General features: G+C 46.2%; 55 protein-coding genes (1 of these 55 running past the window's edge). 14 read left to right on the plus strand and 41 right to left on the minus strand.

Annotation, left to right across the window (positions count from 1 at the left end; translation table 11 throughout):
- The 9 genes from DPF91_RS18535 to fkpA form a co-directional block, all read right to left on the minus strand.
- On the minus strand, window positions 1–272 hold a 272-nt coding region (locus DPF91_RS18535), incomplete at its 3' end, for a GTP-binding protein (protein WP_241033858.1).
- 148 nt (window positions 273–420) lie between these two features.
- Window positions 421–2,517: an elongation factor G gene (gene fusA / locus DPF91_RS18540; protein ID WP_117235940.1), complete on the minus strand. Its 2,097-nt coding sequence runs from the start codon at window positions 2,515–2,517 to the stop codon at window positions 421–423.
- A 166-nt stretch (window positions 2,518–2,683) separates the two neighbouring features.
- On the minus strand, window positions 2,684–3,154 hold the full coding sequence (gene rpsG, locus DPF91_RS18545) for a 30S ribosomal protein S7 (RefSeq protein WP_009843437.1): 471 nt from the start codon (window positions 3,152–3,154) through the stop codon (window positions 2,684–2,686).
- A gap of 117 nt (window positions 3,155–3,271) precedes the next feature.
- Window positions 3,272–3,646 carry a 30S ribosomal protein S12 gene (gene rpsL, locus DPF91_RS18550; protein WP_004399892.1) on the minus strand — a complete coding sequence of 125 codons (375 nt, stop codon included), beginning with the start codon at window positions 3,644–3,646 and terminating at the stop codon, window positions 3,272–3,274.
- A 197-nt stretch (window positions 3,647–3,843) separates the two neighbouring features.
- Window positions 3,844–4,125: a sulfurtransferase complex subunit TusB gene (gene tusB / locus DPF91_RS18555; protein WP_117235941.1), complete on the minus strand. Its 282-nt coding sequence runs from the start codon at window positions 4,123–4,125 to the stop codon at window positions 3,844–3,846.
- A gap of 9 nt (window positions 4,126–4,134) precedes the next feature.
- Window positions 4,135–4,491, minus strand: coding sequence for a sulfurtransferase complex subunit TusC (gene tusC, locus DPF91_RS18560; protein ID WP_117235942.1), 357 nt, complete (start codon window positions 4,489–4,491; stop codon window positions 4,135–4,137).
- Window positions 4,488–4,880, minus strand: coding sequence for a sulfurtransferase complex subunit TusD (tusD, locus tag DPF91_RS18565; RefSeq protein ID WP_117235943.1), 393 nt, complete (start codon window positions 4,878–4,880; stop codon window positions 4,488–4,490). Before tusD ends, tusC begins: the two co-directional genes overlap by 4 nt.
- Window positions 4,877–5,599 (minus strand): helix-turn-helix transcriptional regulator, encoded by a 723-nt coding sequence (locus DPF91_RS18570; RefSeq protein WP_117235944.1) that lies wholly within the window; start codon window positions 5,597–5,599, stop codon window positions 4,877–4,879. The genes tusD and DPF91_RS18570 overlap by 4 nt, the downstream gene beginning before the upstream one ends.
- A gap of 189 nt (window positions 5,600–5,788) precedes the next feature.
- Window positions 5,789–6,562 (minus strand): FKBP-type peptidyl-prolyl cis-trans isomerase, encoded by a 774-nt coding sequence (gene fkpA / locus DPF91_RS18575; protein ID WP_117235945.1) that lies wholly within the window; start codon window positions 6,560–6,562, stop codon window positions 5,789–5,791.
- A 168-nt stretch (window positions 6,563–6,730) separates the two neighbouring features.
- On the opposite strand from fkpA, the gene DPF91_RS18580 reads away from it, so the two are divergent.
- Window positions 6,731–7,705, plus strand: a complete 975-nt coding sequence (locus DPF91_RS18580; protein WP_117236034.1) for a WD40 repeat domain-containing protein — start codon at window positions 6,731–6,733, stop codon at window positions 7,703–7,705.
- A gap of 110 nt (window positions 7,706–7,815) precedes the next feature.
- Window positions 7,816–8,046: a SlyX family protein gene (locus DPF91_RS18585; protein ID WP_117235946.1), complete on the plus strand. Its 231-nt coding sequence runs from the start codon at window positions 7,816–7,818 to the stop codon at window positions 8,044–8,046.
- Between the two features lie 66 nt (window positions 8,047–8,112).
- Here the strand turns inward: DPF91_RS18585 and DPF91_RS18590 are convergent, their stop codons facing one another.
- The 5 genes from DPF91_RS18590 to kefG form a co-directional block, all read right to left on the minus strand.
- Window positions 8,113–9,090: an isoaspartyl peptidase/L-asparaginase family protein gene (locus DPF91_RS18590; RefSeq protein WP_117235947.1), complete on the minus strand. Its 978-nt coding sequence runs from the start codon at window positions 9,088–9,090 to the stop codon at window positions 8,113–8,115.
- A 131-nt stretch (window positions 9,091–9,221) separates the two neighbouring features.
- On the minus strand, window positions 9,222–9,788 hold the full coding sequence (gene slyD / locus DPF91_RS18595) for a peptidylprolyl isomerase (RefSeq protein WP_117235948.1): 567 nt from the start codon (window positions 9,786–9,788) through the stop codon (window positions 9,222–9,224).
- 110 nt (window positions 9,789–9,898) lie between these two features.
- Window positions 9,899–10,105: a YheV family putative zinc ribbon protein gene (locus DPF91_RS18600; RefSeq protein ID WP_117235949.1), complete on the minus strand. Its 207-nt coding sequence runs from the start codon at window positions 10,103–10,105 to the stop codon at window positions 9,899–9,901.
- 5 nt (window positions 10,106–10,110) lie between these two features.
- Entirely contained in the window at window positions 10,111–11,910 is a 1,800-nt protein-coding gene (kefB, locus tag DPF91_RS18605; protein ID WP_117235950.1) for a glutathione-regulated potassium-efflux system protein KefB, read from the minus strand.
- A gap of 1 nt (window position 11,911) precedes the next feature.
- Complete coding sequence (kefG, locus tag DPF91_RS18610) at window positions 11,912–12,517, minus strand: glutathione-regulated potassium-efflux system ancillary protein KefG (RefSeq protein WP_117235951.1); 606 nt, start codon at window positions 12,515–12,517, stop codon at window positions 11,912–11,914.
- A 133-nt stretch (window positions 12,518–12,650) separates the two neighbouring features.
- On the opposite strand from kefG, the gene DPF91_RS18615 reads away from it, so the two are divergent.
- The 6 genes from DPF91_RS18615 to crp all read left to right on the plus strand — a co-directional run bounded on the left by DPF91_RS18615 (window position 12,651) and on the right by crp (window position 18,329).
- Complete coding sequence (locus DPF91_RS18615) at window positions 12,651–14,573, plus strand: ABC transporter ATP-binding protein (RefSeq protein WP_117235952.1); 1,923 nt, start codon at window positions 12,651–12,653, stop codon at window positions 14,571–14,573.
- Window positions 14,570–15,049 (plus strand): TIGR02444 family protein, encoded by a 480-nt coding sequence (locus tag DPF91_RS18620; protein WP_117235953.1) that lies wholly within the window; start codon window positions 14,570–14,572, stop codon window positions 15,047–15,049. The genes DPF91_RS18615 and DPF91_RS18620 overlap by 4 nt, the downstream gene beginning before the upstream one ends.
- A 78-nt stretch (window positions 15,050–15,127) precedes the next feature.
- A complete protein-coding gene (locus DPF91_RS18625; protein WP_117235954.1) occupies window positions 15,128–16,102 on the plus strand; it encodes a hydrolase in 975 nt (324 codons plus the stop codon).
- Between the two features lie 144 nt (window positions 16,103–16,246).
- Entirely contained in the window at window positions 16,247–16,453 is a 207-nt protein-coding gene (locus DPF91_RS18630) for a YheU family protein (RefSeq protein WP_117235955.1), read from the plus strand.
- Window positions 16,454–16,583: 130 nt separating this feature from the next.
- The gene (locus DPF91_RS18635; protein WP_117235956.1) at window positions 16,584–17,453 is read left to right on the plus strand and encodes a phosphoribulokinase; all 870 of its coding nucleotides are present in this window, start codon (window positions 16,584–16,586) and stop codon (window positions 17,451–17,453) included.
- A 243-nt stretch (window positions 17,454–17,696) separates the two neighbouring features.
- Window positions 17,697–18,329, plus strand: a complete 633-nt coding sequence (gene crp, locus DPF91_RS18640) for a cAMP-activated global transcriptional regulator CRP (RefSeq protein ID WP_004410522.1) — start codon at window positions 17,697–17,699, stop codon at window positions 18,327–18,329.
- Window positions 18,330–18,453: 124 nt separating this feature from the next.
- On the opposite strand, the gene DPF91_RS18645 is transcribed toward crp, so the two are convergent.
- The 17 genes from DPF91_RS18645 to pilM form a co-directional block, all read right to left on the minus strand.
- Window positions 18,454–19,260 carry a DUF1338 domain-containing protein gene (locus DPF91_RS18645; protein WP_117235957.1) on the minus strand — a complete coding sequence of 269 codons (807 nt, stop codon included), beginning with the start codon at window positions 19,258–19,260 and terminating at the stop codon, window positions 18,454–18,456.
- A 190-nt stretch (window positions 19,261–19,450) separates the two neighbouring features.
- Window positions 19,451–20,908, minus strand: a complete 1,458-nt coding sequence (astD, locus tag DPF91_RS18650) for a succinylglutamate-semialdehyde dehydrogenase (protein ID WP_117235958.1) — start codon at window positions 20,906–20,908, stop codon at window positions 19,451–19,453.
- 18 nt (window positions 20,909–20,926) lie between these two features.
- On the minus strand, window positions 20,927–21,946 hold the full coding sequence (astA, locus tag DPF91_RS18655) for an arginine N-succinyltransferase (protein WP_117235959.1): 1,020 nt from the start codon (window positions 21,944–21,946) through the stop codon (window positions 20,927–20,929).
- 146 nt (window positions 21,947–22,092) lie between these two features.
- Window positions 22,093–23,307 (minus strand): aspartate aminotransferase family protein, encoded by a 1,215-nt coding sequence (locus DPF91_RS18660; RefSeq protein WP_117235960.1) that lies wholly within the window; start codon window positions 23,305–23,307, stop codon window positions 22,093–22,095.
- A gap of 356 nt (window positions 23,308–23,663) precedes the next feature.
- Entirely contained in the window at window positions 23,664–24,242 is a 579-nt protein-coding gene (locus DPF91_RS18665; RefSeq protein WP_117235961.1) for an aminodeoxychorismate/anthranilate synthase component II, read from the minus strand.
- An 83-nt stretch (window positions 24,243–24,325) separates the two neighbouring features.
- The gene (trpS, locus tag DPF91_RS18670; RefSeq protein WP_117235962.1) at window positions 24,326–25,342 is read right to left on the minus strand and encodes a tryptophan--tRNA ligase; all 1,017 of its coding nucleotides are present in this window, start codon (window positions 25,340–25,342) and stop codon (window positions 24,326–24,328) included.
- Window positions 25,343–25,473: 131 nt separating this feature from the next.
- The gene (locus tag DPF91_RS18675) at window positions 25,474–26,160 is read right to left on the minus strand and encodes a phosphoglycolate phosphatase (RefSeq protein ID WP_117235963.1); all 687 of its coding nucleotides are present in this window, start codon (window positions 26,158–26,160) and stop codon (window positions 25,474–25,476) included.
- A 104-nt stretch (window positions 26,161–26,264) separates the two neighbouring features.
- Window positions 26,265–26,939: a ribulose-phosphate 3-epimerase gene (gene rpe, locus DPF91_RS18680; protein WP_117235964.1), complete on the minus strand. Its 675-nt coding sequence runs from the start codon at window positions 26,937–26,939 to the stop codon at window positions 26,265–26,267.
- Window positions 26,940–27,074: 135 nt separating this feature from the next.
- Window positions 27,075–27,896: a Dam family site-specific DNA-(adenine-N6)-methyltransferase gene (locus DPF91_RS18685; protein WP_117235965.1), complete on the minus strand. Its 822-nt coding sequence runs from the start codon at window positions 27,894–27,896 to the stop codon at window positions 27,075–27,077.
- Window positions 27,897–27,989: 93 nt separating this feature from the next.
- Window positions 27,990–29,471, minus strand: a complete 1,482-nt coding sequence (locus DPF91_RS18690) for an AAA family ATPase (RefSeq protein ID WP_117235966.1) — start codon at window positions 29,469–29,471, stop codon at window positions 27,990–27,992.
- A 63-nt stretch (window positions 29,472–29,534) separates the two neighbouring features.
- Entirely contained in the window at window positions 29,535–30,620 is a 1,086-nt protein-coding gene (gene aroB, locus DPF91_RS18695) for a 3-dehydroquinate synthase (protein WP_117235967.1), read from the minus strand.
- 35 nt (window positions 30,621–30,655) lie between these two features.
- The gene (gene aroK, locus DPF91_RS18700; protein WP_117235968.1) at window positions 30,656–31,174 is read right to left on the minus strand and encodes a shikimate kinase AroK; all 519 of its coding nucleotides are present in this window, start codon (window positions 31,172–31,174) and stop codon (window positions 30,656–30,658) included.
- A gap of 156 nt (window positions 31,175–31,330) precedes the next feature.
- Window positions 31,331–32,992 (minus strand): type IV pilus secretin PilQ, encoded by a 1,662-nt coding sequence (locus DPF91_RS18705; RefSeq protein ID WP_117236035.1) that lies wholly within the window; start codon window positions 32,990–32,992, stop codon window positions 31,331–31,333.
- 80 nt (window positions 32,993–33,072) lie between these two features.
- Window positions 33,073–33,564 carry a pilus assembly protein PilP gene (locus tag DPF91_RS18710; RefSeq protein ID WP_241033859.1) on the minus strand — a complete coding sequence of 164 codons (492 nt, stop codon included), beginning with the start codon at window positions 33,562–33,564 and terminating at the stop codon, window positions 33,073–33,075.
- Window positions 33,565–33,574: 10 nt separating this feature from the next.
- Window positions 33,575–34,162, minus strand: coding sequence for a type IV pilus inner membrane component PilO (locus tag DPF91_RS18715; RefSeq protein WP_117235970.1), 588 nt, complete (start codon window positions 34,160–34,162; stop codon window positions 33,575–33,577).
- The gene (locus tag DPF91_RS18720) at window positions 34,155–34,730 is read right to left on the minus strand and encodes a PilN domain-containing protein (RefSeq protein ID WP_117235971.1); all 576 of its coding nucleotides are present in this window, start codon (window positions 34,728–34,730) and stop codon (window positions 34,155–34,157) included. The genes DPF91_RS18715 and DPF91_RS18720 overlap by 8 nt, the downstream gene beginning before the upstream one ends.
- Entirely contained in the window at window positions 34,720–35,718 is a 999-nt protein-coding gene (gene pilM / locus DPF91_RS18725; RefSeq protein ID WP_117235972.1) for a type IV pilus assembly protein PilM, read from the minus strand. The genes DPF91_RS18720 and pilM overlap by 11 nt, the downstream gene beginning before the upstream one ends.
- A gap of 195 nt (window positions 35,719–35,913) precedes the next feature.
- Here pilM and DPF91_RS18730 point away from each other — a divergent pair, with 195 nt between their 5' ends.
- Complete coding sequence (locus DPF91_RS18730; RefSeq protein ID WP_117235973.1) at window positions 35,914–38,451, plus strand: penicillin-binding protein 1A; 2,538 nt, start codon at window positions 35,914–35,916, stop codon at window positions 38,449–38,451.
- A 74-nt stretch (window positions 38,452–38,525) separates the two neighbouring features.
- Here the strand turns inward: DPF91_RS18730 and oxyR are convergent, their stop codons facing one another.
- Window positions 38,526–39,413, minus strand: a complete 888-nt coding sequence (oxyR, locus tag DPF91_RS18735) for a DNA-binding transcriptional regulator OxyR (protein ID WP_117235974.1) — start codon at window positions 39,411–39,413, stop codon at window positions 38,526–38,528.
- 164 nt (window positions 39,414–39,577) lie between these two features.
- Here oxyR and DPF91_RS18740 point away from each other — a divergent pair, with 164 nt between their 5' ends.
- Window positions 39,578–40,315, plus strand: a complete 738-nt coding sequence (locus DPF91_RS18740; protein ID WP_117236036.1) for a glutathione peroxidase — start codon at window positions 39,578–39,580, stop codon at window positions 40,313–40,315.
- Window positions 40,316–40,382: 67 nt separating this feature from the next.
- Here DPF91_RS18740 and DPF91_RS18745 read toward each other — a convergent pair whose 3' ends face one another.
- The 5 genes from DPF91_RS18745 to argC form a co-directional block, all read right to left on the minus strand.
- Window positions 40,383–40,625: a DUF3624 domain-containing protein gene (locus DPF91_RS18745; protein ID WP_117235975.1), complete on the minus strand. Its 243-nt coding sequence runs from the start codon at window positions 40,623–40,625 to the stop codon at window positions 40,383–40,385.
- 210 nt (window positions 40,626–40,835) lie between these two features.
- The gene (gene argH, locus DPF91_RS18750; RefSeq protein ID WP_117235976.1) at window positions 40,836–42,710 is read right to left on the minus strand and encodes an argininosuccinate lyase; all 1,875 of its coding nucleotides are present in this window, start codon (window positions 42,708–42,710) and stop codon (window positions 40,836–40,838) included.
- A gap of 261 nt (window positions 42,711–42,971) precedes the next feature.
- Window positions 42,972–44,183 carry an argininosuccinate synthase gene (locus tag DPF91_RS18755; RefSeq protein WP_117235977.1) on the minus strand — a complete coding sequence of 404 codons (1,212 nt, stop codon included), beginning with the start codon at window positions 44,181–44,183 and terminating at the stop codon, window positions 42,972–42,974.
- Window positions 44,184–44,305: 122 nt separating this feature from the next.
- Window positions 44,306–45,097, minus strand: coding sequence for an acetylglutamate kinase (argB, locus tag DPF91_RS18760; RefSeq protein WP_117235978.1), 792 nt, complete (start codon window positions 45,095–45,097; stop codon window positions 44,306–44,308).
- Between the two features lie 11 nt (window positions 45,098–45,108).
- A complete protein-coding gene (gene argC, locus DPF91_RS18765; protein ID WP_117235979.1) occupies window positions 45,109–46,110 on the minus strand; it encodes an N-acetyl-gamma-glutamyl-phosphate reductase in 1,002 nt (333 codons plus the stop codon).
- A gap of 143 nt (window positions 46,111–46,253) precedes the next feature.
- Here argC and argE point away from each other — a divergent pair, with 143 nt between their 5' ends.
- From argE to DPF91_RS18780, 3 genes are all read left to right on the plus strand, one after another.
- Window positions 46,254–47,393 (plus strand): acetylornithine deacetylase, encoded by a 1,140-nt coding sequence (gene argE / locus DPF91_RS18770; RefSeq protein WP_117235980.1) that lies wholly within the window; start codon window positions 46,254–46,256, stop codon window positions 47,391–47,393.
- Between the two features lie 228 nt (window positions 47,394–47,621).
- A complete protein-coding gene (ppc, locus tag DPF91_RS18775) occupies window positions 47,622–50,252 on the plus strand; it encodes a phosphoenolpyruvate carboxylase (protein ID WP_117235981.1) in 2,631 nt (876 codons plus the stop codon).
- A gap of 395 nt (window positions 50,253–50,647) precedes the next feature.
- Window positions 50,648–51,187 (plus strand): PadR family transcriptional regulator, encoded by a 540-nt coding sequence (locus DPF91_RS18780; RefSeq protein WP_117235982.1) that lies wholly within the window; start codon window positions 50,648–50,650, stop codon window positions 51,185–51,187.
- Between the two features lie 90 nt (window positions 51,188–51,277).
- On the opposite strand, the gene metF is transcribed toward DPF91_RS18780, so the two are convergent.
- The 3 genes from metF to DPF91_RS18795 all read right to left on the minus strand — a co-directional run bounded on the left by metF (window position 51,278) and on the right by DPF91_RS18795 (window position 55,990).
- A complete protein-coding gene (metF, locus tag DPF91_RS18785; protein WP_117235983.1) occupies window positions 51,278–52,168 on the minus strand; it encodes a methylenetetrahydrofolate reductase in 891 nt (296 codons plus the stop codon).
- A gap of 235 nt (window positions 52,169–52,403) precedes the next feature.
- Window positions 52,404–54,824 (minus strand): bifunctional aspartate kinase/homoserine dehydrogenase II, encoded by a 2,421-nt coding sequence (locus tag DPF91_RS18790; RefSeq protein ID WP_117235984.1) that lies wholly within the window; start codon window positions 54,822–54,824, stop codon window positions 52,404–52,406.
- Entirely contained in the window at window positions 54,824–55,990 is a 1,167-nt protein-coding gene (locus tag DPF91_RS18795) for an O-succinylhomoserine (thiol)-lyase (RefSeq protein ID WP_117235985.1), read from the minus strand. Before DPF91_RS18795 ends, DPF91_RS18790 begins: the two co-directional genes overlap by 1 nt.
- Window positions 55,991–56,218: 228 nt before the next feature.
- Here DPF91_RS18795 and metJ point away from each other — a divergent pair, with 228 nt between their 5' ends.
- Window positions 56,219–56,539 (plus strand): met regulon transcriptional regulator MetJ, encoded by a 321-nt coding sequence (metJ, locus tag DPF91_RS18800; RefSeq protein WP_117235986.1) that lies wholly within the window; start codon window positions 56,219–56,221, stop codon window positions 56,537–56,539.
- A 109-nt stretch (window positions 56,540–56,648) separates the two neighbouring features.
- On the opposite strand, the gene DPF91_RS18805 is transcribed toward metJ, so the two are convergent.
- Window positions 56,649–57,671, minus strand: the 3' portion of a protein-coding gene (locus DPF91_RS18805) for a malic enzyme-like NAD(P)-binding protein (protein ID WP_117235987.1). Its footprint extends 261 nt past the window's final position; only the last 1,023 of its 1,284 coding nucleotides appear in the window; its start codon lies beyond the right edge, outside the window; it ends in the stop codon at window positions 56,649–56,651.

Here is a 57,671-nt window from a genome sequence, read left to right on the forward strand (position 1 = left end):
TTTTTAACGTAATCGGCGTGTCCTGGGCAGTCTACGTGTGCGTAGTGACGAGTTGGAGTGTCGTACTCAACGTGAGAAGTTGCGATTGTGATACCGCGCTCACGCTCTTCTGGAGCGTTATCGATAGATGCGAAGTCTTTCGCTTCACCGCCGTACACTTTTGAAAGAGTAGTACAGATTGCAGCAGTTAGAGTTGTTTTACCGTGGTCAACGTGGCCGATAGTACCAACGTTTACGTGCGGTTTCGTACGTTCAAATTTTTCTTTAGACACGATCGTGTTCCTTCCTAGTTATGATTCGTCACGATCATTATTGATCGAGACGCGCCAGAAATTGCTATTTTATGCGCCAACTCGCGCTAGCGCAATATTTGGACGCATTGTTCTTCCAAAAAAGTTATTGAAAGATGCATCCAGTTTATTAACCACGCTCAGCAATGATAGCTTTTGCAACATTGTTCGGCACTTCGGCATACTCACTAAACTCCATAGAGTAAGAAGCACGACCTTGTGTCGCAGAGCGCAAATCAGTTGCGTAACCGAACATAACTGACAACGGAACTTGTGCACGAATTATCTTCAGGCCAGCTGTCCCCTCGTCCATACCTTCAATGATGCCGCGACGACGGTTAATATCGCCAACAACATCACCCATCCAGTCTTCTGGAGTAGTTACTTCAACTTTCATCACAGGCTCAAGCAGTACCGGTTGCGCATCAAGTGCACCGGTTCTGAAAGCCATCGAGGCAGCGATTGTAAACGCCATCTCACTTGAATCTGTTTCATGGTAAGAACCATCATATAGTGTAGCTTTGATATCCAAAACTGGATAGCCAGCAAGCACACCATTGTTCATCTGCTCTTCAACACCTTTCGATACTGATGCGATAAACTCTTTTGGTACAATACCGTTGTCAATTTCGTTAACAAAGACAAAGCCTTCGCCAACTTCTGAAGGTTCAATTTTAAGCCATACGTGACCATATTGTCCTTTACCCGCATATTCACGGATAAATTTACCTTCTGCGTTTGCTGTACCACGAATTGTTTCTCGGTACGCTACTTGCGGATTACCAACATTACAGTTGACGTTGAACTCACGTTTCATGCGGTCAACGATGATATCCAGATGCAGCTCACCCATTCCTGAGATCAGGGTTTGACCTGTTTCTTCATCTGACTCAACACGGAATGATGGATCTTCTGCCGCAAGCTTGTCTAACGCGATAGTCATCTTGTCCTGATCTGCTTGAGAAGCAGGCTCAACAACAATCTGAATTACAGGATCTGGGAATTCCATACGCTCAAGAACAATCTTATGGTCTTGGTCACACAGAGTTTCGCCTGTTGTAACGTCTTTCAAACCGATGATAGCAGCGATATCACCCGCTCGAACTTCTTTTACTTCTTCACGTTTGTTTGAGTGCATCTGTACGATACGACCTAAACGTTCACGCTTTTGCTTCACTGAGTTGTACGCTGTCTTACCGCTTTCTACGACGCCAGAGTAAACACGTACAAACGTCAATGTACCGACAAATGGGTCAGTTGCGATCTTAAACGCAAGAGCTGAGAACGGTTCGTTGTCATCGGCGTGACGCTCAACTTCATTTTCCTCAGCATCAATGCCTTTAATTGCAGGAACATCAACCGGTGAAGGAAGGTATTCAACAACTGCATCCAATACAGCTTGTACGCCTTTGTTCTTAAACGCACTACCACAAGTGGCAAGGACGATTTCGTTGTTCAGAGTACGAGTTCGTAGACCTTGTTTAATTTCAGCTTCAGACAGCTCACCTTCTTCAAGGTACTTGTCCATCAGTTCTTCAGATGCTTCTGCAGCCGCTTCTACAAGCTCAGTACGGTACTCTTCCGCCATCTCTTGCATATCAGCTGGAATCTCTTCGTAAGAGAAAGTCATGCCTTGGTCGGCTTCATTCCAGTTGATTGCCTTCATCTTGATTAGGTCAACCACACCCTTGAAGTTTTCTTCCGCACCAATGTTTAGTTGGATTGGAACAGGGGTTGCACCAAGACGATCTTTGATTTGTTCAACAACGCGTAGGAAGTCTGCGCCTGTGCGGTCCATTTTGTTTACGAATACCATGCGAGGTACGCCGTATTTGTCCGCTTGACGCCAAACTGTCTCAGACTGAGGCTCAACACCCGATGAACCACAGAACACAACAACGGCACCATCAAGTACACGCAAAGAACGTTCTACTTCAATCGTGAAGTCAACGTGTCCAGGAGTATCGATAATGTTGATACGGTGATCTTGGTATTGCGCTTCCATACCACGCCAGAACGTAGTGGTCGCTGCAGAAGTGATCGTAATACCGCGCTCTTGCTCTTGCTCCATCCAGTCCATGGTTGCTGCACCATCGTGAACTTCGCCAATTTTGTGAGAAAGGCCAGTGTAGAAAAGAATGCGTTCACTGGTAGTGGTTTTACCTGCGTCTACGTGAGCTACGATACCGATATTACGATAGCGCTCAATAGGGGTTTTACGAGCCACGGTTGAATCCTCTTAACTTAGAGACTTAGGGACTATTGCTATGTCTAATACTAGAACTATTTAGCTGGGAGCTAAAAAACACAGGTCCTAGAAATAGCAATAGTTCCTAGCTTGCGCATAGGAACTAAAGAAGTGGTGCAAGGAACCTTGCACCACTGAAAAGGTATTACCAACGGTAATGAGCAAACGCTTTGTTCGCGTCAGCCATGCGGTGAACGTCTTCACGTTTCTTAACCGCAGTACCTTTGTTCTCAGACGCGTCTAGCATTTCAGCAGCTAGGCGTTGAGCCATAGATTTTTCACCACGCTTGCGCGCAGCTTCAACCAACCAACGCATAGCAAGTGCGTTACGGCGAACCGGACGTACTTCTACAGGTACTTGGTAAGTTGAACCACCAACACGGCGAGATTTAACCTCTACCGCAGGGCGAACATTTTCAAGAGCTTCTTCAAATACAGCTAAGTGATCTTTACCAGATTTCTCAGCCATTGAATCTAGTGCAGTGTAAACGATTTTCTCTGCAGTAGATTTTTTACCGTCAACCATAAGGATGTTAACGAATTTTGCCAGCAGTTCTGATTTGAACTTTGGATCTGGAAGGATCTTACGCTGACCGATGACGCGACGACGTGGCATGGAATTTCTCCGTTGTCTTATTCTTCAGGTTATCCAAAACTTTACAGTTTCTTCAAAAATTAATATTAATTTTAGTGTTTGGCCTTACTTAACGCTTCTCTTTAAAAGAAAAGACGATTAAGACTTAGGACGCTTCACACCGTACTTAGAACGACCTTGTTTACGGTCATTTACGCCAGCACAGTCAAGTGCACCACGTACTGTGTGGTAACGTACACCCGGAAGGTCTTTAACACGACCGCCACGGATTAGAACAACTGAGTGCTCTTGAAGGTTGTGACCTTCACCACCGATGTACGAAGTTACTTCGAAACCGTTTGTTAGACGTACACGACATACTTTACGTAGTGCCGAGTTAGGTTTTTTAGGTGTAGTAGTGTAAACACGAGTACATACACCACGTTTTTGTGGACACGCTTCTAGTGCAGGCACGTTGCTTTTAACAACTTGCTTTGCACGAGGCTTACGTACCAACTGGTTAATAGTTGCCATTAACTAGCTCCTGATTTACTTAAAAGTAAGCTTTGTGAAAAATCTATCCCTGCAATGAGGGACGCAAAATTCTATTCAGGGATGGGAGGTGTGTCAAGGAAATAAACGGATCTTTTTTAATCAGTTTATGGCTATTTGGTAGGAAAAAGGATGAATAGCATTCTAGCCATCTAATTGCAGTTCAGATGGCCAGTAGATTAATCCCAAGTCATCGATTGAGTGTGTTGCTCTGTCAATTTCACAAAGCCGCTAAAATCGACTTGAGAAACGTTGTTGTCTATTAGTCGAGAGAGCCCTCTAGCGGCAATATCGGACTCTAGCAGGTGGACTTGAGCTAAATGCGATGCAATCAAACTAAAGTTATGGTGCGCAGAATTTGCAGCCGTTACGGCTTGCTCACACAATAGAACAGCATCGTTTTCACCTAGACAAAGCAACACTGAGCTTAACGCCGTGGTCGATTTAACGATATGAAGCATAACGGTCCTCTAAAACGTCAGTATTTTCTTGGTACTAGACAACTTGAGCTTGAGCTCCTCGGTTGTCACTGTTTCCGCATCAATAATCAGTTCAGCGTATTGGATACCCTGAGCTTGCAGAGAAGCATCATGTACATAGACCTGTTCAACATCATAAAGATCAAATAGCTTAAACATTGGCGCATAGTCTTTCATCAAACTCGATGTGGTATCTTGACCTACCAAAAGCTGATTTACGCCTTCATCCATGAAGATCACGCAGATGTCTTCACAATAAGCTGAGGCAGCTAGCAAGGCATCCACACCCTCTCGCCCAGCTGTCGAGCTATGTGGCGCACTGCGGAATACAAAAGTCATCGCACTCAAAACTGCACCACCCTATCTTGTGTCAGCATCGCCTCAGCTAGGCTACCTAGTCCCGCTTGCTCAAAGCCTTTCGCTATATTCTCGCCTTCCAGCTTATGCTGAGTTGCCTCATCATGCCCAACGATACCTCTACGCAGCGCGGCGGCAACACAGGTTTCTAGGCTAATATCATGCTTAAGAGCAAGCTCTTGCCAGGCTTTGACTAAGTTAAACTCATCGTTAGCAGGTACAGTCAGCGCACTTCCATTGCTCACGCCGTCGCGATAGAAAAACACACTCACTAATTTGTGTCCTTCCTCTATAACAGCATTAGCGAACTGATAGGCGTTATAAGCTGATTGACTGCCGTATACTGAACCATTCACCACTAGGGTGTAGTTTAAACTCAACTCTCGTCATCCTCTGTTTTACGCTGACGAATATAAAGGTAGACGGTGTGCTTGGAGATATTCAAGCGATCAGCCACACGATTTATCGCATCTTTGATATCAAAGATACCCTTGTCATAGAGTTCCATTACGATCTGACGGTTCTTAGTATTGTTAGACACAGACTTATCGGCATTGATTTCTTCAATCGTGCGCTCAACCGTTTGGTCAACCAGCTCTTCAACGTCACTTGCAAAGTTGACTGAAGACGCTGCTTCATTTGCTTCCTCAGTTGGCATGAACGATTGCAGAACTTGAGAAAAAGGTGCATCGAGGTTGACGTTGATACACAGTAAACCGATCACTCGATCGTCACCGTTACGAATCGCTACGGTAATAGACTTCATTAATACTCCGCCTTTTGCGCGAGTAAAATATGAACGAGAGAAATTACGCTTTGAGCCTTCGATATCTTTCAGCATTTTCAATGCAAGGTCAGTAATCGGAGAACCAACCTGACGGCCAGTGTTTTCACCGTTAGCAATTTTGATTGCTGACGTGTTCAGGTCTTCAAGAGAGTGCAGAACGATTTCACAAAAAGGGCCAATCAAGCTCGCGATGCCATCCACCACAGCTTCATATGAACGTAAGATGATTTTATCGTGCTCACTGAAAGGCTTTACATGTACCGACTCCATCTCAAGCAGCGAGTCAGTATTCACGGATTCCGTTGTTGTCATTATTTGCTTGCCTTAGCGCTTATTATCAACAAATTGATGTAAGTTTATCAGAAAAGTTTAAATTAACGACAGATTAAGATGCGAGAACTGTAGCCCTAGATCAAAAAAAGCGATGATCAAAAAAGCCAATGAGTCTCCCCATTGGCTTTGTACGTTAAGACATTACCCCAGGTTTTAAAAACCTTGAGATTATTGCGCCGCTTCTTCTTTAGCGATGCTTACTAGCTCAACTTCAAATACAAGTGTTGAGTTAGCTGGGATAGTTGGAGTGTCTTGCTCGCCGTATGCTAGCTCAGGCGGGATAACGAACTTGTACTTAGAGCCAACTTGCATTAACTGTACGCCTTCAGTCCAACCTGGAATTACACGGTTAAGTGGGAAAGATGCTGTCTCACCACGATCGTAAGAGCTATCAAACTGAGTACCGTCTGTTAGTGTACCCTTGTAGTGTACTTCTACAGTATCTGTTGCCAGTGGAGAATCACCCTCAGCTGACGTCATTACTTGATATAGAAGACCAGAATCAGTCTTAGACACGCCTTCTTGCTTCTCAAATTCAGCACGGAATTCTTCACCCGCTTGTACTGTTGCCGCTGCTTTTTCTTCTGCTTGTTGTTGCATCGTTTCTGCAACGCGCGCATCTAGCGCTTCAAGTGCAGCACGAGTTTCTTCTTCGTTTAGCTCGCCTTTTTCTGCAAATGCGTCTTCAATTCCTTTAAGAACTAGGTCTTTATTTAGAGTGATACCAATCTCGCTTGGCTTATCTAGGCTAGCGCTTAGGTAGTTAGCAAAAGATAGACCGATTGCGTATGCCGCTTTGTCATCTTCGCTCTGGAATACTACCGCTTTCGCTTCTTGTGCTTGCTCTGTTGCAGCTTCAGCTTTAGGTGCTTCTTCTTGCTGACAGCCTACTGCTAATGCAACAGTTGCTGCTAGCAAAGATACTTTAAAGAATGATTTCATTAATTTGCTCCAATAAATGGCCTAGCCAATTTTGTATTGCACACCAATCAGTTAACGGGTGTACTTGAATGTGTTATACCAATATAGCGACATCGTAGGGCGATCACCAAGAATAACTCCGTGTCGCTAAAAGTATTTAGATCATAACCACAGTGGATGATTCACCCAATGCGTGTAATTTCTCATTTAATCTTATGCTGTATTGTCATCGTTACGTTAAATGGTTGCTTCTTTTCTGATAAAGAAGACCAACGATGGGAGATTGAACCCAAAGGGTCCACCAGCTTTGCACTTAGTCGTGATGGTCGATTTGCTCTGTTGTACTCACAACAGGAGCAGTTATTACTATGGGACTTAAAAGAAGAAAAACAACTTGCTACCCTAGGTGAACAGGACGCTCAAGCGAGCTCTGTGTCACATATTCGCATATCCGATAACGGTCGCTTCGCGATTACCGCTACTCAAACCAACTTTGCCGTGTGGGATCTAACGATCAGTCAAGCCGATGGCTTATGGTCTATTTCGGATGGCCTGATTCGCGATGTCGATATTGCGAGTACGGGCGAGCAAGTGTTACTTGGTTTATCCAACGGTAAGGCAATCTTCATCGATTTAGTCACCGGGCGCCGCATAGAGTTCCTTGCACACCAAGAAAAAGTTAACACTGTGGCCCTCTCTCCCAATGGACGGTATGCCATTACAGGCGGAAATGACTACAAGGCCTACTTTTGGGATACCCGTAGCGGTCAAGCTTTACATGTATTTGAACACCCACAGAGAGTCAACCGAGTCGCCTTCCAAAGAGACGGTAAACTGGCTTTCTCATCTGATGGCGGCAACGATGCTTACGTATGGGATATCAAAACTGGTAATAAACAAGCGGAGCTGAGTTCTTTTTCACGCCAGCTTATTTTCTCTACGGCTCGATTTTCCGATGATGGTGCCATGCTGATCACGGGAACCCCTTCAGGGAGGGTCCAAGTCTGGGATACCTCTACTGGTGATGAACTTAATCGATGGGATGTTGAGCCGTTAAAAGATACTCGCCCTCCGCGTGCAGTCGTGTATGATGCTGCGTTCGATTCAGAGCAAAGAATTATCTCAGCCAGCTCGGCGGGAATTGCTCAGGCTTGGAAGCTTTAAGCCATAGAAGCTATGAGTCTTGGAAGCTATGAGTCTTGGAAGCTATGAGTCTTGGAAGATAGATATAAGTCTTGGAAACTATAAGGCCCTATTGGTAAGCAGAACCTAATATGAGTGATGATAAAGTAGAAGCGTTGCAACAACGTATTGACGATATGGAGTGTAAGATTGCATTCCAAGAGCAGACTATTGAAGAACTCAATGATGCCCTAACCCAGCAACAACTATTGATTGCTAAGATGCAAGATCAAATGAAGTATGTGGTTGGTAAAGTGAAGAATATGGATGAGGGCTCAAACATGTCTGATCCATCAAAAGAGCCGCCACCGCCGCATTACTAACCCAAAGCAAAACTGAATATTTGAGCTTGCGCTGTTAACCACACCACAAGCTCAACGATGAAGATCCTATTCGTCGGCGTAGATTTTAACGTCTAGTTTGCCCTCTACGTCGATACTTGCACGGTACATACCCGAGCTGTTCATTGCAAAATGGAGTTCACCATGGGTGTCTACTGCGATCAATCCACCCTCTCCTCCCATCTCTTTGAGTTCTCCTTGGATAATGGTTTCACACGCTGTATGGACATCTTCTTTTAGATAACGCATCCGCGCAGCAACATCACCAGCAACCATCTTTCTCATGAAATACTCGCCCATACCTGTGGTCGATACTGCAACATTTCCATTCTCAGCAATGGTACCTGCACCGATAATGGGAGAATCCCCCACGCGACCATATTTCTTGTTGGTAACCCCACCGGTACTTGTTGCTGCAGCTAGATTGCCATGTGAGTCAAGCGCCACCGCACCGACTGTGCCGTACTTTTTGTCATCTGGGTATTTGGCTTCGGAATCGTGCTTTTCATTGGAGTCGTATTTGGCCTCAGAAAGCGCAAACAAGCCTTTTTCTTTCATGGACTGCAATTGGTCATAGCGACGCTCGGTAAAGAAATAATCTTGCTCGGTATACGCATAGCCCTGCTCGAACGCAAATCGCTCTGCTCCCTCACCAATCATCAATACATGGTCACTGCAACGCATAACATCGCGAGCAAGCTCGATAGGATTTTGAATATGACGAACCCCAGCCACAGCACCAGCATCCATCTCACGCCCATGCATTACAGAGGCATCCATCTCAACAAACTCATCATGAGTTAATACCGAGCCTTTGCCAGCATTAAAGTGTGGACAGTCTTCCATCACCTTAACAGCAGCGACAACCGCATCTAAGGCATCACCATCCGCTTGCAATACTTGATATCCAGCTCTAACCGATAGCTCTAGCGCTGTAAGAATCTCGGTTTTAAGTTGCTCGCTCATTTGTTCACGCAAGATAGTACCTGCACCGCCATGGATTGCTATTGAAAATGGTTTGCTCATTCTTCATCCCTAAATATTTACTGCAGTACAGAGTCTGATACTCAGTAAGAAATGTCCACAAAAAAGCGCGACTCAATGAGCCGCGCTTTTAGATATTCTATTGATGCTTGGTTAGCAATCCGCTGTGCGGATTAGTGTGAACCGCAACCGCCGCCGCCACAACATTCGTGGTCGTCAGCTTTTTCTTCACCACCACAGCAGCCTTCTTCTTTATCGCCGCCACAGCAACCGCCGTCTTGGTGGATATGGCCGTGTTCGATCTCTTCTGCTGTTGCTTCACGTACTGCAACCACTTCAACATCAAATGTTAGCGTTTGGCCAGCAAGCATGTGGTTACCATCAACAACGACTTCGTCACCGTCAACTTCAGTAACTTCTACAGGGATAGGACCTTGGTCAGTATCCGCTAGGAAGCGCATACCTACTTCGATTTGGTCAACGCCTTGGAATACGTTAGCAGGAACACGTTGCACTAGTGCATCGTTGTGTTCGCCGTATGCATCCTCTGGAGAAACTGTTGCTGTGAATTTGTCACCCGCAACTTTACCTTCTAGCTCTTTTTCAAGGCCAGTGATTAGGTTGTTGTGGCCGTGTAGGTAATCTAGAGGTGCTTCAACTGTTGATTGATCGACAACGATACCGTCTTCAGTTTTCACTTGGTAAGCTAGGCTAGCTACAAAGTTGTTTTCAATTTTCATAGTTACTCCAAGGAGGGATAGTTCTAGAGCTTTAGGTTTCCCATAGGAAAAAAGCCCTAGCGAATAATCTTGTCTACCCGAGTATATGGGGGCGAATTAACGAATCCCAATCATTCGGGCTTAAAAATACCGATCATATTTGTAGCAGCTTGTTTTGGTACGTTATTTTTTTCTTCAATCGCTTTAGGCTCACGCTGTTCCAAAAACTCACACTCGACACACTCTACCCACTCGATGTTGTTTTCAATCCACCAGCGAAGTGTGTCTTGCTCGCTACAGCTTGGGCAATTTGCTCCGGCAATAAAACGCTTCTTCATTTAGTCTATCGCTCCCAGTAATTCTTGGACTGACTGTCGTTTTCCATTTCTCTATCGAAGATCTCTTCCAATTCTTTACGTGCTTCTTTTGCTCGTAAGGAGAGATCCTTATCTTCGTTGTGCTGAGGTATTAGCTCCTGCAGCATACTATTGTCTAGCTTTCTAAAGTGTGCCTGAGCTCTCGTGGCTTGATAAGGGTGCATACCCAACTCAATTAACGCCTGCTTACCCAAGTCTAGAGCGCTATCAAATGTCTCTCGGGAATAAAGGTCTACACCTAAGCTTAAGAGTTGATACGCTTCTACGCGGCTGCGCGCACGTGCCATTATCTTAAGATTTGGGAAGTGCTGTTGGCAGAGTTCTACCGTCTCTATGACTTGGTCCGGAGAGTTATTACAGATAATAATGGCTTCTGCTTTATCGGCCCCTGATGCTCTGAGTAAATCAAGGTGCGTTGCATCACCGTAGAAAACCTTGTAACCAAACTTTTTAAGCAGCTGCACCTGACTAGGATCACTCTCTAAGATCGTTACTCGAATCTTGTTGGCATACATTAATCGACCAATGATCTGACCAAATCGACCAAAGCCTGCGATGATCACCCTAGGTCTACGGTCAACCATGTCGCTATTGCTTGGAGTCTCTACCGTTGGATTAAGGCTACGAGAGAACCACCACTTCTGCCCGTTTAACAGCAGCGGTGTCGTCACCATGGATAAACTCACCACCACCAGTAAGAACGCCGTTTGCTCCGCCTGCAAGAGACCTTGTGAACTCGCCGCGGTAAAGATAACGAATGCAAACTCACCACCCTGACTCAAAATCGCGGCCATTTTACTTCGCGCCTTAGCACGCGTGCCCATGAGTCGCGCCAGCACGTAAAGGATTAACCCTTTGACCACCACTAAGCCAACAACGGCTGCTAATACATCGAGTGGCTGTAACCAAATCAATCCAAGGTTAACAGCCATACCAACCGCAATGAAGAACAGACCTAGCAATAACCCCTTAAAAGGCTCAATTGCAATCTCTAATTCATGACGGTACTCACTCTCAGCTAATAGTACCCCAGCAAGGAAAGTACCCAGCGCCATAGAAAGACCAAGCTTCTGCATCAATAGCGCGATACCAACGACAAGCAGTAGCGCAGCGACAGTAAAGAGCTCACGAACACCACTCATCACTACATATCGGAACAATGGACGAAGCAAGAAATGACCACCGACCAAAAGCCCAATGACCCCTGTTAGCATATAGACTGCACTGAGCCAGTCCCCACTGGTGTTGCCTGCCAACAGTGGCAACATGGCTAGCATTGGGATAACAGCAATATCCTGAAACAACAAGACGGCAAAACCAGACTGCCCAGCTTCAGAACCCGATAGTCCCTGCTCATCAATGACTTTTAGGGCAATTGCGGTGGAAGAGAGCGCTAACCCCATTCCCACGACCACACTCATCTGCCAGCTAAAGCCAAGCATATTAATGAAGGCCGCAATTAATGCCGTCGATATCACAACCTGCGCACCACCGAGCCCGAGAATGGGGCCCCGCATTTGCCAGAGCTTCTTAGGGTTGAGCTCTAAACCGATCAAGAATAGCAGCAGCACTACACCAAACTCAGCAAAATGCAGAATGGCATCAACGTCGCTGATAAGGCCAAGCCCCCATGGTCCTATAGCTACACCTGCCAGCAAATAGCCTAAAACAGAGCCTAAACCAGCACGCTGAGCAATAGGGACTGCCACCACCGCTGCAGTCAAAAAGATAACGCTGCTTTGTAGAAAGTCACTCTCTAGAGCCATATCAGTCACCTTGCTCCGAGTGTTCAATATTTGATAGCGGGTCGAGTAACCAAGAGCGATACAACTCCGCATGCTGATAGCGATCTAACTCACTGACATTACGAGCCCAGTAGAGAACCAGAGGCTCAATCCAAGTCATACGACACAAGGCTGCGGTCAGTTCGAAAGGGTGTAGGATTTGCTCAAGAGGGTATTTGTTGTAGCCATCCTCCGCGAAGGCTTCTTCATTACCACCGGTCGTAATAACGCTGCGCCAATACTTCCCTGCAAGAGCAGACTCTTCACCAAAAGCAAAACCTTTTCCTAGTACTCGGTCAAACCACTCCTTCAACAGCGCGGGACAAGAGTACATGTAAAGGGGGTGCTGAAAAACAATGACATCGTGCTGCAACAACAGCTCATGTTCATAATTCACATCAATGAAGAAATCGGGGTAGTTTGCATAAAGGTCATGGATGGTCACATGCTCAAGAGCGCCGATCTTTTTGAGCATCACCTTGTTTGCCACCGAGGTGGTTGGCTCAGGGTGAGCCACAATGACGAGAATGCGCGGCTTAACTGACGGGTTTTCCAATGAGGGCGTTGGGCGAAATATCTCTTTACTCATCCATGAGTTCCAATTTTTTATTGTCGTTTTTCTGCATCATAACCTAATTTCCAGTATGATCGACACTAGCACGGTATTTCACTCATAGAATCACCGGTATCCAAACAGCACTTTTCACGAGCATCTGCGTTTTATGATTACGTTTTCTGATATTCAACTCCTTCGTGGTGGCAAGCCTCTCCTCGACCAAGCAACGGCGACTATTCACCCAGGCGACAAGATTGGCCTAGTAGGTAAGAACGGTTGTGGTAAGTCGACGCTTTTTGCGTTGATTAAGGATGAGCTTTCTATCGATGCGGGTAACTTCCATAAGCCATCGCATTGGGAAATGGCATGGGTAGCTCAGGAAACCCCAGCATTAGAACGCCAGGCGCTAGACTACGTAATTGATGGTGACCGAGAGTATCGTCAGCTAGAAGAAGACCTACTTGCAGCAGAGCAAGCGGATAACGGTACCTTAGTAGCAGAGATCCACGGCAAGATTGAAACCATTGGTGGCTACAGCATAAAAGCACGTGCCGCAGAGTTACTTGATGGCCTCGGCTTTCGCCAAGAACAAATGAGCTGGAACCTGACCCAATTCTCGGGTGGTTGGCGTATGCGCCTTAACTTAGCACAAGCTCTATTGTGTCGCAGTGACTTACTACTACTCGATGAGCCAACCAACCACTTAGACCTTGATGCCGTTATGTGGCTTGAGCGCTGGCTACAGAACTACCCAGGTACGCTTATCCTGATTTCACACGACCGTGATTTCTTGGATCCTATCGTTAACCGTATCATCCATGTCGAGAATCAGGCACTGAACGAGTACACCGGTAACTACTCGTCGTTTGAAACTCAACGAGCACAAAAGCTGATCCTGCAACAGGCTCAATTCCAGAAGCAGCAAAAGCAGATGTCTCATATGCAGAGCTACATCGATCGCTTCCGCTACAAAGCATCGAAGGCTCGTCAAGCACAAAGCCGTATCAAAGCACTGGAGAAAATGGAGAAGGTACTACCGGCTCAATTTGATAACCCATTCAGCTTTGAGTTCCGTGAACCTGCAGCTCTGCCGAACCCAATCATGATGATGGATGATGTATCGGCAGGCTACGACGACAATCTTATCCTTGAGAAAATTCGACTCAACCTAGTGCCAGGCAGCCGTATTGGTCTACTTGGCCGAAATGGTGCAGGTAAATCCACCCTCATCAAGCTGCTTTCTGGCGAGCTCAAAGCACAGGGTGGTGACTTAACCTATTCGCAAGGTGTTAAAATTGGCTACTTTGCTCAGCATCAACTAGAAACACTGCACCCCGAAGAAACGCCGCTGCAGCATATGATGCAAATCGCACCAGATAAAAACGAGCTAGAGCTGCGTAACTATTTAGGTAGCTTTGGCTTCAATGGGGATAAAGCATTAGAGAAAGTTGCACCGTTTTCCGGTGGCGAGAAGGCTCGCTTGGTCTTAGCATTGATTGTTTGGCAAAAACCAAACCTATTGCTACTCGATGAACCAACCAACCACCTAGACTTGGATATGCGTCAAGCGCTTACGCTTGCTCTGCAAACCTTTGAGGGTGCTATGGTGATTGTATCGCACGACCGTTACCTACTGCGTGCAACTACCGATGACCTGTACTTAGTTCACGACAAGCAAGTCGCTCCGTTTGCCGGTGACCTCAACGATTACTACAAGTGGCTTACCGACCAGCAAAAGCTTGAGCGTCAAGATCAACAAGCTCAGCAGCCAGCCAAAGACACCACCAATAGTGCAGCAGCAAAGAAAGAGCAGAAACGTCGTGAAGCCGAGTTCCGCAAGCAAACAGCACCACTACGTAAAAAGCTCTCTCAGCTAGAAGCGAAGATGGAGACACTAACCGAAGCGCTTGAAGCAGCGGAACAAAAATTGTCAGATACTTCACTTTATGATGCAGAAAACAAGGCTAAACTAACAGAAGTACTTGCTCAGCAAGCCTCTGCTAAATCAGAGCTAGAAGACGTCGAGATGGAATGGATGGACGGACAGGAGCAATTAGAACAAATGGAGTTGGAGCTAAATAACGGATGACCATTAAGCATGCCCGAATATCACTGACCATAGAGCGACTGTGGCAATTCAGTTTGCAGTACTACTCTGTCTCAGAGGTCAAAGAGGCATGCTTACTAATTCAAAACCAACACCACGGTAATGTAAATCTACTCTTGCTGCTCATCTGGCTAGATGAGCAGCATGTTCGCTTCTCCAGTCAAGACTGGCCCACGCTCAACCTTTGCTTGCAGCGTTCCGAGTCCTTGCTTCATGATTACCGTGAGTTGCGAAAACAGTTCAAAACTCATCTGCCCGATTCGGTCTACCGTAAATCCCTCCAGTTTGAACTCCAACTAGAGAAGCAACAGCAGTCAGACCTCGTCGAATGTATCAATCAAATGACACTAACGAATAACAACACAGACCCGCTGACACTGGAATATTGCCGCCAGCATGGCGCTGAGCATCTCTACCAAGCACTGACGCACCCCCATCCACCACTTAAACTCGATTGATCAAACTGTCATTACTGATCAAACAACATCACTATTCAGTACAAACCCAAGTACCGATCAAATAATAGAATTAAGTCTATGCAAACTTTCACTCCTGCCACTGGCGCTTCTAATCCTCACGTACAAACCTTGCTACCGCGCATGATCCGTAAGCAAGCGTTATTTGCCCCCCTATGGGAGAGCTTCACCACAGACGATGGTGATTTCGTTGATCTTGCATGGAGTGAAGATTGGCAAAATGAAGCCGCTAAGCTCAAACCTATCTTTGTGCTGTTTCATGGCTTGGAAGGTAGCTTCAACAGTCCTTATGCCAATGGGCTGATGCACGCTTTTGCTGAGCAAGGTTGGTTGAGTGTCATGATGCATTTCAGAGGGTGCAGCGGTAAACCAAATAAATTAGCTCGAGCTTATCACTCAGGAGAGACAGAAGATGCTCGCCAGGTTCTTGAGTCGATTCACCAACGCTTTCCTAATTCGTCCAAGGTCGCTTTGGGGGTTTCTTTGGGTGGTAACATGCTGACCAATTACCTTGCTAAGTACGACAGCAACCCTATCGTCAATGCAGCAACAATCGTCTCTGCCCCTCTCGACCTTGGTGCCTGTTCAGTGCGCATAGAACAAGGTTTTTCTAAGGTTTATCGGACCTACCTACTCTCTTCAATGAAAAAGAATGCCCTGAAAAAATCCCAACTACTTGAACAGGCACTGGGGATTAAAGAGCTACATATCCAAAAGCTGACTCGATTGTATGAGTTTGATGACTTGATCACCGCTCCATTGCATGGCTACCAAGATGCCGCGGACTATTATCGCCGCTGCTCAGGCATTCAAAGGATTTGTGACATCTCGACCCCATTACAGATCATTCACGCCAAGGACGACCCCTTTATGACTGATGCGGTGATCCCAACCTTTAAGCTACCAAGCAACATTGATTATCGACTTTTTGAGCAAGGCGGTCATGTTGGCTTTATCACCGGCTCAATCTTCAAACCACGCTTTTGGTTGGAGGAAGCCATGCCAGCCTACTATTCGCACTTTCTAGAGAGCTAGAGAGCTAGAGAGCTAGAGAGCTAGAGAGCTAGAGAGCTAGAGAGCTAGAGAGCTAGTTTGAATACTTAGGAGTACAAGGCAAGTACCCAGCATCGCTTAGTTAGGTATAATTAAAAGTGACGATCATAACGTGAAGAGGTCTTTATGATTATTCCTTGGCAACAAGTCGCTCCAGATACACTGGAAAATTTAATAAAGGAATTTGTTCTGCGTGAAGGGACAGATTACGGCAGCAGTGAAATATCACTGCAAGATAAAATCGACCAAGTAAAGCATCAACTAGAAACAGGGAAAGCGGTGCTGGTCTACTCTGAATTGCACGAAAGTGTGGATATTCAGGTTAAACGCTAAACCTAACAATGCTGCGATGAGAGTTCATCGTAGCTTCACAACCTTCTGTTAAAGTATGCAATCCTATTAGCGGAACCACAACATTTTAGTTACACTAGCTAGTTCACTAAGCACTTAGACAGGGACTGTCATGTCAGCTAAACATCCAATTATCGCCGTTACGGGTTCGTCAGGCGCCGGTACTACGACCACCTCAGAAACCTTCCGCAAAATGTTCAACATGATGGATGTCAAAGCGGCATGGGTCGAGGGTGATAGTTTCCACCGCTTTACTCGCCCTGAAATGGATGTGGAGATCCGCCGAGCCAAGGAACAAGGCAAGCACATCAGCTATTTTGGCCCACAAGCGAATGACTTCCCAGCCCTTGAAGCCTTCTTTAAAAAGTATGGCGATGAAGGTGTGGGTCAGGTTCGCCGCTACCTACATACCTTTGACGAAGCGGTGCCATACAACCAAATGCCGGGGACTTTTACCCCATGGCAAGACCTTCCAACAGACAGTGATGTTCTGTTTTACGAGGGGTTGCATGGTGGCGTGATGGATGGCGACATCAACGTTTCTCAGCACGTTGACCTGCTGATTGGTATGGTACCAATCGTAAACCTAGAGTGGATTCAGAAGTTTGTTCGAGATACCCGTGATAGAGGCCACTCTCGCGAAGCTGTGATGGACTCGATTGTCCGCTCTATGGATGACTACCTAAACTACATCACCCCGCAGTTTTCCCGCACGCACATTAACTTTCAACGAGTGCCTACAGTAGATACCTCAAACCCACTTAATGCTAAGGGGATTCCTACAGCAGATGAGAGTTTTGTGGTCATTCGTCTGCGTGGCTTTAAAAACGTCGATTTCCCATATCTACTGGCTATGATTGATGGCTCATTTATGTCGCGTCATAACACACTGGTTATACCGGGTGGGAAAATGAGTTTTGCTATGGAGCTCATCATCAGGCCAATCCTACAACAGCTGATTGAAACAGGTAAAATCGGTTAACCGTATAGTGCCTAGCATAGGTTAATATTCATACCGTGATCATGTGCACAATTTTGCATGGTTAAACGCGTGATTGATACGATTAAAATCAAGAAATAGCTCGTGAAAAGGGTTAATATTCTTTATCGAAACACGAGATAGCTTGCGGCTAACAAGTAAGTGCTCTTATCCTAACTCGTCAGTATTATGGCTCAATAAAACGGATTATTGCGGCAAGCATGCCCTGCAGAGGAAGATAGTTATATGGTTCTAGGTAAACCTCAAACCGACCCAACATTAGAGTGGTTCCTTTCACACTGTCACATTCATAAGTACCCATCAAAAAGCACGCTAATTCATGCGGGCGAAAAAGCAGAAACTTTGTACTACATCGTTAAAGGTTCTGTTGCGGTTCTTATCAAGGATGAAGAAGGTAAGGAGATGATCCTTTCTTACCTAAACCAAGGTGACTTTATCGGTGAACTAGGTCTTTTCGAAGAAGACCAAGAGCGTACAGCTTGGGTTCGTGCAAAATCACCTTGTGAAGTAGCTGAGATTTCTTTTAAGAAGTTCCGCCAGTTAATCCAAGTTAACCCAGACATCCTAATGCGTCTTTCTGCGCAAATGGCAAGCCGTCTACAAGTTACAAGCCAAAAGGTTGGTGACTTAGCATTCCTAGACGTAACTGGCCGAATTGCACAGACGCTACTAAATCTAGCGAAACAACCAGATGCGATGACTCACCCAGACGGCATGCAAATTAAGATCACTCGTCAAGAGATCGGTCAGATTGTTGGTTGTTCTCGTGAGACGGTAGGTCGTATCCTGAAAATGCTAGAAGAGCAGAACCTAATCTCTGCTCACGGTAAGACTATCGTGGTTTACGGTACTCGATAAAAGCTAGAAAGCTAGAAAGCTAGAAATTATGAAGCCACCAATGGAGACATTGGTGGCTTTTTTTCTTGGAACTGAAATGAATTGAGCTCTTAGAGCTAAGATTTGAAAAATCTCACATCTGCTCCTAACCGTTAGTACTTTCAAAAATCTTATCAGCAGAGGCAGCAACAAAACCGCTGTAGAGTTCGCCATTGGGCATTGGATAGCGCTTAGCAAACTCATAGAAACCACCTGGGATTTCTTCAGCCTTGTCTGCAAACTGCACCGCTACTTTGTCGGCCATGGTTGATGATTGTTCTAAAAGTACTTCTGGTGTGCCTTTCACTTCACCACCAGATTCATTGATAGTAAAACCGGCAACTCTCAGATGGTCATTCACCTGCTTCACCTCATCAAAAGCATTAAGCTGGTTAACGCTAACGGTGAAATGGTTGGCCCCAAAACCATGTGCTGCTAACCAAGAAGCGTATTCACTCTCTTGAGCAAGCGCTTGATAATCCTCAGAATCAATCTGCCATAAACGACCGGAATAAAGGAATTCGTGAGCTTTTAGATCATCATGATCTATTTGCTCTACAAGCTGCTCAGCGATGCCTTGAAGCTGAGGCGAACACTCGTTTACTTTGAGCTCACTAATGAAGACTTTTGGTAAGGAAGGGTCATCGTGTTCAAAGTGCTTGGCAACCAGCTTTTTGCTTTCAAACAGGTAGTCACCACACGCCTTATACCCGAGTTCAATAAAAGGTTTGGCAAGCGTATCTAGGCCAATAGGCGCAAGGTTAAAAGTACGCAGAGCAATATGGTCATTGATAAGTGCTTCGTTTTCTTCAAGCAGGTCGTGGACTTTGTCTGCAGATGGGCACAAACGGGTAATGTAGTCTTGCCATAAAGCAGAAAACAAGGATTCAGGGGTAGTATGGACGGTCTTCATAGGAAACGCTCCATGTCGTTGTTATCGGTGTATGTCACGCTAATGCGCTTTGTTTATGTACTTTATTGTTATTACGTTTTTTAAGCTTATTATTTAGCTGTCTCGTCCTAAAATACGTTAAGTGTAGAAAGGCCACTGAGATGCTCAGCGGCCTTCAGACTGTGACGGACAGTTTAAGGCTTATAGCACCTTATAAGCTCAATCCTGGGCTAAAGGTGGCAGGCAGCACGGGAGCCTCCCCCTCCATCGATGCCATAGGGTAAGCACAGTAATCAGCCGCATAGTAAGCACTTGGACGTAAGTTGCCCGAAGCTCCTGGGCCACCAAACGGCGCATCGCCACTTGCACCCGTCAGTTGACGGTTACGATTAACGATACCGGCGCGAATATGATCAACAAAGTAATCCCACTCACTATCATCGGTGGAGATTAGGCCAGCGGATAGACCAAAGCGTGTATCGTTTGCCAGTTCTACCGCTTGCTCAAGAGTTTGATAACGCACTACCTGCAGCAATGGGCCGAAATACTCTTCATCGGGTAGCTGCTCAATTGCAGTCACATCGATGATACCCGGAGAGACAAACGCGGCCTCGCCTGCAGTTGCCTCAACAAGGCTCACTCCACCTAACAAGCGCAAGTTGTCTTGCGCAGAGAGAATAAACTGCGCCGCGGCTTCAGAGATCTGTGGTCCCATGAAGGGCGCCGGTTCTGCAAAAGGCTGATCCACTTTGATATTCTTAGTTGCAGAAACCAACTTCTCAAGAAGCAGGTCACCCTTCTCACCCACGGGGATATAAAGGCGACGAGCACAGGTGCAACGCTGACCAGCACTGATGAACGCCGATTGAATAATGGTATACACGGTCGCATCCACACCACCGAACTGCTCAGAGATAACCATGGGGTTGTTGCCCCCCATCTCTAGCGCAAGCATCTTGCCTGGTTGCCCTGCAAATTGCTTATGCAGCAGGTGACCCGTGTTCGCGCTACCGGTAAACAGTAAGCCATCGATACCACGAGATTCAGCAAGGGCTATACCCGTCTCTTTTGCACCCTGAACAAGGTTGATAACGCCAGCAGGTAAGCCAACTTCTTGCCATATTTTCATCGCAAGCTCACCTGTCCAAGGAGTTTGCTCTGAAGGCTTGAATACCACGGTATTACCAGCGAGTAATGCAGGAACGATATGACCGTTTGGTAGGTGGCCTGGGAAATTATAAGGGCCGAATACCGCCATCACTCCTAGAGGCTTGTGACGCAATACGATTTGGTTGCCTGCCGCTTCACGCTGCGCTTCACCGGTACGCTCATGGTAAGCACGAATAGAGATAGCGATTTTGCCTGCCATCGCAGCAGCCTCAGTACGAGTCTCCCAGATAGGTTTACCCGTCTCTTTAGCGATCACAGTTGCAATCTCTTCTGCACGCTCTTTTACTTTTTCAGCAAAAGCCAGCACATACTTTTCACGCTCCGTATAAGGCAATTTCTTCCAGCCAACCAGAGCCTCTCTAGCAGCTCGTACAGCGGAATCTACTTGAGCAGGTGTTGCTGCATCTCCTTGCCATACAACAGCATTGTCGTATGGACTTTGTGAGGCCATTGCTTCACCTTGCCCTGCAATCCACTCACCAGCGATCCATTGAGTCATATCTATTCCTTTTTATCTCTACTGCGTCAGCATTCGTACAAAGTCACCATCTTGTACTTTTAGGGCAATGGCCACTTCAGAAGTCAGGATGACGCTTTCGCTCTCAGCATCGTATGCCCCTTTTGCAGCGGCAGCACGGAAGTTCTCAAATGAGGTGTTCGCAATCAGGTAATCTTGCGAGCTTGAATGCTCGGCAACTCTTACCTTTGCCCGGAACGAGTGACGAACCGATTCAATATTACGTAGGTCACACTCTACAGTTGGTCCACCATCGAAAATGTCGACATAATCTCGGCAAGTAAAGCCTTCATTCTCTAATAGCTTCAACGCAGGGCGAGTATTCTCGTGTACCTCACCAATCACCGCCTGAGCTTCTTTACTGAGTAGATTCACGTAGATAGGAAGCTTTGGCATTAGGTCAGCAATGAAGCCTTTTTTACCAATACCGGTGAGATAATCAGCCAGAGTGAAATCGATAGAGAAGAAGTGCTCTTGGAGCCATTGCCAGAAAGGTGAATTCCCTTCTGCGTCAGAAACACCACGCATCTCAGCAAAAACCGTCTTTGAGAAGCGATGAGGGTGTTCTGCCATCATCAAGAAGCGACACTTCGACATCAAACGACCATTCAAGCCACCACGGAAGCTTGGACGCAGGAACAAGGTACAAATCTCACTACAACCTGTGTAGTTATTGCCAAACGTCAATAGCTTAACGACATTGTTAACCTGAAGCTTAGGTGAAGAGTGAACCACCTTGCTGATGTGGTATGAATAAAAAGGCACATCCCAGCCAATCGATGCTTCAATACCTGTGGTACCAGCGACTTCTCCCGTTTCGCTGTCAAAGCCGACCATTAGATAGCCTTCATCGCCAGGTTCTGTCACATCAGGTTTAGAGAAGCTGTACTCTGAATGAGTAATACGATTCGTTAACAGTTCTTCGTTAACGGGAAGTGAAGTGAATCCGTGTCCTGATTCAACTGCACATGTGTGTAAAGCCTCATAATCTGAGGTCTTAATTGGGCGAACAACAAGCATCAATACATCCCTCCGATGCTATAAGGTTTCTAGAAATTTGTTTTCTTAGTTCTTAAAGGAAATGCACAGTCCCCAGTTCAATCAGAGCATGCATGCTCTGACCACTAGGGACTCGGTACTAGGAACCTGAATCTATTTCTAAAAACTTAACCTACTAGCTTTGCTAGTGCTTTATCTAGTCTTGATAGACCTTCTTCTATTTCTTCTTTGCTAATAACCAGTGATGGCGTGAAACGAACCACGCTTGCCCCTGCAACCAAGACCATCAAGCCTTGCTCACCAGCAACAACCAGTACATCACGAGCGCGGCCTTGCCATTCTTCATTCAATGCAGCACCAAGTAGCAAGCCTTTACCACGAACCTCTGAGAAGACTTGGTATTTGTCGTTCAGCTTTTGTAAACCATCTCGGAATAGCGCTTCGCGCTCTACAACGCCCGCAAGCGTTTCTGGTTGACTGACCACATCTACAACCGCTTCTGCAACCGCACACGCCAGTGGGTTACCACCATAGGTAGAACCATGTGTTCCTATTTTTAAGTGTTTAGCCAGTTCAGTAGTGGTTAGCATCGCACCGATAGGGAAACCGCCACCGAGAGATTTTGCGGTACTAAGGATATCTGGAGTCACACCAAGGCCTTGGTATGCGTAGAAGTGACCGGTACGACCGTTACCAGTTTGTACTTCATCGAAGATAAGCAGTGCGTTGTACTTGTCACATAACTCACGAACGGTTTGAACGAACTCATCCGATGGTGGAATGATACCCCCCTCACCTTGTAAAGGTTCCATCATGATGGCACAGGTGCGGTCCGACATATGCTCACGAAGTGCATCAACGTCATTGTATGGCAGGTGAGTCACATCGCCCGGTTTTGGTCCGAAACCATCCGAGTAAGCCTCTTGGCCACCGACAGTTACCGTAAAGAAAGTACGTCCATGGAAGCCTTGTTTGAAGGCGATGATTTCTGATTTTTCAGGGCCATGTTCATCAGCAGCATAACGACGCGCCAGTTTAAGCGCTGCTTCGTTCGCTTCAGCACCCGAGTTAGCAAAGAAAACCTTCTCAGCAAAAGAGACTTCCGTTAATTTTTTTGCCAAACGTAATGCTGGTTCGTTGGTCATCACATTACTTAGATGCCAAATCTTATTCGCTTGCTCAGTAACAGCATTAACCATCGCTGGATGACAGTGGCCTAAACAACTAACCGCGATACCACCAGCAAAGTCGATATACTCTGTCCCCTGCTGGTCCCACACACGAGCACCTTCACCCTTCACTGGAATCATCTCCATTGGGTTATAACAAGGCACCATTACTTCATCAAATTGACTACGTTCTACGTTTTTTTCCACTGTCATTGCACATTCCCTCATAGACGACGAACTACAGCAATCTCGTTCTTTTGGCTTCTGCAAAATCAAACGGAATTTTCTACTGCTGCAGCATTGTATTTACAATTAATTAACCAATTCAAGAGTGAAAACATCTTTTCCTTCGCTAGTGAGCTGGATAATTAATGTCACATATGACTATTTATGCACGAATAGATCCGTTTTATGAAGTGTTTTTTGTTCTATAGGAAAGAATACGGCTATATACCGCCTGAGATCAGGCGATAACAGTTGAGGGGAGATTGTGCCGCGCATAATCTTGCTTAGTAATTTTATAGATTATTTAACGCAACAAATGTTAAAAAAGGTGATCGCTGTCAGGGTTATCGCTTGAGGAAATTAGCCAAGATTTGATGCCCTTGCTCAGTTTTAATCGATTCAGGGTGAAATTGTACCGCATCAATCGGCAAGGTTTTGTGCTGGTAGCCCATGATCTCATCAAAGCTGCCATCAATATTCTGGGTCCAAGCGGTAACTTCAAAGCAGTCCGGTAAGCTATCTTTCTCTACAACGAGCGAATGGTAACGAGTGACTGTCAACGGGTTGTTCAGCCCTGAGAACACGCTTTGGTTGGTGTGAATTATCGGTGAGGTTTTACCATGCATCACTTGCTGGGCTCGAATCACTTTTCCACCAAAGGCTTGAGCAATAGCTTGATGACCTAAACAGACACCAAAGATCGGTAGCTTACCCGCGAAGTGTTCTATTGCTTGGATGGAGATGCCCGCTTCATTCGGCGTACAAGGACCTGGGGAGATCACCAGATGACTTGGGTTCATCGCTTCAATCTCTTGCAAGGTGACTTCATCATTGCGCACAACTTTCACCTCTGTACCCAATTCACAGAAGTATTGATACAGGTTGTAAGTAAACGAGTCGTAATTATCGATGATGAGGAGCATAGCGTTTCAGAAAGCCTAAATAAGAAAACCGCCAGAGTTTAACGTCTGGCGGTTGATATTTCCATTACAACAAGGGGCCTTGCTTATGGGCGAGCAACAAAGCCTACCGCTGCGTATGCTTTCTTCAATGTTTCTGCAGCGCGAGCTGATGCCTTCTCTGCGCCTTCTTTCATCACTGCATCAAGATAAGCACGGTCTTCGCGAACACGGCGGTATTCTGCTTGGATAGGCTCTAGCATCTCAACCACTGCTTGACCCACATCCTTCTTGAATGGTCCGTACATCTCTACGCCTTGGTATTTCGCTTCAATCTCTTCAAAGCTCATACCCGTCGCCGCAGAGTAAAGACCCATTAGGTTAGAGATACCGGCTTTGTTTTCCCAATCATTGGCAATGCGCGGTGGTGTCTCAGTGTCTGTTTGCGCCTTATTGATCTTCTTAATGATAGATTTAGGCTCTTCAAGCAGAGTGATGACGTTCTTACGGTTGTCATCTGACTTTGACATCTTCTTCGTCGCATCTTGTAGGCTCATTACACGAGCATTCACAGTTGGAATGTACGGCTCTGGTACCTCAAAGATTGGTTGCTCTGGGCTGTAGATGTTGTTGAAGCGAGTCGCGATATCACGCGCGAGCTCAAGGTGTTGCTTCTGGTCGCTACCTACTGGCACTTGGTGCGCACCGTATAGCAGGATGTCTGCTGCCATTAGCACTGGGTAATCGAATAGACCCACGTTTACGTCGTTTGCGTAACGTTGAGACTTATCCTTGAACTGAGTCATACGGTTCAGTTCACCCATTTGAGTGTAACAGTTAAGAAGCCAACCAAGTTGAGCGTGCTCTGGTACATGTGACTGAACAAATAGCGTGCTCTTCTTAGGATCAACACCAACCGCAAGACAGATTGCTAGTGCGTCTAGAGTCGCTTCATGTAGGGCTTTAGGATCTTGACGAACCGTCACCGCATGAAGGTCTACAACACAGTATTGACAATCGTAGTCATCTTGCATTTGTTGCCATTGACGTAGAGCACCCAAGTAGTTACCGATACTTAGTTCACCTGATGGTTGAACACCACTCAATACAATGGGTTTGCTCATGGGAATAATTCCTTTGACTTCTTAATCTAAATAAAATGAAAAGCCGCATGATACCTAGGCTCAAGTACCTAGTTCACACGGCTTACTCAGTGTACTCATTAACGAGTATTTTGGAAGTAATTTCGTCGAACTTAAGCCGAAACAGCGATGACTTCTACCAATTGTGCAATGTTATCCGCGACATAATCTGGTTTAGATGCAGCAATAGGCTCACCGTGGTTATAACCATAGGTCAAACCAAACGATGCACAGCCTGCATTTTTCGCTGCTTTGATGTCATTGCTCGAGTCACCCACCATCAACATCTCATGTGGCTGACAATTATGTTTTTCAAGTAACCAATTCAGTGCCATTGGGTTTGGTTTCTTCTCCGGGAAGGTATCACCACCAATGACATCAGCAAAGTAATGGTCGATACCATGTTGAGCCAAAACATGAGGCACAAACTTAGATGGCTTATTGGTCACTAGCGCTATCACGTAACCCGCTCCGTGAAGTGCGGCTAGGGTTTCTTTAACATTCGGGTATAGATGACTCAGCTTGTGACCACTCTTCTCATAGAAATCATCAAATAGAACTCGTGCTTGAGCTAAAACTTCAGGGCTTAGCTCGCTGGAAATCGTCAAGCTCTGACTCAGTGAACGACCAATCAATACATCTGCTCCGTTACCGATATATTCAGATACTTGAGCCTCTGTCACTGCAGGATACCCCATTGCTTGCGCTGCTTGATCAGCGGCAATGGCTAGGTCTGGGACGCTATTTAATAGGGTTCCATCTAAATCGAACGCGATTAGTTTTATTGAGCTTAATGACATCTTACTTTCCTATTTATTATATTCGTCCGCTATTCTGCTATAGCAAGACGCAAAAAAGGGGCTAAGCGCCCCTTTCTCTGTATGCTTTAACGCTATTTGTACGTTTATGCGTCTACTTTTGCAAGCTCTGCACGCATCTCATCAATCACTTCTTTGTAGTCTGGACGGCTAAAGATAGCTGAACCTGCAACAAACATGTCTGCGCCTGCTTCAGCAATCTCTCTGATGTTATCAACTTTAACGCCGCCATCGATCTCTAGGCGAATATCACGACCCGACTCATCAATCATCTTGCGCACTGCGCGCAACTTATCAAGCGTGTTTGGAATGAATGATTGACCACCAAAACCAGGGTTTACTGACATCAGAAGGATCATGTCTACTTTGTCCATGATGTACTCAAGGTGCGCAAGTGGCGTTGCTGGGTTTAGAACGACACCCGCCTTACAGCCATGTTCTTTGATTAGTTGTAGCGTGCGATCCACATGTTCAGAGGCTTCAATATGGAAAGTGATCATCGACGCGCCTGCTTTTGCAAAGTCAGGGATAATGCGGTCAACCGGCTTAACCATTAGGTGAACATCGATAGGTGCAGTGATGCCGTAATCACGCAGTGCTTTACATACTGGTGCACCAAAGGTCAGATTAGGTACGTAGTGGTTATCCATTACGTCGAAGTGAACCACATCAGCGCCCGCTGCTAGTACTTTTTCTACGTCCTCACCAAGACGTGCGAAATCTGCAGATAAAATAGATGGGGCAATCAGGAAATCTTTCATTGTGGACCTCTACGGAATAGTTGCGAACGGAAGCGGATTCAATACCAAGCATTGTTTGCGCGCAATTCTACCTTAAGCGAAGAAAGAGATCCTAGTTTCTAGTCGCCAGTTTCGAGAAAAAGAAACTTAGGCACTTTAACTTTGTGGCTTAAACAGAGCCAGTAGCTCATCAACCTTGTTACGACCAGAGCCATTACGGCTGATTGTGCGTTTAACTTTCACCACGTTTAAGTCGGCTCCATGATACAAACGACGAGTCAGCTTCGTATCGTGGTTGGAAATGAGTACAGGAATACCGCGATCTGTCGCGGCTTTTTCTGCCACATCAGCGAGCGCAGCTTGGTCATCTAGGCTAAAACCGTTCCCAGCATACGAGGTAAAATTCGCGGTGTTTGAAAGTGGCGCGTATGGTGGGTCACAGTAAATTACAGAGCCTTTACGAGCACGGCTAAAGGTTTCAATATAGCCTTCACACACAAAGGTCGCTTTCTTTGCTTTCTCAGCGAAAAATTCTAGCTCTGCTTGTGGAAAATACGGTTTTTTATAGGAACCAAACGGAACATTGAAACCACCCTTCTTGTTATAACGGCACAAGCCATTAAAACCGAAACGGTTCATATATAGAAAAGCGACAGAGCGGAATAAGACATCATCCGTTTGGTTAAACTGAGCACGAACGTCAAGGTAAACCTCTTTGCGGTTATGCTCTGGGGTAAAAAGACGCTTTGCCTCTTCGATGTACTGTTCTGGATTCTCTTTAAGCAGGTTATACAGGTTAATCAGATCAGGATTAATGTCTGCAAGCAGGTATCGGTCGTAGTCGGTATTCAAAAACACCGAGCCAGCGCCCACAAAAGGTTCTACCAATTTACGCGCCTCAGGAAGGTGGCGTTGAATATCTTCAACTAAACCGTATTTTCCACCAGCCCATTTAAGAAAGGCACGTTGCTTCTTCATTTACTGCTCTGTATCTACATCGATGAAATAAGGGTGCGGAATGTAACATATTTCTCAGCTACTTCGCACGTTTTCGGCACAATAACCGCAAGGTTAATTCGCTAACCGCTCAATCTCCCTATGAACCTGGCTCATAGACTTGGCCCAAGGGCTGACAAATTGCAGCTCAGCAGAGAGTGCTTCGACGGCATCACGAGCTTGTTGGATTGTCGCAAAATCACGATAGGTAATAATGAACCACTCTCGCTCTGAGCGCATAGTTGGATAGACTCGCACCTTACCTTGAAGCTTGTGCCTACTAATAAAGGCTTGCGTTTCAGCTTCTGAAGTCAATGCAGCAAGCTGCAAGGTGTAGCGGTCGGCTGAGACCGCTAGCAGCTCATCTTGCGCAAAGGCTAAGGGCTCACTTTGGGAAGCTTGAGCGTCAGTTGATTGTTCTGAGGTTGCTTCACTTTTTGTCGTCGCTTCCTCACTGGCACTACTCTCGGCTTCAGTAGAACTACTCGCAGGCTCTTCTGGTTGCGCTTCTTTATCAATCAGAGCATCCACCACATCCGAAGTTACCACGATACGCTTACCGCTGTCTTCTTGGCTCTCCAATGTTGTTGTTCCTTCGACTACCGTTGGCGGCAGTGCAAGAGTATCATCTTGAACACCATCCTCAGAGAACTCACTTCCCTCACCTGTTACGTCTCGCTTAGGCACTTCGTCATGCAAACTCGCTCCAGGCTTTGGTGGAATAACGGTTTCTTCAACAGTAGAAACCGTCACCTCTGGTGTTTCTGGAGCAGGTTTAGATAACAACCACCAGTATCCAGCACCGATAAGCAACAATAGAATGAGCACAAGTGCTGCAATCTTGGCTGGTGAGCCGACGATAGAGCGAATAATAATCCTTTTTTCCACTTTCTGATCTCCCAATGCCATCAGAACTCCGGGGTACTTTTCCGTTTTCGGGAATGCTTTTAAAGCTCTTTTCTTCGCACCCTCATCAGCAATATAGCGCAGAACCTGAGACTCAAAGAAGGTTTGTGCCTCACTCTCACTTAGATACTCTAACTCAAGCTCAATAGGTTTGAGTTCAAAGGGTTGGCAAAGATTGCTAAGCGTCGATTCGATAGAGCCACTATTGCAAAACAGCACCACATTTACCGACCAGTGACTTTGTTGTTGTGAGTATTGTGCTAGATGAACCAGCTCAGACAACAATCGTTCACTGAGAAGATGTGCATCGTCCACCACCAAAACAATATCGCACGGCTCGCCATCTAGCATCCGCTCTAGGCTTTCGGTGATAGGGTCCTGTTCATTGAAAAGAGGATCATGTACAACCTGCTTTAACAAGATAGAGCGTCGCTGCTCATCGTCTTGATTGGCATGGCACATGAGCAGCAACTGATTCTTTTCGGTTGCCCAAGCCTCAAGAAAGCGTTGAGCAACCCAAGTGCGACCAGAGCCAGGTGCGCCATGAACAGTGATGATATTAGAGCCAAAATTCGTGAGTAGCTGCAATCGATTCAACAACTCGGTTTGGCTATCCAGTTCCAATACTCGCAATTCATGCGCAAAGCTCATGGTCTATCCTTAGTCACAAATCAGGCTTCTGATACAGAATCTTTTTGCTCTATCAATCACAGCTTATTGACGATAATAATCAATAGCTTGCTCTAGTATTTCTAATGGTACTCCCTTAACCACTTCAGAGGTGCCGATACTGGTTGGGAGGATAAGTCGAAGTTGGCCCGCTAGGGTCTTCTTATCACGCATCATATGCTTGATGAAGTCATCAAAGCTCATACTATCAGGGGTATGGATTGGCAAATTTGAGCGACGAAGCAGCGCTTCAATGCGCTCCACATCATGCTCTTCTACCAAACCTTGGAGCTGCGCAGTTTTAGCTGCCATCACAGTACCCGCTGAAACAGCCTCACCGTGTAACCATTTACCATACCCAAGTTCCGCTTCAATCGCATGGCCGAAAGTATGACCTAGGTTCAACAACGCACGAATACCTGACTCTTTCTCATCCTTAGCCACCACATCCGCCTTAATCTGGCAGCAGCGAGCAATTGCGTAAGTCAGAGCTTCGGTATCAAGTGCATACAGTTTTTCTAGGTTCTCTTCCAACCAGACATAGAACTCAGCATCGTAGATAATGCCGTACTTAATGACCTCTGCTATACCCGCCGCAAACTCTCGTTCAGGCAGAGTTTTTAAGCAATCCGTATCGATTACCACAGATTTAGGTTGGTAGAAGGCACCAATCATATTCTTGCCCAGAGGGTGATTGACGGCTGTCTTACCACCGACCGATGAATCAACCTGAGATAACAAGGTCGTTGGTACTTGGATGAAATCGACACCGCGTTGGTAACAAGAAGCAGCAAAGCCTACAAGATCACCAATAACACCACCACCTAGCGCAACCAAGGTGACATCACGGCCATAGCTGCCTTCGAGTAGAAAGCTCATTACCGTATTAAAGGTTTCGAGGGTTTTGTATTGTTCGCCATCTGGCAACTCAAGCAACGAGGTTACACAGCCTTGAGCTTGTAATTGTGAAAGGATTTTTTCTGCGTATAAAGGTGCAACCGTAACGTTAGAAATAACGACAACGCGTTGACCAGCAGTAAGAGAAGAAAACTGCGCCGAGTCATTGAATAACCCGGCGCCGATAGAGATTGGGTAGCTACGTTCGCCTAAGCTGACCGTAATCCGTTCCATGGTGTGCACTCCGCAAAATGAATCTGAACGTTATATTAACGTTCTTCTAGCATTTTTACGATCTGATTGGCTACCACTTTTGCACTTTGATCATCAGTACGAACTGTGTAATCTGCAACTTCTTCATAAAGTGCATTACGCTCTTTTGCCAACGCTTCTAGAACTTCGCGTGGGTTATCAGTTCGCAGAAGAGGTCGCTTCTTGTCGCGGTTAGTACGAGCAAGTTGCTTTTCAATAGTTGTTTCAAGGTACACCACAACACCGCGTGCAGACAGACGGTTGCGGTTCTCTTTACTATTTACAGAGCCACCACCCGTTGCCAGTACGATACCTTGTTCTTCGGTTAGGTCGTTAATGACCGTTTCTTCACGTTTACGGAAACCTTCTTCACCTTCAACATCGAAAACCCAAGCGATATCAGCGCCAGTGCGTTCTTCGATTACAGTGTCGGAATCTACAAATTCCATATGAAGTTGTTGTGCTAGGTGTCTACCTATCGTGCTTTTGCCGGCACCCATCGGGCCAACAAGGAAAATATTGCGTTTCTCAGCCATGTTCAGCAGTAATTTACAACGTTAATTCAATGACATCGCTACAAGATAAGAGGACAAAAAGTCGTCTTATAAATGCTTGTAGCACCTATTCCTCACAGATAATTCGTGATAAGACCCGAAATTATCTAGGTTAGGTGCTACTAATGCAAATGGTTTTTACTGTAGAACGACTTTTGGGGTGACAAAAATCAGCAACTCACTCTTGCCAACGCTTTCATAAGTGCGTTTAAAAAGGTGCCCTAGGTACGGGAGATCCCCCAATAACGGGACTTTATCGGTGGTATTGGTAATGTTATGTTGGAAAATGCCACCTAGTACCACTGTTTCACCATTGTTAACTAAAACCTGTGTGCCTATCCTCTGAGTATCTATTGAGACCGCTTCACCAATACCGGTTTTAACAGCTTGGCCTACTTTATCTTGTGTCACGCTCAGGTCGAGTACCAGTCGGTTATCAGGCGTGATTTGTGGCGTCACTTTTAAACTAAGCACTGCTTTCTTGAATGACACCGAGGTTGCTCCACTTGATGATGACTCCAAATAAGGGATTTCTGTCCCCTGCTCAATATATGCAGGTTTTTTGTTAGTGGTAATAAGACGAGGGCTCGATATGATTTCAGCCCGATTCTCGCTCTGAAGTGCCGAGAGTTCCAAATCAAGTAAGGTATCAGAGCCTAGCTTCGCTACCTGAAAGGCGATACTTGACGCATTAGGATTTGTCGCCCCAAGGTTTACATTCAAGAACTCATCAATCCCTAAGCCAGCACCTCCACCGTTATACAAACCAATCTGTGCAAGATTGCTTTCAATCGAACCACCAGCAGTATGACTGCCATTGGTACTTGTAAACCCCCAACGTACTCCAAGCTCTTCAATATCCCCCTCGTTCACTGTGACGATACGAGCTTCTATCTGTACCTGTTTAACAGGGATGTCTAACGATGTAACAATGCTCTTAATTACCTCGATGTTCTCTTCTAACTCCCTAACAAGCAGAGCGTTAGTTCGTTCATCGACCGTCAATGAACCTCGCTCTGATAACATCGAAGCCTCTCCATCACCAGTAATCATATCGGCAATATCCGATGCCTTAGCAAAATGAATCTTGATAAGTTCTGATTTCAAGTTACCCAGCTCTTCAGCCAGTCGTGCCCTCTCTAATGCCTTTTGCTCTTGCTTGTTAAACTCATCTCGGGGAGCGATCAGTACCACGCTGCCATCAACTCGCTTATCAAGGCCTTTGACTTGTAAAATGATATCCAGAACTTGTGGCCATGGCACGCCATCCAATCTGAGCGTCAAGTTACCAGTGACCGAATCTGAAACCACTAAATTGAAATCGTTGTAATCGGCAATCAACTGTAGAACATTACGTACAGGAATGTCCTGAAAGTTGATAGAGATTCGCTTACCCTCTTTTCGCTCAATACTCTGCAAATGCGCTGGTGTACCTTTTTCCTGAATGATGGTGAGCTCTAAAAACTTCCCTTTAAGGACATAGTCATACTGGTAGCCTCCCTTTATCGAAATCTGTAAACGAGTGCCGAGAGTGTCTCGGAAGACCTCTATATGACTAACTTGAGTAGAAAAGTCGGTCACATCAATAAGGTAGAGCGACTCATCCGCGACTTCGGTCTGCATCAGCTCTACCACTAATCCACCCTGCACCTTTTGCACATCAACTACAGCAGCCAGCTTGGCAAGCTCTACAATCACGACCGCTTCTTTGTGCTCATTAACCCTAAAATCGATACTCTCCAGTCTATTTGAGCCATTCTCTTCACTCAGCACATACGATGGCAACATAATTAACCACATCCCCAGTGATAGTCGTGCGATCCATTTCATCCTTGATATTATTCCTGTTGTTGTGTGTCTTGATTATCTGGACTTGCGAACTATCGCAGCGCCAGCCTGACGTCTCTTTGCTGCCAGCACCCCAATCCATCGGGTATTGTTTCTTTTAGTGTTAGGTAGTCTTTATCAACCTTGATGATCCTGCCGTGGTTGAGGCCAATGTATTGTCCGACCTCAACCTGTATAACCGTGCCGCTTGGGGTTTCAACCAACCCTGACATCACGCCTCCACTCGCTATTGAACCTTTGAGTTTTAAAGTCTTCAAAGAATACTTTTCTAACTCATTAGCCTGCCCCCGCTGACTAGGTTGCCAACAATCATTCTTGGCCTCTGGCTGATTCTGTACTAAGGCTTCAACAGGCAGCTGAAAAGGGTTTCGTGATGAATACTGGATGTATTCTTGTGGTAGAAACTCCCGTTGATTCGGCAGTGGCTCGGCCTTACTTCGCGCCTGGTGTTCAGTCTGCTGAACAAACGTTTCCAATGATTCTTGATTGGCTTGGCAACCGATTAGCAGGAGCGAAAGGGGCATTACATACTTTCTAGTCACTCTCTGCCTCCGGCTTAAACTGGTAGGTATAGGCTTTAACATGAAAATGCAGGCTACTACTCTCTTGGCTTACTCGGTGCCACGAAGCATCATCAAGATTTATAATGCGTGGCGATCGAGCAATCGCCTCAGAAAAATCTCCGATATTGTAATAATCACCCGTGAGTTCGATGTTTAACGGCAATCGGTATAGGAAGTCTTGTTCCTGCTTATCTCCCCAATCAATCCGAGTGAAGGTCAGGTTGTTTTCAATTCCATGTTCATTGACTGAAGCAAGCATACTTGCCAACTCTTTCTCCATCGGAAGCTGTTTAAGCAACAAATCATAGCGACTATTCAACTCATCCAGTTGAGCCTGTAATTTAGGTAATGCTGCAACTTGATTGGTTTTGGTAATAATGGTGGATTTGAGCGTCCCTTCCTTTTGTTTGAGAGCTTCCAAGCCAGCAACTTGTGGCTTGAGATAAAACCAAGCACCAACCCCTTGAATAACCAGCACGAGTAACACCACCAAAATAGACTGGGCTACTAATGGCCATTCAGTAATTTCATCGAGATCGAGTTCTTGAAGATCAACCATCACTTTCCTCCGCGAGATTTAAGGAAGGAGTAAACAAGAACGAAACACGGAAGGTTTGAAATGTTTTACCAAAGCGCTCTTTGTTATGAACGATAGAATGCATCTCGACACTAGATAACCAAGGAGAGCGTTCAAGGTTATCCAACATAGTGGCAAGCCTTGCAGTGCTATCACTAATGCCAGCAATTTCTAACTGACTTCCAGCCATAGTCATCTTGTCGACATACACACCTTGCGGAATTAACTGTGGTATGAGGTTCATCAACTCAGTGGTTTTACTACGCCCCATTTGCAGTCTTTCCACTACCGCCAAGCGAGCAATAACTGAAGCTCGATCCTCTTTTGCTTGCGCTAGAGAATCGAGCCGATTGTCGAGTTCAGCAATATGTTTGTCCAAATAGCTGATTCGAGCTTGCTGTACTTGTTGCTGGCTCTGAATGTATAAGCTTCCCACCCATTGCAGACCAATACCGACTATTAATCCCAAGATTAAAAGCTGAACAAAGCGCTTTCTGTGCTCGCATCGTTGTTGATCTCGCCATGCCATTAAATTGATTCTATGCAACATGGGAAGACTCCAGCCACTCTAGACCTGATATTGCTAAGCCCATCGCCGTGCTAAAGCGATGTCCATCATGCCCATTGCCAACAGCAGACGAAGGGTTGTTAACCAAGTCTTCAAATGGGTTCAAGATTTCACATTGCACTAACAGTTTTCGGCGCAATGCCTTCGCCAAATTGGGAAGTTTTGCACCACCTCCCGATAACCAAATCCCTTGAATGCTCTGCTCGTTCACCGAGCCATGCATTTGGATAGCGCGTCTCAACCTGTCGATGAGATCGTCAATAAAGGTATTGCTGGTGCCGACATCGAAATCGTGTTCGTTACCTTGCTGCAAACATTGTTTGGTACCCATAGGGAAGTCTTTTGAAAATGGAGTTTGAGCTTGAATGCCACATAAGAAGGTTTGGCTATAGCCAATATCTAATATCAACCAGTTAACTTGCTCAGGGTGTCGCTGTACCATTCTCTGGCAAACCTGCAGTAAGCCGTGGGCTTGTATGTCGATTAGCACCGGAGTCAATCCAGCCTCACTAGCAGCATCGACGCGTGACTCCACGACGTTCTTTTTGGTGGCATAAACTTGATAGGTCGCAGTGCGACTATGTGTATTTACCGCTTCATCGACCTTTACAAAATCAAGATTAAGGTCTTCTATTGGAAAGGGAGATTGATGAGCAAACGCTTGATAAATAGCAAACTCTTGCTCCCTTTCTTCTAGCTCGGCATCGATTTGTATGAACTTGCTCATAACGACACTATCGGGAACGGCAAGTGCGATATTGCGACGGAATAACGGCAGTGACTTTTTTAGCTCTTTCAGTTTTTTTACAGTTTCTTGATGATCGACCGTATGGTTTTCTGCGAAGATTCGCTGCGATATGGGAAGCTCCTTGTAGCTGACCAACACATACGACTCGCCTGCTTGTTTTAATACCACAGCTTTTATGCTGCTATGGCCGATGTCGATACCAGTAACTAAAGATCTACCCATTCAAGTAACTCCAAACAATTATCTTGCCGAGAAAGGTTGTTATTGCGGGCTAAATAAGCGTAAATAATGAAATATGCTTAATTGACAGCGTGTTCTGATGGATTACGCATGACCCAAATAACAACAAGCCAAAACTTTTAGCCAAGAGTACTAGGGTTTGTATCAAGACAGCCTCAACCAATCAGGGAATATCCGGTGAAGTTCATAAAGCGACTGTTTATATTTTCATTGATTTGCATCATTCTTGGAGTGAGCACAATATTTGGCTTTTACTTTTACGTAAAACCAGAGCTACCAGATGTAGCCACACTGAGAGACGTACAGCTGCAAACACCAATGGAGGTGTACAGCCAAGACGGTAAGCTTATCGCTCACTTCGGTGAAAAGCGTCGCGTACCAAAATCCATCGATGAGATCCCTCAAGAGCTGATTGATGCACTCATTGCAACCGAAGATAGTCGTTACTACGATCATTTCGGCTTTGACCCAATCGGTATTACTCGCGCTGCAATCACAGTTGTTGCATCAGGTAGTGCTAAACAGGGTGCAAGTACGATTACTCAACAGCTAGCACGAAACTTCTTCCTATCGAATGAGAAGAAGATCATGCGTAAAATCAAAGAGATCTTCATCGCGGTTCACATTGAACAACTGCTAACGAAAGAAGAGATCCTTGAGCTATACATCAACAAGATCTTCCTAGGCTATCGTTCTTATGGCTTTGGTGCTGCAGCGCAAGTTTACTTTGGTAAAGAGCTGGATCAGCTTTCTTTGAGTGAGATCGCGACGCTCGCAGGCCTACCAAAAGCCCCTTCAACGATGAACCCAATCTACTCAAAAGATCGTGCGACAAGCCGTCGTAACATCGTCCTTTTGCGTATGCTCGATGAAAAGTACATTACCCAAGAAGAATACCAAGCAGCTCGTGACGAAGAGATCATTTCAAAATACCACGGTGCAGAGATTGAGCTAAGTGCACCTTATGTAGCTGAGCTTGCACGTGCATGGATGGTTGAGCGTTACGGAGATGCTGCTTACGAGTCGGGTATGAAAATCTACACAACCGTCGACTCAAAACTGCAAGAAGCAGCGACAGAATCAGCGATCAATAATTTACTTTCGTACGACGAGCGTCATGGCTATCGTGGTGCAGAATCTGAAGTATGGGCTGAGGGTGCAGCTCCGCTATCAACCGATGAGATCGACAGTTTCCTACGTAAGCAACCTACTTATGGTAAGTTGATTCCTGCTGTAGTTCTTAGCGTTGAGGGGAAAACCGCTCAAGTTCAGATCAAGCGTAAAGGTGAACATACCCTAAACTGGGATGGTATTAAGTGGGCTCGTAAATTCATTACCGATGACCGTCAAGGAGCAGCGCCTAAGAGCGCTAAAGATGTGCTGACAGCGGGTGAACAAGTCTGGGTTCGTGAAATGAAGGTGCCGCTAGAAGAAGGTCAAGTAGCCATTACTATGGTTCAGTACCAACTTAGCCAAGTCCCGAATGCGAACACGGCTTTTGTTGCCATGAACCCTGATAACGGTGCAGTTCTATCTCTAGTGGGTGGCTTTAACTTCGTTCACAACAAGTTCAACCGAGCGACACAGTCTGTCCGTCAGGTTGGTTCAAGTATCAAACCATTCGTCTACTCTGCAGCGATTGATAAAGGCTTAACTCTAGCCTCTCTTATCAACGATGCGCCAATTAACCAGTGGGATCAGAGTCAAGGCACAGCATGGCGCCCTAAGAACTCACCACCGACGTATATCGGTCCAACCCGTCTGCGTATTGGTCTTGCTCAGTCGAAGAACGTAATGGCAGTACGTGTACTGCGTGAGGTTGGTCTTGATGAGACTCGAGACTACCTGACTCGCTTCGGTTTTGAGATGAAAGACCTGCCTCGTTCAGAAACCATCGCCCTTGGTGCGGGTAGCTTAACACCAGTGAAAATGGCACAGGGTTTCTCGGTATTTGCCAATGGCGGCTACTACGTAGAACCTTTCTACATTGAGCACGTTGAAACACCATTTGGTGAACTTGAGTTTGAGGCAAGCCCAACAACTATCTGTCGTGAAGACTGCACTATAGTTAACGATGAGCTTGCCAATGAGTTCAACGAGCAAGACGTGACGAGTGAAGAGCCAAACTATGCGCCTCAAGTGATTTCAGAGCAGACCGCCTTCCTTGTACGTGAAATGCTATACAGCAACGTTTGGGGTGGTGGTAACTGGTCAAAAGGCACGGGATGGAATGGTACGGGTTGGCGTGCACAGACATTAAAACGTCGTGATGTGGGCGGTAAAACCGGTACAACCAATGATTCTCAAGACGCATGGTATAGCGGCTACGGACCTGGCATTGTTGCAACGACTTGGGTTGGCTTTGATAACCCATCACGCAAGCTCGGTAAAACCAAAGTTAACTCTAACCTAGGTAAAAACCAAATCAGTGGTGGTGAAGCCGGTGCAAAAACAGCACAACCAGCATGGGTTGACTTTATGGCAGTCGCACTGGAGAACGTACCAGCAGAACGTAAAGTGGCACCAAAAGATATCGTGCGTGTTCGTATCGACCGTGAAACGGGTCTTCTAACTCAGAAGTCTAACAGCGATACCATGTTCGAATACTTCTTACGTGGCACTGAGCCAAAAGATTACGTGTCAGACTCTGTCTCACACAACATCTTTGAGGTCAGTGGTGGCGAATCAGGGGAAGGTTCGGAAGAATTATTCTAACTTCCCATAACTCGACTCAACCGAAAAAGCCTTCATTACGAAGGCTTTTTAGCGGGTGTTATTTAAACGTTGAATTAACCCTCTAGCTGCTCTTTGACTAACTGAGCCAGTTGTTCAAACCGCCCACGTAATGGTGAACCAGGACGGTATGCCAACACGATCTTACGCGATGGGGTTGGGTTTACTGCAGGTACATAACAAACACCATCTTTGGTGCGCTCTTTTGGCAGCGATAGCTCTGGGAGCAAAGTAATGCCACTACCAGCAGCCACCATGTTACGTAGTGTTTCAAGGCTCGTTGCTTTGAAGCGCTCATCATCTTTTGCACCAGCGGCAAAACAAAAACCTAATGCCTGATCACGCAAGCAGTGTCCGTCACCTAAAGAGAGCACGGTATGACCGTTAAGGTCGAGCATATCGAACTCTTTAAGCTGAGCCCATTCATGGTCACAGGGTACAGCGACACTGAGTGGTTCATCATAAATATCGATCTCCTTAAACTGCTCAGTTTCTGTTACGGCTGCCAAGATCAAGCAATCGAGCTTTCCATCTTCGAGTTGCTTCACGAGTTGGTGCGTCTGCGCCTCGTGTAGGTAAAGCTCGAGGTCAGGAAACTGCTGTTTCAATTCCGGTACAATGCGCGGCAGTAGGTACGGACCTACCGTAGGAATAAAACCAATATGCATTGGCCCCACCATGTCACCGGCATGACCACTCGCCATATCTTTAAATGCTTTCACTTCGGTGAGAATACGCTTCGCCTGCTCAACCAGCTGCAAACCAGATTCGGTAAAAATCACCTTTCGAGGACTGCGCTCAGTGAGCTGAGTGCCAATCTCATCTTCCAGTTTTCGGATCTGACCGCTCAGGGTTGGTTGGCTAACAAAGCAAGCCTCAGCCGCTTTACGAAAATGCTTATGCTCTGCCAGTGCGACCAAGTATTCAAAGTCTCGAATATTCATCACTTCACTCATTATTACGATAGAAATTAACTATCAAAACAATAGCATCATACGATTGTAACTATCAAAGGAATTTTATAATAATGGGCTCAACAGAACGAAACGGGACGGAAAAAACTGATACGCTCCCTATGAAGAATTTTAAAATTGATAAGGAAAACATCATGTTTGCATCTAAAGAAGGTCAAAATGTCCCTCAAGTTACTTTCCCTACTCGTCAGGGTGACGCATGGGTTAACGTAACAACTGATGAGTTATTCAAGGATAAAACGGTTATCCTATTCAGCTTACCGGGTGCATTCACACCAACATGTTCATCCACTCACCTACCTCGTTACAACGAGCTGTTCTCAGTATTCAAAGAACATGGCGTTGATGACATTCTGTGTGTTTCAGTTAATGACACCTTCGTTATGAACGCATGGAAAGCAGACCAAGAAGCAGAAAACATCACCTTCATTCCAGATGGCAACGGTGACTTCACTGACGGCATGGGCATGCTTGTTGAGAAAAATGACCTAGGCTTTGGTAAACGCTCATGGCGCTACAGCATGCTAGTGAAAAACGGTGTTGTAGAGAAAATGTTCATTGAGCCAAACGAGCCAGGCGACCCGTTCAAGGTTTCTGACGCAGATACGATGCTTGAGTACATCGCACCTGAGCACAAAGAACAAGAGTCAATCACCGTATTCTCTAAACCGGGTTGCCCATTCTGTATGAAAGCAAAACAAGCGTTAATCGACCACGGTCTAAACTATGAAGAAGTAGTTCTTGGTAAGGATGCGACAACAGTAAGTCTGCGCGCGATTTCTGGTCGTTCAACCGTGCCTCAAGTCTTTATCGGTGGTAAGCACATCGGTGGCAGCGAAGAGCTAGATGTTTACCTAGCAGAGAAGGCATAAGAGCTAGAGAGCTAGAGAGCTAGAGAGCTAGAATTATCTCTCATAGAGCAAAGATTTCAAAGGGACGCTACTGCGTCCCTTTTATCATTCTTAACCATACCATTTTAATAAGATGCAAAGCGAGCAAGCTGTTACAAGCGACCGACAACAGCAGCAATGCAACCGCCTCCACACTCTTTGGGTTATCAGCAAACAATAACCACCAACTCCCCCACCCCAAAACGCTCAGTACAAACAACTGAATCATGCAGCGCTTACAGCGGCCTATTTTTTTCCAGAACCAATTTGACTGACAGTATGGGCAAGACATGGGAGCAACCAATAATTAACAATGAACCATGATAACAGAGAGGCGGATAGCAGACAGAAAAAAGCCCCAACATCAAATCCGATATTGGGGCCTTCTTAGATTCTTCTAAGAAAAAGCAGTGGTATTTATGTAGACCTTGCTCTTTCTAAAAGGTTCAAAACAAATCGACGATTTTTAAAATATTTTGTCGATGCTTTTACTTTCAATCAGTTATGCAACATTGACCTTTGCAATTACTTTCTCTACAAGATTGATCTCTAGCGCAACCTCATCACATGCATGCTGACGTGGACACTGATCGCAATCCTTAAGCACCTTCTCAGGCAGCAAGCTCTTAGATGTTGGATTGAAGTCGTGATTCATAAAGAACTCTGGTGTGCGAGTCAGTACAAACACTTTCTTGATTGCCATCTGACGAGCCTTCTCTACTAGGTGCTGAACAATCGCGGTACCATGACCTTGTCCTTGCCAACCAGCTTCAATACCTAGTGAACGAATCTCTGCCAAGCCTGAGTCGTAAACATACAGCGATGCGCACCCCGTGACTTCACCATGGTGTTCAGAGACAGCGAACGAGCCGATATCGCGAACCAGTTCATTACGAGATCGTGGTAGGTTCTCACCAAGGTTAGCCCAGTACGCGACCATACCCTCGAGCTCTTCCACATCGGTCAGACGTGCAGGACGAACATTCACTTTAGAGGCATCACGCTGAGACAAACGCTGCTCTGCTTGGTCGACAGCAAAAGCAACCTGCTTAGGAGATACGCCACCCAGAGCGCTACGTTTCTCGAGACAAGATTCAATCGTCAGAATGTCGTAGACATCTTCTTCAATCACGTCAGAGAACTCTTTTAGCTCTGTAATTGATAGCTCTTCTAGGGCACAGCCTTTGGCAATCGCACCGACAACAGCAACACCTACGATATGGTGTGCTTCACGGAATGGAATATCTTTCGCTACTAGGTAATCCGCTAACTCAGTTGCGTTGGCGTAGCCTTGCTTAGCCGCCTCTAGAGTACGCTCACCGTTCACCTTGATGCCATCAAAGCACAGTGCCGCCATTTCCATACAATCGTTCCAAGTATCAAGAGCATCAAACAGCCCTTCTTTGTCTTCTTGCATGTCTTTGTTGTATGCCAATGGCAGAGCTTTTACTGTCATCATCATGCCAGCAAGAGAACCATACACGCGCCCGGTTTTACCACGGATAAGTTCTAGCGCATCTGGGTTCTTTTTCTGTGGCATCAGCGACGAACCAGACGTCACTGTGTCAGCAAGCTCGATGAAGTTTGATTCACCAGAGTTGTAGAAAATCATATCTTCAGCAAGACGAGAAAGGTGCAGCATTGAGATAGAAGCGATCGACATCAGTTCCATCACATGGTCACGATCCGATACGGAATCCAAAGAGTTACGTGTTGCACGGCGGAAGCCTAGGTTGTGAGCCAGCTGCTCACGGTCCATCGGATACGCGGTACCTGCAAGTGCACCCGACCCTAATGGGCAAGTATCCAAGCGTTTAATTGCATCACTCAGACGAGAGTAATCACGCTCAAACATTTCAACATAAGCCAAACACCAATGAGCAAACGTCACCGGTTGAGCACGCTGCAAGTGCGTGTAACCCGGCAGTACCGTACCTTGGTGTGCTTTTGCGACTTCAACCATCTGACTTTGCAGACGATCAAGTGCTAGAAGTAGCTGATGACCTTGCTGACGACACCATAGCTTAAGGTCAGTTGCTACTTGGTCGTTACGAGAACGGCCAGTATGAAGTTTTTTACCTAGATCACCGACTTTACCAATCAGTCTTTGTTCCACCCAAGAGTGAATATCTTCAGCATCTGAGCTTAGAATCTGGTGTGGGTCTTCCATCACCTCAAGCTTCAGCTCGTTAAGTGCAAGCTCTAGTTTTTGCTGTTCTTGCTCAGAAAGAACACCGACAGAAAGCAGTGCTTTAGACCACGCAATTGAACCAACAATATCTTGTTCTGCTAGTCGGTAATCGAAGCGCAGTGAATCGTTAAAGTCTTTAAACCTTGTATCTGCCGCTTGGGTAAATCTACCGCCCCATAATGCCATGGTGTCTCTCCTAACTGCACAGTGCTCACTGTGATCTCAAACTTGGTAATTCTGATTATATGTCAGTATTCTTTTGATGCTTCCAATCTACGGTATTTCCGCCGATAAATAAAGTATAAATTCATTATTTTTACATATTTATTCAAAATACTGCTATTGGATTATTATAGTCCTCCCGATACAAAAAATCGAAGCCCAATTCATCTAATCAATGAACTGGGCTCCGAAGGATTTTGTCTCTAAGTTACAACAACCTAAATGTTATTTTTGGCTGTTCAGCGCTCTGATACGGCTCGAGAGAGAGTAAAGACGAATGAAGCCTTCAGCATGGCTTTGATCGTACACCTCGTCCTCACCAAAGGTTGCAAACTCTTCTGAGTACAAGCTATTGTCCGAACGTTTCTGAGTAACTGTTGCGTGGCCTTTGTACAGCTTAACCACTACCTCACCATTCACATCTTGAGCTAGCTCTTCTGATGCAGCCAAGATTGATTTACATAGTGGCGTGAACCAACGACCATCATAAACAAGGTGAGAAGCCTTCACACCCAACTCTTCACGGAACTCGAAAGAGGCTTTATCCAGCACAAGTTGCTCAACCGCACGCAGCGCTTCCATCATGATTGTGCCACCCGGAGTTTCGTAACAACCGCGAGATTTCATACCCACAAGACGGTTCTCTACGATGTCGATACGACCAACACCGTGCTTCGCACCTTTTTCGTTTAGGTAAACCAACGCGTTGTATGGCGTCATTGTTTCACCGTCAACGGCAACCACTTCACCTTTTTCAATTTTGAGCGTGACAGTTTCAGATTCATTTGGTGCTTGCTCAGGGTCAACAGTCCATGCCCAGCAATCATCATTGGGTGCATTCCACGTATCTTCAAGAACACCACCTTCTGTAGAGATGTGCCACGCGTTTGCGTCACGAGAGTAGATCTTAGTCAGTGATGCCGTACATGGGATGTTGCGCTCAGCAAGGTAGTCTAAGCACTCCTCACGGCTAACTAGATCCCACTCACGCCAAGGTGCAATCACGTGTAGGTCTGGTGCTAGCGCTGCAAATGCACCCTCAAAACGAACTTGGTCGTTCCCCTTACCCGTACAACCATGACACAATGCATCCGCTCCCACTTTACGCGCCACTTCTACCTGCGCTTTAGCAATGATAGGACGAGCCATCGACGTACCTAGAAGGTATTTGCCCTCATAGTAAGCGCCCGTTTTTAGTGTAGGGAAGATGTAATCAGCAACCATTTCTTCTTTTAGATCTGCAATGTAGCACTCAGATGCACCTGAAGCCTTTGCTTTTGCCTCGATACCTTCTAGTTCTTCTGCGCCTTGACCAACATCGGCTACAAACGCGACCACTTCACAATCGTAGTTTTCTTTTAGCCACGGGATGATTACTGAAGTATCTAGACCGCCAGAGTAGGCTACGACTACTTTATTTACGTTTACTTTGCTCATTGTGTTCTCCTAGTTTCCTTACTGCACATGGCGGTCAGAGGAAATTGATAATAAATAGATTAAAATTCAAAACTGACTGAGTGATTCAATTTGCGCTCAAATAGTTGAAGAGCGTCTTGCTATCACTGAGGTAAGAACTGTGTTCCGATGCTCTTACCTGCAAATAATTGGTTTAATTTTTCTGGGTAACGCCACGTTGCTACCTCTATCGCTCGGCCTAAATCATTAGCCGCTTGTAGCGCCGCTTCAACCTTAACGATCATACCGTCGGTAATCACTTGGCCTTGGATTAGATCTTGAGCTTGCTGCTTATCTAGTGATGGGATCAGGTGTCCTTTACCGTCTAGCACACCGCTAACATCAGACAACAAAACAAGATCCGCATCAAGCGCTCCAGCAACAGCGACTGCCGCTTGATCTGCATTGACGTTCATCAATTGCCCCTGAGTCGTTAAACCGATAGAGCTGATGATCGGCATCGCACCAGCTGCCAGAATTGCTTGCAATACTTCGCCATTACCTGGCGTGGCTTTACCAACAGCACCTAATTCTGGGTTCAGCTCTTCAACCGAACATAAGCCGCCATCGGCCAGACTCAGGCCTACAGCATTTAAGCCATCTTTAATCGCTTGGCCTTGAAGCAGTTTGTTTGCTGTGCCCGCAAGTGCACCGGCAATGACAGGAATCTGCTCATACGGCGTGACACGTAGACCATCCTTTTTAACTGTTTCAAGATTCAACTTCTTCATAAGGTCATCAACGAGGTAACCACCGCCATGGACGATGACAATCGATCGTTGCGCACTTTTTTGATACTCCGCTACCGCTTTAAAAAGTTGACTTAAGGTATCGCTGCACTCTAAAGCTGCGCCACCAAGTTTCACTACTAATGGGGTTGAATTTACGTTATTCATCATCGTTATCCTTAAATCAGAGCGGTTAAAGCTGGGTAGCCGTAATGAATATTCAGACACTGCATTGCTTGACTCGATGCGCCTTTCAATAGGTTATCGATCGCCGAAACAACAATCAGGTGCTGACCTTGAATCTTCCACCCTAAATCGCAGAAGGGTGTATTCTCAACGTCTTGAATGCGTGGCAAGGTGTCGAGTAGGCGTACTGCAGGTTTATCTAGATAAGCAGTTTCAAATGCTTGAGCAACGTCTTGCTCAATCACACCCGGTGCCAGCTTGACGGTAATCGTCGCCAAAATGCCACGCTTAAAGTTACCTAGGTGTGGTGTGAAGATCACATCCGTTCCTAAGTGAGTCGCGATCTCTGGTTGGTGACGGTGATTAAATACACCATAAGGCTGCAAGCTCACCTCACAAAAGCTATTGGTCATGGTTGCTTTACGGCCTGCCCCCGTTACACCACTGGTCGCATTAATAACTGGCCATTGGTTTGGGTCTAGAAGCTTACCTTCAACAAGTGGTTTTAGTGCCAATTGTGATGCGGTCGGGTAACAACCGGCGACGGCCACAAGTTGCGCTTCTTTGATCGCGTCTTCATTCCACTCAGCCAGGCCATACGCAGCAGAATCAAGATACTGCGGGAACTGATGCGTAAAACCGTAATAGGTATCGTAGAAGTCTTCACCTTTAACACGAAACGCACCCGATAGGTCAAATACCTGGCAGTCCTGTTCAATGAAGGTTGCTGCTAAGTCGTGGCTAACCTCATGAGCGGTAGCAAGGAAGACAACATCCGACTCTTGAGCTACCTTTGCAGGATTTACCAAAGGTTGAACCGGTGCATCAATAATTCCAGCCAGTTTTCCGTGTAGCGCAGCAATAGGCTTATTCGCATCAACGCTGTTGGCGGAAACGTACAAACCTGCTAGCTTGAGGTGTGGGTGTTTCTCTACCATGAGAGCGAGCTCTGCTCCTGTATAGCCGCTTGCTCCGATAATCGCTGTCTTCAACATCACACCCACCTAAACCAACTTATAACCAATGACTAAAAATATACTTAACTTCGCTTTAAAGTGATTTTTTATTCACTAAAAATGATTTAGTATGTGTTTTACCGTGTTATGTGAACTCTGTCAACTGGAAAAGTGAAGATCCTATGCAGCAAGTACCAAAATTTCTCGATATCTATGGTGGACTGATTTCTACCTCTTCAATTAGCTCAACGGATTCCTCATGGGATGAAGGCAACGCAAAGGTGATTGAAAAGCTCGCCACTTGGCTGCGAGATATGCAGTTTAAAGTTGAAGTCATTGAAGTCGAACCGGGTAAACACAACCTTATTGCCAAACGGGGTAGTGGCGAAGGGGGTCTACTACTTGCGGGACACTCTGACACCGTACCTTACGATGAAGGCCGCTGGAACTTCGACCCACACGCTTTGACAGAACACAACAACCGCTTCTATGGCCTTGGCACCGCTGATATGAAAGGTTTCTTTGCGTTTATTATTGAAGCGGTAAAAAAGGTAGACTGGAGTAAACAAACTAAACCCCTCTATATCTTGGCTACCTGTGATGAAGAGACGACTATGCTTGGGGCACGTCACTTCACCGACAATGCGCCGTTTAAACCGGACTACTGTATTATCGGGGAACCAACAAGCCTAGTACCTATTCGTGGACACAAGGGTCATGTGGCCAATGCCATTCGCGTAACCGGTAAGTCTGGCCACTCTTCTGACCCTGCACTCGGCGTGAATGCGATTGAGATCATGCATGAAGTGTTGTTCGCTATGATGCAACTGCGTGATCGCTTGATCAAAGAATACCATCACCCTGGCTTTGCCATTCCGAGCCCAACCCTAAACCTAGGCCATATTCACGGCGGAGATAGCGCAAACCGAATCTGTGGCTGCTGTGAACTGCATTACGATGTTCGTCCACTACCAGGTATTAGCCTCGATGGACTAGACAATCTGTTAAAGGACGCACTGAAAGAGGTTGAAGCCAAATGGCCAGGCCGACTCTCGATCACACCACTGCATGAGCCGATTCCAGGCTACGAATGTGAGCATGACCATCCCTTTATTCATGGTGTTGAAACCATCTGTGAGACTAAATCAGAAACCGTAAACTACTGTACCGAAGCGCCCTTCTTACAACAGCTTTGCCCAACATTGGTTCTTGGCCCTGGCTCAATTGATCAAGCACACCAACCCGATGAGTTCCTGAGCTTCGATTTCATCGACCCAACCATCAAGGTACTCTCTCAAGCAATGTATCAGTACTGTTTCTAATGAAACTTCATAAAGGGTGTCGATACATGAGCTTTGTCTGTTCGCCACCCTTTTTTGTAATTTAATTTCAGATTGAGTACCCCTGCGCCAATGCAACGATTGCGCACCACCTATTGACCGAATCATTGAAAACTATTGAGGCTTTATTTGACTAACAGCCAAAGTTTTCGCTAGATTGTCTAGCTAACAAAGAACATTGGATGTAATTTTTTTACGAGGCAGGACGAAATGAATGAGAAATACTCCGCTTTAAAAAGCAATGTAAGCATGCTTGGACGCTTACTGGGTAACACCATCAAGGATGCACATGGTGACGCTATTTTAGATAAAGTGGAAACCATTCGTAAGCTTTCAAAGTCAGGAGCAGGGAGTGCTGAAGATAGACAAGCACTGATCGAAGAGATCAAAAACCTGCCAAACGAACAACTCACCCCAGTTGCTCGCGCATTCAACCAATTTCTAAACCTCACGAACATGGCTGAGCAGTACCACACTATCTCTCGCCATTGTGAAGAACAAGTCTGCGAACCAGACGCCCTAAACCACCTTTTCTCTAAGCTTTCTCAAAACAACATCAGCAAGTTAGACGCTGCTCAAGCCGTTCGTGAACTGAACATCGAGCTCGTACTAACCGCTCACCCAACAGAAATCACTCGTCGCACCATGATTAACAAACTGGTGAAAATCAACGAGTGTCTATCTAAGCTGGAGCTAAGCGACCTTTCCTATAAAGAACGCCACAAGACAGAACGCCGCCTTGAGCAATTGATCGCCCAAAGCTGGCACTCGGATGTTATCCGTAAGCAGCGCCCTACTCCTCTAGATGAAGCTAAATGGGGCTTTGCGGTTGTTGAGAACTCTCTATGGGAAGCAGTACCAGAATTCTTGCGTGAAATGGATGAGCGTATTGAAGGCTACCTAGGTGAAGGCCTGCCAATTGATGCACGCCCAGTTCACTTCTCATCTTGGATGGGTGGCGACCGAGATGGTAACCCATTTGTAACGCACAAAATCACTCGTGAAGTGATGCTACTATCTCGCTCAAAAGCAGCTGAGTTGTACCTGAACGACATCAACGAGCTCATTAGTGAGCTTTCAATGACTCAGTGTAACGACCAGGTGCGAGAGCTAGCAGGCGAAGACTCACATGAACCATACCGTGCAATCCTGAAAGACCTGCGTCAGTTGCTAAGCGCAACAGTAGAGATCCTGGAGACTAAGCTTGAAGGCCAAGCGCTTTCAGTTAAAGCACCGCTACAAAAAGTAGAGCAACTTTGGGAACCGCTGTATGCATGTTACCAATCGCTGCACGAGGGTGGCATGGGCGTCATTGCAGATGGCTCACTACTCGATACACTGCGCCGCGTAAAAGCTTTTGGAATCCACCTAGTTCGCCTAGATATCCGTCAAGAAAGTACTCGTCACTCAGATGCACTATCTGAACTGACTCGTTACCTAGGCATTGGTGACTACGATCAATGGTCTGAGCAAGACAAGGTCGCATTCCTGACTAACGAGCTTAGCTCAAAACGCCCACTGCTTCCTCGCGACTGGCAACCATCTCCAGAAGTACAAGAAGTCATTGATACTTGTCGTATTATTGCTTCTCAACCTCGTGAAGCCTTTGGTGCATATGTTATCTCTATGGCACGAACTGCATCAGACGTACTTGCTGTACACCTACTGCTTCAAGAAGCAGGTTGTCCTTACCGCCTAGACGTTTGTCCACTATTCGAAACTCTGGACGATTTGAACAACTCTGAAGCAGTTATCAAGCAACTAATGGGCATCGACCTTTACCGTGGCTTTATTCAAAACCACCAAATGGTGATGATCGGTTATTCTGACTCAGCAAAAGATGCTGGCGTAATGGCTGCGGGCTGGGCTCAATATGATGCAATGGACAAACTCGTTAAAGTATCGGAAGAAGAAGGCATTGAGCTAACTCTATTCCACGGTCGTGGCGGTACTGTTGGTCGTGGTGGTGCTCCTGCACATGCGGCGCTATTGTCTCAACCACCTCGCAGCTTGAAAGGCGGTCTTCGCGTAACTGAACAAGGTGAGATGATTCGCTTTAAGCTTGGCCTGCCAGAGGTTGCCGTAAACAGCTTCAACATGTATGCAAGTGCAATCCTAGAAGCGAACCTTCTTCCACCTCCAGAGCCAAAACAAGCATGGCGTGACCTAATGGAAGTGCTATCACAGGTTTCTTGCGATGCATACCGTGGTGTTGTGCGTGGTGAAGCAGATTTCGTTCCTTACTTCCGTCAAGCAACACCAGAACTAGAGCTAGGTAAACTACCTCTAGGTTCACGTCCTGCAAAACGTAACCCAAACGGCGGCGTAGAAAGCTTGCGTGCGATTCCATGGATCTTCTCATGGAGTCAAAACCGCCTAGTACTTCCAGCTTGGTTAGGGGCTGGCGAAGCGATTCAGTACTCTGTCGACCAAGGCCACCAAGCGTTACTTGAAGAGATGTGTCGTGAATGGCCGTTCTTCTCAACTCGCTTAGGTATGCTTGAGATGGTTTACTCGAAGTGTAACCTAGAGATCTCTCGTTACTACGATGAACGTTTAGCAGAGCCTGAGCTTGTATCACTGGGTGATCGCCTGCGTGAGCAGCTGCAAAAAGACATTAAAACGGTTCTTAACGTGGATAACCACGAGAACTTGATGCAAGCAGACCCATGGGGCCTTGAATCAATTCGCCTACGTAACATCTACGTAGAGCCATTGAACATGCTTCAAGCGGAGCTACTATACCGAACTCGTCAGTCTGAAGAGTCACAACCAGAGCTAGAAGAAGCATTGATGGTGACTATCGCTGGTATTGCTGCAGGTATGCGCAACACGGGCTAACCAGGAACTAGTGAAAAACTCCATGCAAGGAACAAAGGGTCGCAACTAGCGACCCTTTTATTTTGCCAGCAAGTAATTACTGAGTAATTTGTCACTTTTTATTGCAAAATGCGGATTGTATTCTACTTTATGCTTATTATTTAGATATACTACGCAGCCGCTCAAGCAAACTCGTAAAAAAATAATGACGCTGATGACACAAGTTGCCATCAAGAAAGGCGCTAAAGACGAAGAGCGAAACCTCAGTTGAACTTGTGACAACGGCTTACCAAGGTGACATTACTCTTGTAGCAAATCGCTATAGAGTACTGCTTACGCGCAGCACTATATCCCTTACCAACAGAAGTAAGGTTGACGCTTAAGTAGCTAGATTTCATTTATTTTGGATTGAAGACATGTCATTACCACACGTAATTCTCACAGTACTAAGTACACGCGACGCAACCGGATACGACATTACTAAAGAGTTTTCTGCAAGTATTGGGTACTTCTGGAAAGCAAGCCACCAGCAGGTTTACCGCGAGCTAAATAAAATGGCTCAGAATGAAATGGTAACATGCGAACTCCAGCCACAAGATGGTAAACCAGACCGTAAGGTTTATTCTATTACCGACGCAGGCCGTGCAGCGTTAGGTGATTGGTTTGAACAACCGATGGTTCACCCAACAGTTCGTGATGAGTTCTCTGCTAAATTGATGGCATGTAACATTCAAGCTTCTAACCCTTTCCAATTCCAACTATCTGAATTGGTTGAAGAGTCTAAGCTGCTAATCACTCACTACAAAGAGATCGAAGCAACACACTACGCTGATGCGGCATCACTCAGCAAGCAGATGCGACTTGAGCGCCTAACACTCCGCCGTAACCTTTTAACACGCCAAGCGTGGATTGATTGGGCAGAAGAAGTCTTAGACGAGCTACAAGCGGGTCATTAATGACCAACTCTCATGAATAAACGAAAGGCTGAAATCTTACGATTTCAGCCTTTTTTGCACTCGCTCAATCTGTCGATATTTGGCTACTCATTAAACCTGAGGACGCACACCCAATGTATGACATAACGCGTAGGTCATTTCCGCACGGTTTAATGTATAGAAGTGGAAGTCTTTCACCCCTTCTCGGCTCAGGATTCGCACCATATCAATCGCCTGGCTCGCACCAACTAACTGACGGGTTGTAGGGTCATCATCCAGGCCTTCAAACTGCTTCGCCATCCAACCTGGCACCTTAACGTTGTTCATTGCCGCAAAGCGTGAAGCCTGCTTAAAATTTGAAACCGGCAGGATACCCGGAACAATCTCAACATCAATACCAGCCGCAACACTGCGGTCACGAAAACGAAGGTAGCTTTCTACATCAAAAAAGAACTGAGTGATTGCACGGTTTGCGCCCGCATCGACTTTGCGCTTCAGGTTAAGCAGATCAGACTGCGCACTCTTCGCTTCTGGGTGAACCTCAGGAAAAGCCGCAACCGAGATATCAAAGTCATGGCGAGCTTTCAAAAGCTCGACTAGATCCGATGCGTACATCTCAGGTGCACCGCCACCCGGTGGAATGTCACCACGCAGTGCTACGATACTCTTGATGCCATTTTCCCAATAGTCATCGGCAATTTGAATCAGTTCTTCACGAGAAGCATCGATACAAGTTAGGTGTGGCGCGGCTACTAAACCGGTTTGATCTTTGATCTCTTTGATAATTGAGTGTGTTCTATCACGCTCACCTGAGTTTGCACCATAAGTTACCGAAACAAACTTAGGTTGAAGCGTTTTTAGGCGGTGTACAGAATTCCACAGCGTCTCTTCCATCTTCTCACTGCTTGGTGGAAAAAACTCAAATGATACGTTAATGTTGTCTGACAACTCAGCAATGTTCTGGTTTAGCGCATCAATATGGCTTGCGTGTGTGTATCCCATAACTCTCTCCCTAAATAACGATCCCTTCTCTACGAATCGCCAAAAATCTAAATTCCTTAGAACGACGTTTGGACGTCTATATGTCTACAGAATGTATTGGATAGGATTTAATGTCAACAGGATCGATTATGAATTTTATTCATGATGAAGGTGAGCAGATTTGAAGTAAAAAAAGGAAGCACTATTGATGCTTCCTCCTTATAAAATCGACTTAGATTTAGACCTTTAACTCTAGTTAGAACAAACCAGCTAAACGGTTCAGATCCGATTGGATGGCCCCTGCCGTGACTTCTCGTCCTGCACCAGGGCCACGAATAACCAGTGGGTTATCCTTGTACCACTTACTCTCGATAGCAAAGATATTGTCACATGGTAGTAAGTTCGCCAGTGCATGCTCTGCTGCAAGGTCTTCAATGCCTACTGTCGCCTTACCGTTTTTCTCTAGACGAGCAACATAACGAAGCACCTTGCCATCACGCTGCGCTCTCTTCAAACGCTCAGCCAAGATCTCACTTAGCAGCTCCGCCTTATCGAGAAAGTCGTCCAATGACAGCTCAGCAAGCTCCTCTGGCACCAGTGATTCAACCTTCACGCTCTCAGGTTCGATATCGAGACCAGACTCTCGAGCAAGGATAACTAACTTACGCATAACATCTGAGCCATCGAGGTCAGAGCGAGGGTCCGGTTCCGTTAAGCCTTGCTGCCAAGCAAGGTCTACCAACTGGTGAAAAGGTACGGCACCATCAAACTGCTGGAACAACCAAGAAAGTGTACCTGAGAAGATGCCGGATAAAGCAATGATTTCATCGCCGCTTTCTTTCAGATCGCGAACGGTGTGGTTAATCGGTAGGCCAGCGCCCACAGTAGCGTTGTATAACCAATGACGACCAATCTTAGAGAACGCATCCTGAACCTGATGGTAGTACTCACTTGAAGCTGAACCCGCCACTTTATTCGCAGAGATCAGGTGGATACCTTGCTCAGCAATCGCGACATAGTAACCCGCAAGCTCTTTACTCGCTGTGACATCGAGGATCACTACCTCATCATAACCTTGAATTGCACCAAGCTTCTCTAGCCAAGCGCTATCTTGATGAGCGACAGACTCTTCATCAAAGTGACTCTCAACATGAGCAGGATTAATTCCCGATTCATCAAACCAGTAAGTCTGACTATCCACGACAGAAACGAGCTCAAACACCATACCGTGACGTTTTTCTAGCTCCGTCTTTTGCTCTGCAAACAACTCAAGCCAGCTCGAGCCAATATTACCTTTGCCACACAGCGCGACCGCAACGCGCTTCTGCGCCTGGAACAGCTGAGAGTGGATACTTGAGACCAGGCTATTGGTATCTGCTTTACGCACTACTGCCGCTAAGCTAAGGCCAGATTCAGATTCACAGATGAACTCAACCTTGGCACTTTTGAGCTGCTGATAAAAGCCGTAGCAGTGATTTGGATTCTTAGTGACGCCCGCCCCAACAGCTGCTACAAAGGAATAGCCTTCTTGCAGCTTAATCTCTGCTTCAATCGCCGCATCCTGTAAATAGGACAAAGCGCCACCAGCGATCTCTGTAGTGTAAGCAAGGCGGATACAGTTTTGATCGGCTTGCGCCTCAAATGCCAACGGCTCGAGTTGAGCACGTTTCAGCTGAGCCATCACGTCTTTCTCAATGCGAGCAAACTCATGACCTTGAGAGAAAGTAAGCTGTACAATCAACACCTCATCCAATGAGGTGATAATCTTGGCACCACGCCCAGATGCAAGCACACGCTCAATACGTGTCGAGCCAGCTTCGGGTTGATAGCTGCAACGAAGACTCAAATCCATCGAGCTTTGCGCTACAGGCTGAAGAGTACGGCTATGCAGAACTGGAGCAGCCAAGCGAGCCAGCTCACTTGCCTCATCTAAGCGTAGTAAAGGGAGTAAGCACGCATCATTGACTACGCGCGGGTCTGCACTATATACCCCAGCAACATCACTCCAGATAGTGACACAATCAACCTCTGCTAAGGCACCAATCACCGTTGCAGAGTAATCTGAGCCATTACGGCCGAGAAGAACCGTTTCGCCCTCTTCGCTTTGCGCCATGAAACCGGTAATCACTACTCGATGATGCGAATGCTGAGCTAGTACTTCTTTTAGTAAACCGTAAGAGCGGCCACGATCGACCTCTGGTTGAGTGCCCACTTCTGCACGTAAGAATGCACGAGCATCTTGCGCCACGGCTGGCATACCTTGCTGTTCGAGTAGGGCTGCAAGCAGGCGAGATGACCACACCTCTCCATGTCCCATTACGGCAGATTTCTGCGCATTGGTTAACGGATAAGAAAGCTCACCCAATGCAGAAAACTCTTTCTTGAGCGTTTCTGCTAGCGGTTGCTGACGCTCACTTTCAAGCAGTTCTTCAATTAACGAAAACTGGAACTGACGCAACTCTTGTAGCTTCTCGTGCGCGACACGACCATCGTGATCAATCGCATCAAGAAACTCAATAAGACGGTTGGTTGTCTTACCGGCAGCGGATACCACGACCAAGTCGTCAGCCGCTGAATACTGTTTAAGAATGCTTGCCACACGCCGATAGCATTCTGGATTCGCCAGGCTACTACCACCAAATTTATGCAGTTGACGAGTATGGTTGAGAGAAGACATTAAAATGCCTCCTTGGTCTTGGCAAATGCCTGACGCAGGTCTTCAATCAGGTCATCGGCATCTTCAAGCCCCACCGATAAACGCAATAATTGTTGAGAAACACCGGCTTCAGCTAGCGCTTCCTCACCCATTGCGCGATGAGTCATAGAGGCTGGGTGACAGATAAGGCTCTCAACACCACCCAGTGACTCTGCGAGTGAGAACAGTTGAAGTTCACCAACAAAGAACTTCAATGCCTCAAAAGAACCACCAAACTCAAAGCTCAGCATTGAGCCGAAACCGGATTGCTGCTTCTTGGCTATCTCATGACCAGGATGCTCTGGTAGGCTTGGGTGGTAGATCTTGGCGATGAGTTCTTGCTGCTTGAGAAAATCAAGAATCGCTTGTGAGCTTTCTTCATGTACACGCATACGGGCACCAAGTGTACGAATACCACGCAGCGTCATATAGCTATCAAACGGTGTTCCGGTTGCACCGATGCAGTTGCCCCACCAAGCGAGCTCTTCTGCATGCTCTTCCGTTTTTGTAATTACTACACCGCCAATCACATCAGAGTGACCATTGATGTATTTAGTGGTTGAGTGAATAACAAAGTCAGCACCAAGCTCTAAAGGCTTTTGGTATATCGGGGTCAAAAAGGTATTGTCGACAGCAACTAGCGCTCCCACTTGCTTTGCTTTTTCACACACAGCGGCAATATCAACCACACGCACCAACGGGTTAGATGGCGTTTCTAGCAGGATAAGTTTTGGCTTCTTCTCAATCGCTGCATCGAACGCTTGCTCATCAGACTGATCAACAAACTCAACCTTAAAGTCACCCTTTTGTGAGCGAGTGTTAAATAGACGATACGTACCGCCATAGCAATCATGCGGTGCAACAATCAGGTCATCAGGACCAAGGAAAGCCGATACCCATAAGTTGAGCGCTGATGTACCACAGTTAGTCACCACCGCACCTTTACCAGATTCAAGCTCAAACAATGCAGTTTCTAACAGTCCACGGTTTGGGTTACCCGAGCGGGTATAGTCATAGTTTGGTACTTCACCAAATGCAGGAAAACCGTAGTTGGTCGATAGGTAAATCGGTGGGACAACCGCGTGATGTTGAGTGTCTGATTCAATCCCAGTACGGACAGCAATCGTTGCTGGTTTGCGAGCGCTCATAGGGTATTCCTTTCCTAATCAAATCTGTCGAATATTCTTGATTCGAGGATAATATATATCGACTATCAAGCTGGTCGGATATATCTTATTCTTTATTACTCCCTACTCTACCATCGCAAGATAAGACGTCAACACTTCCAGACGTCTATATGTCTTTGCTTATGGCAGTAAATCCCGCTAGAATCCCACTATCTATCCTATTTACTCTAACAATAACGAAGGTGTGCAATGGCAGACTGGAATGGCGAATACATTAGCCCTTACGCAGAACACGGTAAGAAAAGCGAACAAGTGAAAAAAATCACTGTTTCTATCCCACTTAAAGTATTAAAGGTTCTAACCGACGAGCGTACTCGCCGCCAGATTAATAACCTACGTCACGCAACCAACAGTGAGCTATTGTGTGAAGCATTCCTACATGCCTACACAGGCCAACCACTGCCAACCGATGAAGACCTACGTAAAGACCGACCAGACGACATCCCTGCTGAAGCAAAAGCACTGATGACAGAGATGGGCATCGAGTTCGAAGCCTTCGACGAAGAATAAAGGTAAGAGTGATTGAAGCGATTGTGATTCGGGGGAATACAAAAGTTTCAAAAGCCAGATAAAACAACGGGACGCTTGAGCGTCCCGTTTTTATTGTTAAGCCTTGCTACTATGCCATGTAGTTTTCTGGCATTTCGATACGAGCTACGCCCGCTACTACCGCTGCTTCTGCTACCGCTTTTGCCACACGTGGAAGTAAGCGCGCATCCATTGGTTTAGGAATGATGTAGTCAGGCCCGAACTCTAGCTTCTCAGCGCCTGCTGCTGTCAATACCTCGGCAGGAACCTCTTCTTTCGCTAGCTGACGAATAGCCTCAACCGCAGCCAATTTCATTTCATCATTAATCTCACTTGCACGCACATCCAGTGCACCACGGAAAATGAATGGGAAACACAGCACATTGTTTACTTGGTTAGGGTAATCAGAGCGGCCCGTACCCATAATTAGGTCATTACGAACCTCATGAGCAAGCTCAGGTTTGATCTCTGGATCTGGGTTTGAACATGCGAACACAACAGGCTTATCAGCCATTAGTTTAAGTGCTTCCGCAGGAAGCAAGTTTGGACCGGATACACCTAGGAACAGGTCAGCCCCCTCAATCACATCTTCTAGCGTACGCTTATCAGTGTTGTTCGCGAATAGCTGTTTGTACTCATTGAGATCATCACGACGAGTATGGATCACGCCTTTACGATCTAGCATGTAGATCTTCTCACGCATTGCGCCACACTTGATCAATAGCTCCATACAAGCCACTGCCGCCGCACCAGCGCCCAGACAAACGATCGTCGATTCTTCTAGTTTCTTACCTTGCAGTTCGATTGCGTTCAACATGCCTGCAGCGGTGACAATCGCAGTACCGTGCTGATCATCGTGGAACACAGGTACGTCACAACGTTCGATCAAACGACGTTCAATCTCAAAACAGTCTGGTGCTTTGATGTCTTCAAGATTGATCCCACCGAATGAGTCAGCGATATTTGCAACCGTGTCGACGAATTCATCAATTGTGCGATGCTTCACTTCGATATCAAAAGAGTCTAGGCCAGCAAAACGCTTGAACAGTAGTGCTTTACCTTCCATTACCGGCTTAGAAGCGATCGGTCCAAGGTTACCCAAACCGAGGATCGC

Source organism: Vibrio maerlii, assembly GCF_003415655.1.
GTDB lineage: Bacteria > Pseudomonadota > Gammaproteobacteria > Enterobacterales > Vibrionaceae > Vibrio > Vibrio maerlii.

Coding starts and splice junctions, on each gene's coding strand:
- DPF91_RS18600 (WP_117235949.1), bottom strand. CDS start 10,105: ATGAAGAAGCGTTTTATTGCCGGAGCAAATTGCCCAAGCTGTAGCGAG.
- trpS (WP_117235962.1), bottom strand. CDS start 25,342: ATGAGCAAACCCATTGTATTGAGTGGTGTTCAACCATCAGGTGAACTA.
- slyD (WP_117235948.1), bottom strand. CDS start 9,788: ATGAAAATTGAAAACAACTTTGTAGCTAGCCTAGCTTACCAAGTGAAA.
- metF (WP_117235983.1), bottom strand. CDS start 52,168: ATGGGATACACACACGCAAGCCATATTGATGCGCTAAACCAGAACATT.
- metJ (WP_117235986.1), top strand. CDS start 56,219: ATGGCAGACTGGAATGGCGAATACATTAGCCCTTACGCAGAACACGGT.
- DPF91_RS18620 (WP_117235953.1), top strand. CDS start 14,570: ATGACCATTAAGCATGCCCGAATATCACTGACCATAGAGCGACTGTGG.
- DPF91_RS18690 (WP_117235966.1), bottom strand. CDS start 29,471: ATGAGCTTTGCGCATGAATTGCGAGTATTGGAACTGGATAGCCAAACC.
- DPF91_RS18705 (WP_117236035.1), bottom strand. CDS start 32,992: ATGTGGTTAATTATGTTGCCATCGTATGTGCTGAGTGAAGAGAATGGC.
- DPF91_RS18570 (WP_117235944.1), bottom strand. CDS start 5,599: ATGACAACAACGGAATCCGTGAATACTGACTCGCTGCTTGAGATGGAG.
- DPF91_RS18685 (WP_117235965.1), bottom strand. CDS start 27,896: ATGAAGAAGCAACGTGCCTTTCTTAAATGGGCTGGTGGAAAATACGGT.
- DPF91_RS18665 (WP_117235961.1), bottom strand. CDS start 24,242: ATGCTCCTCATCATCGATAATTACGACTCGTTTACTTACAACCTGTAT.
- argH (WP_117235976.1), bottom strand. CDS start 42,710: ATGGCATTATGGGGCGGTAGATTTACCCAAGCGGCAGATACAAGGTTT.
- argE (WP_117235980.1), top strand. CDS start 46,254: ATGCAGCAAGTACCAAAATTTCTCGATATCTATGGTGGACTGATTTCT.
- argC (WP_117235979.1), bottom strand. CDS start 46,110: ATGTTGAAGACAGCGATTATCGGAGCAAGCGGCTATACAGGAGCAGAG.
- DPF91_RS18715 (WP_117235970.1), bottom strand. CDS start 34,162: ATGGTTGATCTTCAAGAACTCGATCTCGATGAAATTACTGAATGGCCA.
- DPF91_RS18630 (WP_117235955.1), top strand. CDS start 16,247: ATGATTATTCCTTGGCAACAAGTCGCTCCAGATACACTGGAAAATTTA.
- ppc (WP_117235981.1), top strand. CDS start 47,622: ATGAATGAGAAATACTCCGCTTTAAAAAGCAATGTAAGCATGCTTGGA.
- DPF91_RS18720 (WP_117235971.1), bottom strand. CDS start 34,730: ATGTTGCATAGAATCAATTTAATGGCATGGCGAGATCAACAACGATGC.
- fkpA (WP_117235945.1), bottom strand. CDS start 6,562: ATGAAATCATTCTTTAAAGTATCTTTGCTAGCAGCAACTGTTGCATTA.
- DPF91_RS18795 (WP_117235985.1), bottom strand. CDS start 55,990: ATGAGCGCTCGCAAACCAGCAACGATTGCTGTCCGTACTGGGATTGAA.
- oxyR (WP_117235974.1), bottom strand. CDS start 39,413: ATGAATATTCGAGACTTTGAATACTTGGTCGCACTGGCAGAGCATAAG.
- DPF91_RS18580 (WP_117236034.1), top strand. CDS start 6,731: ATGCGTGTAATTTCTCATTTAATCTTATGCTGTATTGTCATCGTTACG.
- DPF91_RS18615 (WP_117235952.1), top strand. CDS start 12,651: ATGATTACGTTTTCTGATATTCAACTCCTTCGTGGTGGCAAGCCTCTC.
- DPF91_RS18660 (WP_117235960.1), bottom strand. CDS start 23,307: ATGACAGTGGAAAAAAACGTAGAACGTAGTCAATTTGATGAAGTAATG.
- DPF91_RS18790 (WP_117235984.1), bottom strand. CDS start 54,824: ATGTCTTCTCTCAACCATACTCGTCAACTGCATAAATTTGGTGGTAGT.
- DPF91_RS18585 (WP_117235946.1), top strand. CDS start 7,816: ATGAGTGATGATAAAGTAGAAGCGTTGCAACAACGTATTGACGATATG.
- DPF91_RS18645 (WP_117235957.1), bottom strand. CDS start 19,260: ATGAAGACCGTCCATACTACCCCTGAATCCTTGTTTTCTGCTTTATGG.
- DPF91_RS18745 (WP_117235975.1), bottom strand. CDS start 40,625: ATGTCTTGCCCATACTGTCAGTCAAATTGGTTCTGGAAAAAAATAGGC.
- astA (WP_117235959.1), bottom strand. CDS start 21,946: ATGCTTGTTGTTCGCCCAATTAAGACCTCAGATTATGAGGCTTTACAC.
- rpe (WP_117235964.1), bottom strand. CDS start 26,939: ATGAAAGATTTCCTGATTGCCCCATCTATTTTATCTGCAGATTTCGCA.
- DPF91_RS18755 (WP_117235977.1), bottom strand. CDS start 44,183: ATGAGCAAAGTAAACGTAAATAAAGTAGTCGTAGCCTACTCTGGCGGT.
- aroK (WP_117235968.1), bottom strand. CDS start 31,174: ATGGCTGAGAAACGCAATATTTTCCTTGTTGGCCCGATGGGTGCCGGC.
- kefG (WP_117235951.1), bottom strand. CDS start 12,517: ATGAGTAAAGAGATATTTCGCCCAACGCCCTCATTGGAAAACCCGTCA.
- aroB (WP_117235967.1), bottom strand. CDS start 30,620: ATGGAACGGATTACGGTCAGCTTAGGCGAACGTAGCTACCCAATCTCT.
- DPF91_RS18590 (WP_117235947.1), bottom strand. CDS start 9,090: ATGAGCAAACCATTTTCAATAGCAATCCATGGCGGTGCAGGTACTATC.
- DPF91_RS18740 (WP_117236036.1), top strand. CDS start 39,578: ATGTTTGCATCTAAAGAAGGTCAAAATGTCCCTCAAGTTACTTTCCCT.
- DPF91_RS18780 (WP_117235982.1), top strand. CDS start 50,648: ATGTCATTACCACACGTAATTCTCACAGTACTAAGTACACGCGACGCA.
- tusB (WP_117235941.1), bottom strand. CDS start 4,125: ATGCTTCATATCGTTAAATCGACCACGGCGTTAAGCTCAGTGTTGCTT.
- crp (WP_004410522.1), top strand. CDS start 17,697: ATGGTTCTAGGTAAACCTCAAACCGACCCAACATTAGAGTGGTTCCTT.
- pilM (WP_117235972.1), bottom strand. CDS start 35,718: ATGGGTAGATCTTTAGTTACTGGTATCGACATCGGCCATAGCAGCATA.
- rpsG (WP_009843437.1), bottom strand. CDS start 3,154: ATGCCACGTCGTCGCGTCATCGGTCAGCGTAAGATCCTTCCAGATCCA.
- DPF91_RS18710 (WP_241033859.1), bottom strand. CDS start 33,564: ATGCCCCTTTCGCTCCTGCTAATCGGTTGCCAAGCCAATCAAGAATCA.
- astD (WP_117235958.1), bottom strand. CDS start 20,908: ATGACTCAATGGATCGCTGGTGAGTGGATTGCAGGGCAAGGTGAAGCA.
- DPF91_RS18675 (WP_117235963.1), bottom strand. CDS start 26,160: ATGTCATTAAGCTCAATAAAACTAATCGCGTTCGATTTAGATGGAACC.
- DPF91_RS18635 (WP_117235956.1), top strand. CDS start 16,584: ATGTCAGCTAAACATCCAATTATCGCCGTTACGGGTTCGTCAGGCGCC.
- rpsL (WP_004399892.1), bottom strand. CDS start 3,646: ATGGCAACTATTAACCAGTTGGTACGTAAGCCTCGTGCAAAGCAAGTT.
- kefB (WP_117235950.1), bottom strand. CDS start 11,910: ATGGCTCTAGAGAGTGACTTTCTACAAAGCAGCGTTATCTTTTTGACT.
- argB (WP_117235978.1), bottom strand. CDS start 45,097: ATGAATAACGTAAATTCAACCCCATTAGTAGTGAAACTTGGTGGCGCA.
- DPF91_RS18625 (WP_117235954.1), top strand. CDS start 15,128: ATGCAAACTTTCACTCCTGCCACTGGCGCTTCTAATCCTCACGTACAA.